Origin of the sequence: Amycolatopsis sp. NPDC023774, assembly GCF_040639695.1 — a bacterium.
Taxonomy (GTDB): Bacteria; Actinomycetota; Actinomycetes; order Mycobacteriales; family Pseudonocardiaceae; genus Amycolatopsis.
Map to the genome: position 1 here is coordinate 111,220 of NZ_JBFAAJ010000013.1, position 55,593 is coordinate 166,812.

Annotated in this window: 50 protein-coding genes, 2 tRNA genes and 5 pseudogenes (2 of these 57 cut by a window edge); 31 read left to right on the forward strand and 26 right to left on the reverse strand. The window is 70.0% G+C overall.

The window, feature by feature from the left end; translation table 11 throughout:
* Nucleotides 1-1,693 carry the 5' portion of a PQQ-dependent sugar dehydrogenase gene (locus tag AB0F91_RS25795; protein ID WP_360601280.1) on the reverse strand. Its footprint begins 1,292 nt before the window's first position, so only the first 1,693 of its 2,985 coding nucleotides appear in the window; its start codon is at nt 1,691-1,693; its stop codon lies off the left edge, out of view.
* A gap of 332 nt (nt 1,694-2,025) precedes the next feature.
* Complete coding sequence (locus AB0F91_RS25800) at nt 2,026-2,712, reverse strand: L,D-transpeptidase (RefSeq protein ID WP_360601282.1); 687 nt, start codon at nt 2,710-2,712, stop codon at nt 2,026-2,028.
* Nucleotides 2,713-2,924: 212 nt separating this feature from the next.
* Between AB0F91_RS25800 and AB0F91_RS25805 the strand changes: the two genes are divergently transcribed.
* Nucleotides 2,925-3,431, forward strand: a complete 507-nt coding sequence (locus tag AB0F91_RS25805; protein ID WP_360601284.1) for a hypothetical protein — start codon at nt 2,925-2,927, stop codon at nt 3,429-3,431.
* Between the two features lie 59 nt (nt 3,432-3,490).
* Here AB0F91_RS25805 and AB0F91_RS25810 read toward each other — a convergent pair whose 3' ends face one another.
* Together AB0F91_RS25810 and AB0F91_RS25815 are read right to left on the reverse strand one after the other, a co-directional pair.
* Nucleotides 3,491-4,375, reverse strand: coding sequence for a serine/threonine-protein kinase (locus AB0F91_RS25810; protein ID WP_360601286.1), 885 nt, complete (start codon nt 4,373-4,375; stop codon nt 3,491-3,493).
* A 9-nt stretch (nt 4,376-4,384) separates the two neighbouring features.
* Complete coding sequence (locus tag AB0F91_RS25815; RefSeq protein ID WP_360601288.1) at nt 4,385-6,127, reverse strand: N-6 DNA methylase; 1,743 nt, start codon at nt 6,125-6,127, stop codon at nt 4,385-4,387.
* A gap of 77 nt (nt 6,128-6,204) precedes the next feature.
* Here AB0F91_RS25815 and AB0F91_RS25820 point away from each other — a divergent pair, with 77 nt between their 5' ends.
* From AB0F91_RS25820 to AB0F91_RS25845, 6 genes are all read left to right on the forward strand, one after another.
* Nucleotides 6,205-6,954, forward strand: a complete 750-nt coding sequence (locus AB0F91_RS25820) for a protein phosphatase 2C domain-containing protein (RefSeq protein ID WP_360601290.1) — start codon at nt 6,205-6,207, stop codon at nt 6,952-6,954.
* A 57-nt stretch (nt 6,955-7,011) separates the two neighbouring features.
* Nucleotides 7,012-7,096: transfer RNA gene (locus AB0F91_RS25825), tRNA-Ser, on the forward strand.
* A 587-nt stretch (nt 7,097-7,683) separates the two neighbouring features.
* The gene (locus AB0F91_RS25830; protein ID WP_220244957.1) at nt 7,684-7,944 is read left to right on the forward strand and encodes a hypothetical protein; all 261 of its coding nucleotides are present in this window, start codon (nt 7,684-7,686) and stop codon (nt 7,942-7,944) included.
* A gap of 4 nt (nt 7,945-7,948) precedes the next feature.
* Nucleotides 7,949-8,197 carry a hypothetical protein gene (locus AB0F91_RS25835; protein WP_360601292.1) on the forward strand — a complete coding sequence of 83 codons (249 nt, stop codon included), beginning with the start codon at nt 7,949-7,951 and terminating at the stop codon, nt 8,195-8,197.
* A gap of 129 nt (nt 8,198-8,326) precedes the next feature.
* Nucleotides 8,327-11,068, forward strand: a complete 2,742-nt coding sequence (locus tag AB0F91_RS25840) for an FtsK/SpoIIIE domain-containing protein (RefSeq protein ID WP_360601294.1) — start codon at nt 8,327-8,329, stop codon at nt 11,066-11,068.
* Nucleotides 11,065-11,433, forward strand: a complete 369-nt coding sequence (locus AB0F91_RS25845) for a hypothetical protein (protein WP_360601296.1) — start codon at nt 11,065-11,067, stop codon at nt 11,431-11,433. The genes AB0F91_RS25840 and AB0F91_RS25845 overlap by 4 nt, the downstream gene beginning before the upstream one ends.
* Before the next feature lie 61 nt (nt 11,434-11,494).
* Here AB0F91_RS25845 and AB0F91_RS25850 read toward each other — a convergent pair whose 3' ends face one another.
* Both AB0F91_RS25850 and AB0F91_RS25855 read right to left on the reverse strand, forming a co-directional pair.
* On the reverse strand, nt 11,495-12,601 hold the full coding sequence (locus AB0F91_RS25850) for a serine protease (protein WP_360601298.1): 1,107 nt from the start codon (nt 12,599-12,601) through the stop codon (nt 11,495-11,497).
* A gap of 520 nt (nt 12,602-13,121) precedes the next feature.
* A complete protein-coding gene (locus tag AB0F91_RS25855) occupies nt 13,122-15,602 on the reverse strand; it encodes an endonuclease/exonuclease/phosphatase family protein (protein WP_360601300.1) in 2,481 nt (826 codons plus the stop codon).
* Nucleotides 15,603-15,725: 123 nt separating this feature from the next.
* On the opposite strand from AB0F91_RS25855, the gene AB0F91_RS25860 reads away from it, so the two are divergent.
* Nucleotides 15,726-16,763 (forward strand): CapA family protein, encoded by a 1,038-nt coding sequence (locus AB0F91_RS25860; RefSeq protein WP_360601302.1) that lies wholly within the window; start codon nt 15,726-15,728, stop codon nt 16,761-16,763.
* Between the two features lie 325 nt (nt 16,764-17,088).
* On the opposite strand, the gene AB0F91_RS25865 is transcribed toward AB0F91_RS25860, so the two are convergent.
* A complete protein-coding gene (locus tag AB0F91_RS25865; protein WP_360601304.1) occupies nt 17,089-17,517 on the reverse strand; it encodes a limonene-1,2-epoxide hydrolase family protein in 429 nt (142 codons plus the stop codon).
* A pseudogene (locus tag AB0F91_RS25870) lies at nt 17,514-18,293 on the reverse strand (TauD/TfdA family dioxygenase). The gene AB0F91_RS25865 and the pseudogene AB0F91_RS25870 overlap by 4 nt, the downstream one beginning before the upstream one ends.
* Before the next feature lie 309 nt (nt 18,294-18,602).
* Here AB0F91_RS25870 and AB0F91_RS25875 point away from each other — a divergent pair.
* The 3 genes from AB0F91_RS25875 to AB0F91_RS25885 all read left to right on the forward strand — a co-directional run bounded on the left by AB0F91_RS25875 (nt 18,603) and on the right by AB0F91_RS25885 (nt 20,255).
* Nucleotides 18,603-18,902 (forward strand): hypothetical protein, encoded by a 300-nt coding sequence (locus AB0F91_RS25875; RefSeq protein WP_360601306.1) that lies wholly within the window; start codon nt 18,603-18,605, stop codon nt 18,900-18,902.
* On the forward strand, nt 18,902-19,474 hold the full coding sequence (locus tag AB0F91_RS25880) for a hypothetical protein (RefSeq protein WP_360601308.1): 573 nt from the start codon (nt 18,902-18,904) through the stop codon (nt 19,472-19,474). The genes AB0F91_RS25875 and AB0F91_RS25880 overlap by 1 nt, the downstream gene beginning before the upstream one ends.
* A gap of 358 nt (nt 19,475-19,832) precedes the next feature.
* Nucleotides 19,833-20,255 (forward strand): hypothetical protein, encoded by a 423-nt coding sequence (locus tag AB0F91_RS25885; RefSeq protein ID WP_360601310.1) that lies wholly within the window; start codon nt 19,833-19,835, stop codon nt 20,253-20,255.
* A gap of 52 nt (nt 20,256-20,307) precedes the next feature.
* Here the strand turns inward: AB0F91_RS25885 and AB0F91_RS25890 are convergent.
* The 3 genes and pseudogenes from AB0F91_RS25890 to AB0F91_RS25900 form a co-directional block, all read right to left on the reverse strand.
* Nucleotides 20,308-20,394 (reverse strand) — tRNA-Ser (locus AB0F91_RS25890).
* A 45-nt stretch (nt 20,395-20,439) separates the two neighbouring features.
* A pseudogene (locus AB0F91_RS25895) lies at nt 20,440-20,865 on the reverse strand (nucleoside deaminase); the annotation flags it as partial.
* 23 nt (nt 20,866-20,888) lie between these two features.
* On the reverse strand, nt 20,889-21,371 hold the full coding sequence (locus AB0F91_RS25900; protein ID WP_354864834.1) for a tRNA adenosine deaminase-associated protein: 483 nt from the start codon (nt 21,369-21,371) through the stop codon (nt 20,889-20,891).
* Nucleotides 21,372-21,447: 76 nt separating this feature from the next.
* Between AB0F91_RS25900 and AB0F91_RS25905 the strand changes: the two genes are divergently transcribed.
* Complete coding sequence (locus AB0F91_RS25905) at nt 21,448-22,680, forward strand: M20 family metallopeptidase (protein ID WP_360601312.1); 1,233 nt, start codon at nt 21,448-21,450, stop codon at nt 22,678-22,680.
* 1,090 nt (nt 22,681-23,770) lie between these two features.
* Here AB0F91_RS25905 and AB0F91_RS25910 read toward each other — a convergent pair.
* Entirely contained in the window at nt 23,771-24,181 is a 411-nt protein-coding gene (locus AB0F91_RS25910; RefSeq protein WP_360601314.1) for a hypothetical protein, read from the reverse strand.
* Between the two features lie 86 nt (nt 24,182-24,267).
* Between AB0F91_RS25910 and AB0F91_RS25915 the strand changes: the two genes are divergently transcribed.
* From AB0F91_RS25915 to AB0F91_RS25945, 7 genes are all read left to right on the forward strand, one after another.
* Nucleotides 24,268-24,738, forward strand: a complete 471-nt coding sequence (locus AB0F91_RS25915) for a heme-degrading domain-containing protein (RefSeq protein WP_360601316.1) — start codon at nt 24,268-24,270, stop codon at nt 24,736-24,738.
* Between the two features lie 105 nt (nt 24,739-24,843).
* Complete coding sequence (locus AB0F91_RS25920; protein ID WP_360601317.1) at nt 24,844-25,305, forward strand: dihydrofolate reductase family protein; 462 nt, start codon at nt 24,844-24,846, stop codon at nt 25,303-25,305.
* Nucleotides 25,302-25,904 (forward strand): dihydrofolate reductase family protein, encoded by a 603-nt coding sequence (locus tag AB0F91_RS25925; RefSeq protein WP_360601319.1) that lies wholly within the window; start codon nt 25,302-25,304, stop codon nt 25,902-25,904. Before AB0F91_RS25920 ends, AB0F91_RS25925 begins: the two co-directional genes overlap by 4 nt.
* Before the next feature lie 58 nt (nt 25,905-25,962).
* Nucleotides 25,963-26,865, forward strand: a complete 903-nt coding sequence (locus AB0F91_RS25930; protein ID WP_360601321.1) for a dihydrodipicolinate synthase family protein — start codon at nt 25,963-25,965, stop codon at nt 26,863-26,865.
* A 175-nt stretch (nt 26,866-27,040) separates the two neighbouring features.
* Nucleotides 27,041-28,090 (forward strand): acyl-CoA desaturase, encoded by a 1,050-nt coding sequence (locus AB0F91_RS25935; RefSeq protein WP_360601323.1) that lies wholly within the window; start codon nt 27,041-27,043, stop codon nt 28,088-28,090.
* A complete protein-coding gene (locus tag AB0F91_RS25940; protein WP_360601325.1) occupies nt 28,087-28,272 on the forward strand; it encodes an RGCVC family protein in 186 nt (61 codons plus the stop codon). The genes AB0F91_RS25935 and AB0F91_RS25940 overlap by 4 nt, the downstream gene beginning before the upstream one ends.
* The gene (locus tag AB0F91_RS25945) at nt 28,272-28,427 is read left to right on the forward strand and encodes a DUF6307 family protein (RefSeq protein ID WP_360601327.1); all 156 of its coding nucleotides are present in this window, start codon (nt 28,272-28,274) and stop codon (nt 28,425-28,427) included. Before AB0F91_RS25940 ends, AB0F91_RS25945 begins: the two co-directional genes overlap by 1 nt.
* 80 nt (nt 28,428-28,507) lie before the next feature.
* On the opposite strand, the gene AB0F91_RS25950 is transcribed toward AB0F91_RS25945, so the two are convergent.
* A complete protein-coding gene (locus tag AB0F91_RS25950; RefSeq protein ID WP_360601329.1) occupies nt 28,508-29,467 on the reverse strand; it encodes an RNA polymerase subunit sigma-70 in 960 nt (319 codons plus the stop codon).
* Nucleotides 29,468-29,675: 208 nt separating this feature from the next.
* Between AB0F91_RS25950 and lysA the strand changes: the two genes are divergently transcribed.
* Nucleotides 29,676-31,013, forward strand: coding sequence for a diaminopimelate decarboxylase (lysA, locus tag AB0F91_RS25955; RefSeq protein ID WP_360601409.1), 1,338 nt, complete (start codon nt 29,676-29,678; stop codon nt 31,011-31,013).
* Between the two features lie 20 nt (nt 31,014-31,033).
* Here the strand turns inward: lysA and AB0F91_RS25960 are convergent, their stop codons facing one another.
* From AB0F91_RS25960 to AB0F91_RS25970, 3 genes are read right to left on the reverse strand one after another with little or no spacing between them, the layout of a single operon-like run.
* The gene (locus tag AB0F91_RS25960; RefSeq protein ID WP_360601331.1) at nt 31,034-31,492 is read right to left on the reverse strand and encodes a dihydrofolate reductase; all 459 of its coding nucleotides are present in this window, start codon (nt 31,490-31,492) and stop codon (nt 31,034-31,036) included.
* Nucleotides 31,489-32,286: a thymidylate synthase gene (locus tag AB0F91_RS25965; protein WP_360601333.1), complete on the reverse strand. Its 798-nt coding sequence runs from the start codon at nt 32,284-32,286 to the stop codon at nt 31,489-31,491. The genes AB0F91_RS25960 and AB0F91_RS25965 overlap by 4 nt, the downstream gene beginning before the upstream one ends.
* A 10-nt stretch (nt 32,287-32,296) precedes the next feature.
* Entirely contained in the window at nt 32,297-33,841 is a 1,545-nt protein-coding gene (locus tag AB0F91_RS25970) for an APC family permease (protein ID WP_360601335.1), read from the reverse strand.
* A 311-nt stretch (nt 33,842-34,152) separates the two neighbouring features.
* Here AB0F91_RS25970 and AB0F91_RS25975 point away from each other — a divergent pair, with 311 nt between their 5' ends.
* Nucleotides 34,153-34,650 carry an Lrp/AsnC family transcriptional regulator gene (locus tag AB0F91_RS25975; protein ID WP_360601337.1) on the forward strand — a complete coding sequence of 166 codons (498 nt, stop codon included), beginning with the start codon at nt 34,153-34,155 and terminating at the stop codon, nt 34,648-34,650.
* 123 nt (nt 34,651-34,773) lie between these two features.
* Here the strand turns inward: AB0F91_RS25975 and AB0F91_RS25980 are convergent.
* Together AB0F91_RS25980 and AB0F91_RS25985 are read right to left on the reverse strand one after the other, a co-directional pair.
* Nucleotides 34,774-34,902: pseudogene (locus AB0F91_RS25980) on the reverse strand (IS30 family transposase); the annotation flags it as partial.
* 460 nt (nt 34,903-35,362) lie between these two features.
* Nucleotides 35,363-35,866 (reverse strand): DUF6328 family protein, encoded by a 504-nt coding sequence (locus tag AB0F91_RS25985; protein ID WP_360601411.1) that lies wholly within the window; start codon nt 35,864-35,866, stop codon nt 35,363-35,365.
* 330 nt (nt 35,867-36,196) lie between these two features.
* On the opposite strand from AB0F91_RS25985, the pseudogene AB0F91_RS25990 reads away from it, so the two are divergent.
* Nucleotides 36,197-36,760 (forward strand): annotated as a pseudogene (locus AB0F91_RS25990) (superoxide dismutase).
* 1 nt (nt 36,761) lies between these two features.
* Here the strand turns inward: AB0F91_RS25990 and AB0F91_RS25995 are convergent.
* The 3 genes from AB0F91_RS25995 to AB0F91_RS26005 all read right to left on the reverse strand — a co-directional run bounded on the left by AB0F91_RS25995 (nt 36,762) and on the right by AB0F91_RS26005 (nt 41,048).
* Nucleotides 36,762-37,163, reverse strand: a complete 402-nt coding sequence (locus tag AB0F91_RS25995) for a pyridoxamine 5'-phosphate oxidase family protein (protein ID WP_360601339.1) — start codon at nt 37,161-37,163, stop codon at nt 36,762-36,764.
* 60 nt (nt 37,164-37,223) lie between these two features.
* Entirely contained in the window at nt 37,224-39,515 is a 2,292-nt protein-coding gene (locus AB0F91_RS26000) for a DUF2339 domain-containing protein (protein WP_360601341.1), read from the reverse strand.
* A gap of 582 nt (nt 39,516-40,097) precedes the next feature.
* The gene (locus AB0F91_RS26005; RefSeq protein WP_360601343.1) at nt 40,098-41,048 is read right to left on the reverse strand and encodes a Gfo/Idh/MocA family oxidoreductase; all 951 of its coding nucleotides are present in this window, start codon (nt 41,046-41,048) and stop codon (nt 40,098-40,100) included.
* Between the two features lie 74 nt (nt 41,049-41,122).
* On the opposite strand from AB0F91_RS26005, the gene AB0F91_RS26010 reads away from it, so the two are divergent.
* Entirely contained in the window at nt 41,123-41,677 is a 555-nt protein-coding gene (locus AB0F91_RS26010) for an isochorismatase family protein (RefSeq protein WP_360601345.1), read from the forward strand.
* A gap of 11 nt (nt 41,678-41,688) precedes the next feature.
* Here the strand turns inward: AB0F91_RS26010 and AB0F91_RS26015 are convergent.
* Together AB0F91_RS26015 and AB0F91_RS26020 are read right to left on the reverse strand one after the other, a co-directional pair.
* Nucleotides 41,689-42,206 (reverse strand): annotated as a pseudogene (locus AB0F91_RS26015) (3,4-dihydroxy-2-butanone-4-phosphate synthase).
* Nucleotides 42,206-42,997 (reverse strand): alpha/beta hydrolase, encoded by a 792-nt coding sequence (locus tag AB0F91_RS26020; protein WP_360601347.1) that lies wholly within the window; start codon nt 42,995-42,997, stop codon nt 42,206-42,208. The pseudogene AB0F91_RS26015 and the gene AB0F91_RS26020 overlap by 1 nt, the downstream one beginning before the upstream one ends.
* 182 nt (nt 42,998-43,179) lie before the next feature.
* On the opposite strand from AB0F91_RS26020, the gene AB0F91_RS26025 reads away from it, so the two are divergent.
* The 3 genes from AB0F91_RS26025 to AB0F91_RS26035 are packed head-to-tail and all read left to right on the forward strand — an operon-like array spanning nt 43,180 to nt 47,452.
* Nucleotides 43,180-43,977: a GAF domain-containing protein gene (locus tag AB0F91_RS26025; protein WP_360601349.1), complete on the forward strand. Its 798-nt coding sequence runs from the start codon at nt 43,180-43,182 to the stop codon at nt 43,975-43,977.
* A complete protein-coding gene (locus AB0F91_RS26030; RefSeq protein ID WP_360601351.1) occupies nt 43,977-45,506 on the forward strand; it encodes a helix-turn-helix domain-containing protein in 1,530 nt (509 codons plus the stop codon). Before AB0F91_RS26025 ends, AB0F91_RS26030 begins: the two co-directional genes overlap by 1 nt.
* Nucleotides 45,503-47,452: a GAF domain-containing protein gene (locus tag AB0F91_RS26035; RefSeq protein WP_360601353.1), complete on the forward strand. Its 1,950-nt coding sequence runs from the start codon at nt 45,503-45,505 to the stop codon at nt 47,450-47,452. Before AB0F91_RS26030 ends, AB0F91_RS26035 begins: the two co-directional genes overlap by 4 nt.
* Here the strand turns inward: AB0F91_RS26035 and AB0F91_RS26040 are convergent.
* Nucleotides 47,349-48,884: an AMP-binding protein gene (locus AB0F91_RS26040; RefSeq protein WP_360601355.1), complete on the reverse strand. Its 1,536-nt coding sequence runs from the start codon at nt 48,882-48,884 to the stop codon at nt 47,349-47,351. The genes AB0F91_RS26035 and AB0F91_RS26040 overlap by 104 nt on opposite strands.
* A complete protein-coding gene (locus AB0F91_RS26045; protein ID WP_360601357.1) occupies nt 48,884-49,465 on the reverse strand; it encodes an NADPH-dependent FMN reductase in 582 nt (193 codons plus the stop codon). Before AB0F91_RS26045 ends, AB0F91_RS26040 begins: the two co-directional genes overlap by 1 nt.
* A gap of 151 nt (nt 49,466-49,616) precedes the next feature.
* On the opposite strand from AB0F91_RS26045, the gene AB0F91_RS26050 reads away from it, so the two are divergent.
* Genes AB0F91_RS26050 through AB0F91_RS26065 form a run of 4 tightly spaced genes read left to right on the forward strand, consistent with a single transcriptional unit; the run spans nt 49,617 to nt 53,253 of the window.
* The gene (locus AB0F91_RS26050; RefSeq protein WP_360601359.1) at nt 49,617-50,414 is read left to right on the forward strand and encodes an SDR family oxidoreductase; all 798 of its coding nucleotides are present in this window, start codon (nt 49,617-49,619) and stop codon (nt 50,412-50,414) included.
* Between the two features lie 17 nt (nt 50,415-50,431).
* On the forward strand, nt 50,432-51,205 hold the full coding sequence (locus tag AB0F91_RS26055; protein WP_360601361.1) for an alpha/beta hydrolase: 774 nt from the start codon (nt 50,432-50,434) through the stop codon (nt 51,203-51,205).
* A gap of 12 nt (nt 51,206-51,217) precedes the next feature.
* Nucleotides 51,218-51,979 carry a glucose 1-dehydrogenase gene (locus tag AB0F91_RS26060; protein ID WP_360601363.1) on the forward strand — a complete coding sequence of 254 codons (762 nt, stop codon included), beginning with the start codon at nt 51,218-51,220 and terminating at the stop codon, nt 51,977-51,979.
* A gap of 29 nt (nt 51,980-52,008) precedes the next feature.
* Nucleotides 52,009-53,253 (forward strand): LLM class flavin-dependent oxidoreductase, encoded by a 1,245-nt coding sequence (locus tag AB0F91_RS26065; RefSeq protein ID WP_360601365.1) that lies wholly within the window; start codon nt 52,009-52,011, stop codon nt 53,251-53,253.
* Between the two features lie 58 nt (nt 53,254-53,311).
* On the opposite strand, the gene AB0F91_RS26070 is transcribed toward AB0F91_RS26065, so the two are convergent.
* Complete coding sequence (locus tag AB0F91_RS26070; protein WP_360601367.1) at nt 53,312-54,661, reverse strand: MFS transporter; 1,350 nt, start codon at nt 54,659-54,661, stop codon at nt 53,312-53,314.
* A gap of 360 nt (nt 54,662-55,021) precedes the next feature.
* On the opposite strand from AB0F91_RS26070, the gene AB0F91_RS26075 reads away from it, so the two are divergent.
* A protein-coding gene (locus AB0F91_RS26075) for an alcohol dehydrogenase catalytic domain-containing protein (protein WP_360601369.1) crosses the window boundary here: on the forward strand, nt 55,022-55,593 show its 5' portion. Its footprint extends 469 nt past the window's final position; only the first 572 of its 1,041 coding nucleotides appear in the window; its start codon is at nt 55,022-55,024; its stop codon lies off the right edge, out of view.

The following is a 55,593-nucleotide window of genomic DNA, read 5'->3' on the forward strand; positions in this document are numbered from 1 at the left end:
TGTGGTCGGTGAACGGCACGGAGAGCGAAGGGCCGGTCGCACCGTCGTCGGGGTGCACGTGGCACGCGCCGAGGTCGGGGCAGTGCCGGATCAGCGACGTCCACGTGACCGGCAGTGTGCCGTCCTCTTCGTCGGTGGCCGAGGCGGTCAGGGAAACCGACTCCCCGACGGCGAAGGCCTTGTCTGGAGTAGACAGTGCCAGGTCGGGCGAGTGGTTGCCCGGCGCGACCGCGACCGTCGTGGCCCCCTCGGCACCCAAAGGATCCTGAGCGGTGAGCGTGGCCGTGAACGACGTGCCCGCGCCGTACTGGTGGCTCGCCGTCACCCCCGTCGCCGTGGTGCCGTCGCCGAAGTTCCAGGTGTAGGTGAGCGCGTCGCCGTCGAAGTCGTAGGAACCACTGCCGTCGAAGGAGACCGTGCGAGTGTCGGGATCGGTGGACGACGTGGCCACCGCGACCGGCGCAGCGTTGTTCGTGGAGTAGCTCAGGCGGCGCAGGCGGCTGCCGTTGAGGTCAGCGAACACGATGTCCCCGTTGGGCGCCGCGGAGATCCGCGTGACCCCGCCGATGTTCGCGAACGGCGGCGGGTTCACCGGCGGCTGCGTGAGGGCGACCTGCGCGTTGTACTTGAGCGTCCATAGCTGCTGGCCCGCGTAGTCGCCGAAGAAGTACGCGCCCTGGTACGCGGCCGGGTACGTCGTTCCACTGTAGACAACACCGCCGGTGACGCTGTTGCCGTTCGTCGGCCCGGTGCCGTGCTGGTGTTCCCACAGCGGCGGCGTGTTGACGACGTGGGCGCAGCGGGGGTCAGTGCTGTAGCCGGGCGTCGGGTGGCTGCCCTCCCAGCACGGCCACGCGAGGTTCGCGCCGGGCTGCACCACGTCGATCTCTTCCCACAGGTACCAGCCGACGTCGCCGACCACGGGCAGTCCGCTCTTCGGGTCGAGCGCGAAGCGGAACGGGTTGCGGAAGCCGCTGGCGAACACCTTGCTACGCGTGGAATCCGGGGCCGAATCGGGGTAGAAGGGGTTGCTCGGCACACCCTTGCCATCCGGCGTGACGTGCAGGATCTTGCCGGACGGTGAGTCCAGGTCGAGCGCCGCGAAGGCGACCTCGTTGGTCTTGCCGGCGTCGCCGTTGTCGCCCACGGAGTACCAGAGCGTGCCGTCGGGCGCGGGGATCACGGTGTCGAGGCCGTGGATGTAGTACTGGCTGCCAGGCAGCTCGAAGATCACCTTTTCGCCGGTGAGCCCGGCGGGGTGGCCCGAACCGTCGAGGGTCACGGTGAAGCGCGCGGCCCGCAGCACGTACTGGCCGCCGCCCGTGCTCACGGCGCGGTTGAGGTAGATCTGGTGCGAGCTCGCGTAGTCCGGGGCGAGCGCGATGCTGGTGAGCCCCATGTCGCCCTGCGTCTCGACCGCGAAGTTCGCGATCCGCACGGGGGCGCCCGCGCCGTTGGCCGGGACCCAGTTGACGGCACCGCTCTTGCCCAGCGCCAGCACGCTGTCGTCGGGCAGCCATGCGAAGTCGGTGAAGTCGTAGGGCGAGAGCCCGGTGGGCGTGTCCCGCAGCACGAAGCCGGCGGGCAACGTCGGCGCGACGTCGTCGGCCGCCGCCACGGACGCGGTGGTGGGGACCAGCGCCACGGCCAGCACGGCAGCCGTGAGCAGCGAGCGGAACTTGTTCCAGGCCATGCGGTGCGCCTTCGTGAGTGATCGGTTATCGCTCACGAAGAGGACGCCGTTACCACATCCGGGTGAATCGCGTTAAGTGCCCGCATCGGTCGGCGAAGGTCACCCGGACCTGCGGACGCTGGGGATACTCGAACACCTGAGCACGCCCCGGGTGGGTGACCTCGGCACTGGCCGCCCTGACCGTTCTCGGTCTCGCCCCGCGCGCGTCGGCAGAAACGTTCCCGTGTCCCTCTCCCGGCTCCCGCTCTCGCCGGACACCTACCGGACGATCCCGCACGCGAAGTGGGGGCGCCGGTTCGACCGGCGCCCCCACTTCGCGTTTCACCCACCCGTCAGGGCACGACCTGCACGACGTCGCCGACGTGGAGGGTGTTGAAGAACCTGAGCGACGACGTCGCCGAGAGGTGCACGCAGCCGTGCGAGTAGGTCTTCAGGCTGCCGGTGTGGAAGGCGTCGCCGGGGTAGAAGAAGACCGAGTTGGGCATGGGCGCGTTGTCGAATTCACGGCTGTAGTGCATCTTTTCCTTCGACAGCACGCGGAAGGAGCCCGTCGGTGTCGCGTGGCCCTTGCGGCCCGGCAGCATGGAGACGGGGCCGTAGATCACCTTGCCGTCCTTCAGCAGCCACGCCTTGTGCGCCGAGATGTCCACGCACGCGGCCGTGCCCGACGCGGCGGCGGCCTTGGCACACGGGACGTTTGCCGTGGTCGTCACCGGCTTCGGCTTGGTCGTGGTGGGCTTGGGCTTGGTACTCGTGGGCTTGGTGCTCGTGGGCTTGGTACTCGTGGGCTTGGGCTTCGACGTGCTCGTGGCGGGCGAGCTGGTGGTGACCGGGGCGCTGCTCGTGGTCGCGGGCGCGCTGCTCGACGTGATCGCGGAGGTCGTCGGCGCGCCACCGCCGGCGCCGGCCTGCACCGCGCCGCCGCCGGTCACGTTGGCGGGCGACGCGCCGCCGCCGGAACACGCGGCGAGCACGAACGCACCGGCCACGGCCGCGATCCCCACCAGAAGCCTCTTCACGATCCGGTACCCCCAGGGTGAAACTCGTCGGTCGAACTTGTCACGGGGATAGACGACCGTCTCCCCGGCGTGGTTGCGGCACGAAGGTCACGATTTCGGCGCGGCTCCACCTCCGGGTGGACGCGAGGATCCACCCGGGACCCGCCCGTGAGCCGACGCAACGGCAGGTCGGAAGGACGAATCTGGCTACTACCACCGACCAAGGAGCCCCGATGAACCCGCTGACCATCCTCGCCTACCTCGCCATCGCGGCCCTCGTCTTCTACCGCGTGGTCTACAAGCAGCTGCGCGGCACATTGCTGAGCCGCAAGTCGCTGGTCACGATGCCGATCGTGCTCACCGCCATCGGCGTGTTCACCACTGCCCAGGCGCTGCAGAAGGCGAGCACCGGCGAGCTGGCGCTGCTCGGCGCGGACATCGCCGTGCTGGTCGTGCTCGGCCTCGCCCGCAGCGCCAGCACCACGCTCACCGCGCGCGGCGCCACCACGTTCCAGAAGGGCTCGGCGCTGACCCTCGTGCTGTGGCTCGCGACCATCGGTGCCCGCATCGGCTTCGGTTTCCTCGGCGGCTACCTGGGCTTCGGCAGCGGCCTCACCTCGGCGTCGATCCTGCTGACGCTGGGCCTGAGCATCGGCGTCCAGAACGCGCTGACCTACTGCCGCATCCAGCAGCGCGGCCTCCCGCTGACCGAGCAGAGCCGGCCGGCGGTGCGGGCCTGACGCCCTCGCCGCCCTCGCCGCGAAATCCTCCCGACCGCACCCGGGCCGGGAGGATTTCGTCATCCCCGGACCTGCGCCACCACGCGCGCGTACATCCGCGCTGGACTCGGCACGGCGTGCAGGAAACCCGGCAGCGGCGGCAGATCTCGGACGAACGGGCCCAGCCGCGCGTACAACGCGTCGGCACCGGCCGGGCGGTCCGCCGGGTCCTTCGCGAGGGCCTCGGCGAGCAGGGCGTTGAGCGCGGCGGGGATCCCCGGCACGGCGGCAGGCGCGTCCTTCACCTGCTTCTCGAACACGGCGTACGCGGTGGGGCCGGTGAAGAGCTGGCGACCGGTGAGCATCTCGTGCAACGCGCAGCCCAGCGCGTACAGGTCGCTTCGCGGCTCTGCGAGGCCGCGCTGGATCTGCTCTGGCGCCATGTACGACGGCGTGCCCAGCAGCTGCCCGGCGCGCGTGAAGCGGGCGACGTCGGCTTCACGCAGCACGGCTAGGCCGAAGTCCATCACCTTCACGCTGCCGTCGGGGCAGAGCATGAGGTTGGCGGGCTTGAGGTCACGGTGGCAGACGGACCGGGCGTGGGCCGCCGCGAGCACGGCGGCCGCCTGCGCCGCGATCGCCGCCGCCCACGGGACCGGCAACGGGCCGTGCTCGGCGAGAAGGTCGGCGACCGTGACTCCGTCGATGAACTGCATGACCTGGAACAACCGGCCGTCGTGGGTGCCGAAGTCGTACAGCGTGGGTACGCCGGCGTGGTCGAGCGTCGCGAGGATGCGGGCTTCGCGGGCGAAGCGTTCTTCGAGCTCTTCGTCGCGGCCGGGCAGGCGCAGCAGCTTGATGGCGACGCGCCGGTCGAGACGCCGGTCGTGCCCGCGGTGCACCGCCCCCATCCCGCCGCGGCCCAGCGGCAGCTCGTCGACCTCGTAGCGATCGGCGATGAGCATGGGTTCCCTTCAGGCGCCGGGCCGCAGCCGTCCTTCGGCGAGCGCCGCAAAGCCTAGCCGGACCAGGTCACGGCCGATTTCCGCCGTCTCGCGCAGCGCCCGGTCGAATTCGGCGAGGGCGCGGAACGCGGCGCCGTACGAGCGTTGTTCGGCCAGCGGGTAACGCGGCAGTTTGAGGCGCCGCGTGTCGATTCGGGTCGACGCGCTGTGCACGGGGAAATCGGCCGCGCGCAGACAGCCGGCGAGGAACTCGGCGTCGAGGTGGACGGGATCCACGCGGTAGAGCGAAAGCGCGGGGCCGAGCCGCACGGGTGGTCCACTGTGGACTCTGACGGCTCCGGTGACGGACGCGATCACGTCGCCTTCGTGCGCGATCACGGCCGCGCCGTCGGGAGCCGCGTAGCCGGTGGGGGCGCGGCCGGCCAGGACGTCGTCGGGGGTGAGGACGGGTTCGTCGCCGTCGCCGGTGCGCGCGGGCGCGTGGTGGATCTCCACCGCACCGGCCCGCACGAGCTCGCCGATGGTGGTGTGCGGCGGCTCCTCACCCGTCGGCTGCAGCGGCGGGAGGTCGAGGCCGACGCGGCCGAAAAGCCGCTGTGCGGCAAGGAAAGCCTCGCCGAGGTCTTCGCGAGCGGTGCGGCGTTGGGCCGGAGTGAGGTCGACGTCGTCGTCGAGGAGGTCGATGATGCGCTCGCCGGTGCCGTTGCCGAGGTGGTCGCGCCAGAGGGCTTCGGCGTCGTCGACGGTCGTCTCGGCGATCAGCGCGGTGGCGGGCGCGCGGGTGCCGGGCTCGGGTCTGGTGAGCACCCAGAGGTCGGTGCCCGGAGCGAGGGTGAGCACGGCGCGCAGGGCGCCGGCGCGCAGGAGGTTCGCGCGGATGCGCTTGCCGCTGCGCCGGCCGGCGGCGGCGCCGGGCATGAGGATGGCGACGGTGCCGCCGGGTTTCACGCGCGCCAGGCAGTGCTGCACCCACGCCAGCTCCGACTCGCCGCGCGGCGGCAGCCCGAACTCCCAGCGCGGGTCGCCGACGAGCTCTTCGTGGCCCCACGCGCGTTCGTTGTACGGCGGGTCGCACAGGACGACGTCGGCCTGCCGGCCGGTGAAGGCGTCTTCGCGGAGGGAGTCGCCGGCGTGGATCTCGGTGTCGGCGCCGTGCAGACGCAGGCGCAGGGCGGCGATGCGAGCGGTGGCGGGGTCGCTGTCCTGCCCCTGGGCGAGGGTGGCTTCGGCGGCGAGGAGCAGGGACCCGAAGCCGCACGCCGGGTCGAGCACGGTGGCCCCCTTCGCGCCGGTGAGGCGGACCATCAGGCTCGCGTACGCGGGTGTCGTCGGGGAGACGCGGCGGGCGTGAGCTTCGAAGTAGCGCTCGCAGAGCTGCTCGAACGTCCAGGCCGCACCGTTCGTCGTGGCCACCTCGGTGAGGAGGGCGAGCAGCTCGGGGTCGTCGTGAGGGCGTTCCGTGGCGTGGGCGAGGTACTCACCGGCGTCGGCGACACGGGTGCCCAGCTCGAGATCGTCGCCGAGGGCGCGCAGCCGCTGCCACGCCAGGTCGATCGGCGTGAGCTCCACGGGCCGGCCACGACCGGCCAGCCACGCCTGCACCTCGGGCAGCGAGAACAGCGGGCTGGACGCGGTGCCGCCGACCGGGCGCGGGAAGTCGTCGTGGCGCCGCCGCCAGTTGCTCACCGCGGCGCGACGCACTCCCGCGAGCCGGGCGATGTCGGCGGCGCTGACCGTCGCGGTGTCGTCCATGGCCAGCACGATAGCTGATGACTGCAGTTTCCATCGTTTTGCTTGTTAACTCAGTCAACCGATGGTTTCATGGTGGCATGGTCACCAACCAGACCCGGTTCACCCTGCGCTACGCCGCGGGCTCCGACACCGGGCGACGACGCTCGATCAACGAGGACTCCGTCTACGCCAGCGGACGCCTGCTCGCTGTGGCCGACGGTATCGGTGGTCAGCCCCACGGGGAAGTGGCCAGTGCCACCGCGGTCGGCGTGCTCGCGAGCCTGGACTCCGAGCTGCGCTCGCTCGATCTCACCTCGCTCGACCTCCAGAGCACCCTCGCCGACGGCGTCCGGCGCGTCGGCGAGCGCCTCACCGAGGTCGCCGAGCAGGACCCCGCCACCCACGGCATGGGCACCACGCTCACCACCGTGCTCTTCGACGGCGTCCGCTTCGCCGCCGCCCACATCGGCGACTCCCGTGGCTACCTCCTGCGCGACGGCGAGCTGCACCGCATCACGCGCGACCACACCCTCGTGCAGGCCCTCGTCGAAGACGGCCGCATCTCCCAGGCCGACGCTGTCGACCACCCGCGCCGCTCGCTGCTCATGAAGGCCCTCCAGAGCACCGGCTCGGGCGACCCGGACGTCTGGGAGTTCACCCCCGCCGCCGGCGACCGCCTCCTGCTCTGCTCCGACGGCCTCACCGCCGGCGCCGGCGAACCCGCCATCGCCGAGACCCTGGCCGCCGGCACCCCCGACGAAGCCGTCGCCGCCCTCATCACCCTCGCCAACGACGGCGGCGGCCCGGACAACATCACCATCGTCGTCGCCGACGTCGTCCCCGCCTGATCGCCACCCCCGGCCCACCTGCGGGACCGCACCACCCCATCCGGTACCCTTCTCCACGGAGGATTGGCCGAGCGGCCTAAGGCGCACGCTTGGAAAGCGTGTTGGGTTCACGCCCTCGCAGGTTCGAATCCTGTATCCTCCGCCGCAGTACCAGGCGAAGCGCCGGGCAGCTTTCACGAGCAGCCCGGCGTTTTGTCGTTCACGGGTTTGGCCGACACGCCACTCTTGTTGCGCGGCCGCGGTTCCTCGGCGCGCGTGACCGGCCCGCGAAGAGGGCGAAGCCGCACCCAACTTCCGGAAACGCGAATTTCCTTTCATATACCCGATTTCTCCGGTGCGCGTCCGCGCGGCGGCCGTTGCCGAAGCGTTGCTGATCGACACCCGCGCAGGCCAGGGGCTAGCCGAGGACCTCCGAAACCCACCCCGATCCCACCCGCTAGTCTCCTCCGCAGACTCGATCGTAGAAGTTCGGAGAGGTTCATCGGTGTCACGAATACCGGCCTGACCTGGGCGCGGCCACTCGCGCGCGAGCCTCGAAAACCGCAGGTCACCATGGCTGGAACACGGTTCGGGGGTCCCGTTACCGACCGCTGCCCGCGAGGCCCCGGACGTCACCCACGTCCGGGGCCTTGTCGATTCTCCCCCAGTTCCTCACTTACCGAAGACACCTGATCACGCTAAGTTTGTACGTGGTCGTTCCAGCCCCGACGCACCGAGGAGTCCGCCCCCATGCCCGGAGTGGAAGAGATCCGCGCTGGCATCGCGCTCGCGAACGAGAAGGCGTCCGCGAGCATCGCCGCCCTGCAGCAGGCAGCGCAATCTCTCGAAGAAGCCCAGTTGTCGCTTTCCCAGGCGACGCAGGGCAGCAGTCAGCACGAGGTCAACCAGGCCCACGGCCTGCTGGCCGAAGCGCTGAACGGAATCACCGGGATGCAAAGCACCATCCAGGCCAGCATTTCGTCGGCCGACTCCTACTCGGCCCGGTTGTAACCGCATGTCGGGACTCGCCGAGATCCACCAGTTGCTCACCGCCGCGATGACGGGCCTCACCGACGGGCGCGCCCACGCCGAGCGGGCCAAGTCCCTGCTCGGGGACGCCCGCAGAGCGCTCGTCGACGCACAGGCCAAGGCCGATCCTTGGCTGCCGACGCAACTGGACCAGGCCGACGAGGGACTCGACCATCTCCTCACCCGCCTAGCCGCCGCCGACAACCTGGTGAGCGGATACCAGTCACGCCTGTAGGGACGACCTCGTTACTAATCCGGCCAAAAGTAGGCCGCCCCCTCTGAAAGAGGTGACCATTGCTACGCAAGCCATGCGGCCGTGCCTGTGGCCGGATTAGTAACGAACGGCGCAGTATGAGCGACACCGATGGCCAGTAAATCCGCCGAGCAGCGCAACCGTGTTCAGACGGCGCTGGACCGGGTCCGGCACCAGATCGGGCTCGTGCTCGGTGCCGCCGCCGGCGCCCGCGAAGCCGCGGAGGCCGACGTGGCGCGGCTCGCGCTCGAGCAGGAAATCGTGCGCGTCGGCATGAACCACGCCAACGCCGAGCAGCAGACGGAGTGGGCACGGCATCCGGCCGCGCACGAGGTTTTCGCTTCGCTCGGCGGCGTGCGCAACGCGTTCTACACCGACTGGAGCTCGGGTCCGGGCGCTCTGCGGGATCTGGTGGCGGCCAACGCACCGGGTCCCGCGGGGCGGCCGCCGAGCGAATGGCTCGGCCGGGTGGGGACCAACCCCGGCATCACGGCGCCGGGGCTGTGGCGCGTGGGCTCGGCGACGGCGGCCGGCCGCGACATCTCGCGGACGTTCGACGTCGCCGTGCCCCTGCTCGACGAGTCGCACCTGCAGATCACCTCGGCGCCCAAAACGCGTCCGGTGATCGACGGGATCGTGCAGAACCTGCTGATGCGGGTGCTCTCGACGTTCGAGCCCGGCGCCGTGAAGATCCACCTGTGGGACATCGGGCAGCTCACCGCGATCCTGCCCGACCTCTACCCGATCAGCCGCACCAGCGCGCTGTCGCTCTACGACCCGACGCGGCTGGAAGACCTGCTCGACGAGCTGGCCGGCCACATCCGCCGCATCCACGCCACCGGCATGCAGGCCGGCCACACGTCGTTGCGGGAGCTGCGGCGCGCCAGCAACCAACGGATTGAGCCGTACCGGATCGCGGTGCTCTACGGCAACGGCGAAACGCTGGAACCCGAGCTCGCGCGCGACCTCAAGCGCGTGGCCAGCGGCGCGCTCGCCGCCGGGATCTGCCTGATCCTCATCGACGTGCCCACGGCCGTGAGCGCGTCGATCGAGTCGCTGAGCCTGCTCGACGAGCGGCGCACGATCAGCAGCATGACGGGCACCGACCTCGTCGTCGACCTCGATCCGCCGCTGCCGTCCGGACAGGTGATCCGGGCGGCCGGGCGGATCGCGGAAGCGTTGATCGCCAAGCAAGGCGGGCCGCGGTCGTTCGCCGACCTGCTGCCGACGGAGTTCGGCCGGGAGAGCTCGGCGCGGGAGCTGCGCGCGCCCGTCGGGTTCTACGAGGGTGAGGCCGTCGAGGTCGTGATCGGCGACGCGAGCCCCCACGCCTTGATCGGCGGCCCGAGCGGTTCCGGAAAGACGAACTTCCTCTACGCGCTGCTGGGCAGCCTCGCCGCGCGGTACACGCCGGACGAGCTGGCGCTGTACCTCCTGGACTTCAAGGAAGGCGTCTCGTTCGCGGGCCTCGCGCCGGGCCGCAAGGACGCGAGCTGGCTGCCACACGCGAAGCTCGTGGGTGTCAACGTGAACACCGACCGTGAGTTCGGCCTGGCGCTGCTGCGATTCCTCGCCGACGAGCTGCGCCGGCGTTCGGCCGCGGCCAAGGAACACGAGGTCACGAACCTGGCCGACCTGCGCGAGCAGGACCCGGGCGGGCACTGGCCGCGGATCGTCGCCGTGATCGACGAGTTCCAGTACCTGTTCGCCGGCCGCGACCAGGTCACGGCCACGGCCACGCAGCTGCTGGAGGACATCGCGCGGCGCGGGCGTTCGCAGGGCATCCACCTCGTGCTGGCGAGCCAGGACGTCGCCGGCATCGAAGCGTTCTGGGGCAAGCCCGCGGTGTTCGAGCAGTGCACGCTGCGCATCGCCATGCCGAAGGCGCGGCGCGTGCTGGCGGAGACGAACAACGCGGCGGTGTCCGCGCCGAAGTGGCACGCCGTGATCAACCACGATTCCGGCGTGGCGCACGGAAACCTGCTCGCGCACATCCCGGACGCCAGCAGCCGCAACGTGTTCGTCGACTTGCAGCACAAGCTGTGGGAGCTCTACTCCGGACGCTTCCCGCGCCCCCGCCTGTTCGACGGCGCGCATTCGCCGGTGCTGGAACAGTTCCCGGCGTATACGGAGCTCAAGCCGACCTCCCGCCCACGCGCGCTGCTGGGCCAGTCGATCGACGTGACGGAGGCCGCACAGGGCGTGGAGTTGCCCCGCGCGCCGGGCCGCAACGTCGCGGTGCTGGGCGGCGCGTCGGCCGAGGCACTGTCCATCATGGACTCCGCGGCGCGGTCGCTGGCGCGGCAGTACGACCTCGGCGAAGTCGAGTTCGTGCTGCACTGCCCGATCGAGGCGTGCGCGCCGGCCGTCCTGGAGCTGACGGAACGGCTGCGCGCCGAGGGCCACGTCGCGGACCTGATCGACGACCTGACGGCCTTGCTGACCTCGATCGTCGACGGACATCTCGGTGGTCCGGCTCGGATCCTGCTGCTGTACGGAGTGGACGCCGCGTTGCCCGCGCTGGAGACCAAGGCCCCCGGTCAGCTCAAGAGCGGCCTCGACCACCTGCGCACGGTGCTCAAGACGGGCCCGGGCCACGGCGTGCACACCATCGGCTGGTGGCGCAGCATCGCGCGCCTCAAGGACACGCTCGGCTTCGGCGGCACCGACGACATCGGCACCTGGGCGGCGCTCGACGTGCAGGGCAACGAGCTTTCCCCGTTCGCCGCCGGCCAGGTCGTGCACTGGTCGCCGCGCCAGGGCCGTGCGTTGTTCTTCGACCGAACCAAGCACGGCGCTCCGGAAGTGATCATCCCCTTCCAGCGCCCCGAGCAGACGGGAGACCCGGTATGACGGACGACGCCAGCGCGGCCATGCGCTACAAGGAGATCGTCGGCCTGGCCCGCGGCTCCGCCGACAACCTGCGCGCCTGGGAGCTTGCCCGCGCCGACGAAATCGACCACCAGCTCGCCGACGCGCACGCCGCCGTCTCCGCCGCAAAGGAACGCGAGGAGAAGGCGGCGGAACGCGCTTCCCGCTGGTGGAAGATGGCCCTGCACAACGTCGCCCGGCTCAACTTCCTCGAGCCGGCCGACGATCCGCAGCCGGTGTCGACGGCGCGGCCGCAGTACCTGGACCGGTACCTCGAGGAAGTGAAGCCGTCGTACCAGGAGCTGGTGCAGGCGGTGCTGGCGCTGGGGTGGCGAGCGAAACGCTGACGCGCAGCCGGCTTTCGGCCCGGCCGCGCTGGTTGTCGCGTCGTGCTTGTCGTACCGGTTGTCAGACGATGTCGGTGTACTGGAGGATCGTGCCGCCCGCTGTGGTGGCCTTGATCCCGCAGTTCAGCTTGTGACCGGCGAGGTCGCTCGTCACGGTCAGGGTCGGGCTGGTCGCCCCTTCAACCGGGACGAAGAACTCGAAGTCGTTCGCCGGGTCGACCTGGTTGAAGTACCAGGCGTACTCGACCTTGTCGGGCTTGACCGTCCACTTCGGAGCCGCACAGGTCAGCGTGTTGCCGGCGGCCTTCGTGCCGGTGATGACCGGGTCCGCGGCGGCCATCGGCGCGAGCGGCGGGCGTGGCTGAGTCAGGAACGAGCGCGCCACGGCGGCATCGGTAAACCCGTCGACGGTCGGCTCGCCGCACTGCTTGCCCGCCGTCTCGCCGCCGAAGCTGACGATGCCCACGAGCCGGCCGTTCTGCACGAGCGGCCCGCCGCTGTCGCCGGGGCACACGGTGGCAGCGCCTTGCGTGCACAGCACCGACTTGCCGTCGAGCAATCCCGGGCTGGCGAGTTTCGCCGCACACGCCCCGTCGTCGAGCACCTTCAGCTGCGCGTGTTTCAGCTGGTCACCCAGCGCGGCCGTCGGGTTCTTCGGGTCCGGGGCCTGGGTGAGGCCGTGACCGAAGAGGTCCACAGTGGATCCCGGCGCCGGCGCGGTGCGGGCGACCGGCAACGTCGGCACCCCGAACACCGGCCGCGCCAGCTTGATCACCGCGACGTCGTCGGCCGCGCTGGACTTCTCGGAGTCCTCCGGCGCCACCGGTGACGGGATCAGCCGGAACCCCGGCTCCACCGACCAGCCCTTGATCGGCACGTTCCTGCCGGGATCCTCCGACAGCGTGCCGCCGCCCACGTGCACCTCCAGGTGCGTCGGGTCCACGTGGTCGACGCAGTGCGCCGCCGTCGCCACGCGGTCGGGTGCGATCAGCGCGCCGCCGCAGCTTTCCCGCTGCACCAACGGCTGGTCGCCGTTGAACGCGATCGTCGCCATCCACGGCGCCGCGGCCGGCCGCGCGATGTCACCACCCGCCACCGCCATCGCGGGTGTCGCCACCACCGTCCCGGCCACCAGGACGGCAGCGCACACGGTCAGAATCCTGCGCATCGGACCTCCTCATCGGTTGGTCCGAACGTACGAATCCCGGCCCACTCCGGGCAACGCTCGCCGGAGTGATCGCTGCGTACGCCTTTTGTCTACTGGTTGCGCGCCGAATAGCCAGTTGCCCGGCACCACGTCGGTGGCCGGGTCAACGGGACCGCCGGCAGCTGGTTCGTGCCGTCGGCCGCGAGCTGCCGGCTGCAGGCGACACGGCCGAGCACGCCGTTCTCGACCAGATCCGCACCCTGCTCTCGCCTTTGGTGAACGGAGCGGTAGCGGCCCACGATGTCGTTTCCCTTCGGCAGGCGGGTTGATGCTGCCGAACGTGATCGGCCCCCGGGAAGTACGACCTGGGCACCCGGTCCGCCGGCGCCTGACTCGTCGGCTGCACCCGCCCGCCCGACACCGGCGCGCTCGGCACGCTGGACCGCCCGGCGAAGAGCCCGACCTCGGTCAACGCCGTGACCACGAGCACACCGAAGGCCACCATTCGCGGACAATGGTGGCCTTCGGCGCCGAGCAAGAGCTACTTACGCGGAGCCGTCCGTCCCAGCACCTGGTCCACGTAGTCCTGCAGGTCGTAAGCCAAGTCCGCCAGCTTGTTCCCGGCCGACGGCCGGAACCGCACGATCTGCGGGTCGTGGTCGCTGGCCTGGTCGGCGAACTCGGCGTTGATGTGGACCACGTCGTAGTCGACCCCGCGCAGCGCACCGGAAGCCAGGATGTGGTCCAGCACCTGCGACTGGCCCTCGAACACGTAGCTGTACCGCTCGGCGGCCGGCAGCGTCGCGATGAGGTCCTTCAGGCCGCCCGACGTCAGCTGCGCCAGGGCCGGCGAGAACTGGTAGTCGTTCAGGTCACCGGCCACCACCACGTTGGCGTTGCGGTCGGCCGCGAGCAGCTGCGAGACGAAGCCCTTCAGCACAGTCGCCTGCTTCTGGCGCTGCACCTCGGAACTGCGGACCGGCGGCTGGAACCGGCCGTGCGTCGGCTGGTCGCCGCCCTTGGAGTTGAAGTGGTTGGCGATCACGAACACCGTGCGGCCCCGGAAGACGAACTCGCCGGCCAGCGGCTTGCGGCTGTCGGTCCACGCGTCGTTCGTCGGGTCGACGCGGCCCGGGGACTGCGTCAGGTGCACCTTGCCGTGATCCTTGACGACGCCCACGGACGAGGTCGCGCTCCCGCCCGGACGGTCCACGAAGGACACTCGCGCCGGGTTGAACAGGAAGCCCACGCGGATGTTGCCGCCCGGCTCGCCGCCGTCCTCGTCGTTGGTCGGGTCGATCTCGCGCCACTGGTAGTGCGGGCCGCCCGCCGCGACGATCGCGTCGGTGAACTTCTTGAGCGTCACGTCGGCGGTGACCACACCGTCGTCGGTGGCGCCGTCGTTGTCCTGGATCTCCTCCAGGGTCACGACGTCCGGCGCGGCCAGGTTGTCGACGATGCCGTGCGCGAGCTGCGCGAACTTCGTGTCCGGGTCGGACGGCGCGAGGTTCTCGACGTTGTACGTCGCCACCGCGAGCTGGCCGGGGCGCTGGCGCGCCGTGACCTCCTTCTGCAGGTGGTTGTCCTTCGCCGCGCCGAGCTGCGACGCGAAGAGCGTGTAGCCACCGAAGCTGCTGTACTCCACCGGACCGGAGGTGACGCCGGTGAGCACGTCACCTGTGTTGACCTTCGGGAACGCCTGCTGGCCGAACGGGATGATCGACTGGACCTTCAGCACGCCGGTGTTGATCTTGTCATAGCCGAGGTAGACCGTGCCGCCGCGCGGCGTCGGGTTCTGCTGCGGCTCCGTGGTCACGTACAGCTCGTCGAAGTCGTTGCTCGGGCCGACCACGCGGGCGTCGGAGATACTGACGATCTCGCTCTCGTGCGACTCCCAGAAGTCCAGCGAATACTTCGCCGGCTCCAGCGGCAGCGCCTCGATGTTGCCGCCGGTGTTGGGGGCCGGCACGTCGGGGATCTGGTCCGGCGTGATTTTGGTGGGCGCCGGCAACGGGTTCCCATGCGCGCCGACCGTCCACTGTGCACTGGAAAGCTCGGTGAGCGACTGGTAGTTCGACGTCGCCGGGGCGTCCGGGTAGAACTCCTTCACCGTGCCGGTCGCGGTCACCGCGTCGCCGACGGCCGCGGCGGGCGTGGTCGAACCGGTGAACACGAACAGCCCCTCGCTGGTGCGTGGGTCGCTGTCGGGGTTCGGGTCGGTGAGCCAGAAGCCGCGCGACGAACCGAAGGTGCGCACGGCCGTCACGATGCCCGTGACGTCGCTGACCTTCTTGTCCTTGAACGGCGAGATCCGCGTGGTGCCCTGGATGTCGTGGATCTTCGCGGGGGTGCCCGGGTCGACCGGGCCGGTGTCGCCACCTCCGGCCGTCTCGCCCTTGGAGTTGGTGGGCGTCGGGTCGCCGACGGTGAAGTCGGCGCTGTTGTTGTCCGTGTCGGCCAGCGACGCGGCGCGCGCGGCCGAGGTGGCGTTCGACAGGGCGGCGGTCGGCGTGCCCTCGCGGACCACGGCGTCACCGAAACCGACGAGGTCCTTGACCTGCGGGTCGGCGGCGCAGTCGGCGGCGGTTTTGCAGGTGAGCGCGGTGGAACCGGTGACCAGCGCGATCGTGCCGGCGGTCCCCGACATCGAGATGGTGCCGGTCGCGTCCGGGGTGGGCAGCGCGACGGTGCCGCCGGTGCCCTTCGACTCCTGGACGAGGTAGCGGCCGCCCGCGGCGACCGAGCCGGCGAGCTTCGTGACCTGCCACGTGCTCGACGCGCTGGCTGTGGCCGGCAGGTACTGCACGCTGTAGCCGTCGAGCGCGAGCGGCGCGCCGCCGTGGTTGGCCAGCTCGACGAAGTCGTTGGTGAGCTTGGCACCTGCGTTGCCACCGCCGCCGTAGACCTCGGCGATGACCGCGTTCGCGCTAGGTGTGGCGAGTGCGGCGGGAGCGCCGCTCACCACCAAGCCCGCGACGGCGGCGGCGGTCAGCACGCTCTTTCTTCGACCGGATATGGTCACCCTGAGTCCCCTTTGCCTGAACGGTCGACGCATCGTCCCCCGAACAAGCGAAGGGTAGGAAGACTAAGAGGCAACGATTCGTAACGAGTTTGCGGAATTACCTCCGAGGGACGGGTTGACACAGTGATCTCTCTCGTACTCGGCGGAGACGTCAACGTGCAGGGGCGGACCGAGCCGAAAACGGCATTCCGGGCGCTGACCCCGTTGTTGGGCGGGGCCGACCTGCGTTTCGTCAACCTCGAGGGTCCGCTCTCGGGATCGATGGGTGACCACGGCGGTCTGGACATCCCGCACAAGCCGAATTGGCGTCATTCCGCGCCTGAAATGGTCGAGGCGCTCACCGCCGCCGGCATCGACGTGGTGTCGGTGGCCAACAACGTGACGTACCCGCCGCCGGCCATGCTCGCGAGCCTGTCGGTGCTGGAGAAGGCCGGGATCGCGTACTGCGGCGGTGGTGCGAACCTCACCGCCGCGCACACACCGGCCGTGATCGAACGGGCCGACCGCCGCGTCGCCTTCCTCGCGTTCACGTCGCTGTGCTGGCCGGTCGGCCAGGAGGCGAAGGCCGATTCGGCGGGTGTCGCGGTCGCCGGTGCGTACACCTCGTACCAGCCGGATCCGCGAGTGCTCGACGTGCCGGGGCGGCCGCCGATCGTCCACACCACCCCGGCGCCGGGCGACCTGGAACGCGTGGTCGCCGACGTCCACCGCGCCCGCGCGACGGCCGACCACGTGGTCGTGTCGATGCACTGGGGACTGCCGGGCGACGAGCTCACCGAGTACCAGATCGCCTACGCCCACGCGATCATCGACGCAGGCGCCGACCTCGTGGTGGGCCACGGACCGCACAGCATCCAGGCCGTCGAGGTCTACCGCGGCCGCCCGATCCTCTACAGCCTCGGCAACCTCGTGTTCGACTGGCCGGCCATGCGCGGCCGCCACGTCGACGGACTGCTCGCCGGGTGCCTGCTCGGCGACCGGCCGCGGCTCGAGTTGATCCCCGTGCGCCGTGGCGAGGACAACGAGTGCGTGCCACTGGCCGGCGAGGCGGCGGCGCAGGTGCTGCGGCACGTGGCCGAACTGTCGGCGCGGCGATCCACCAAGGTGGCCGTGGGAGCCGGGATCGGCACCGTCGAAGGGTTTCTCGCGCCGAAGCGTTGAGGGCGTTTCCCCTGCTCGTCACCCGGACGGCCCATCTGCCTTAAATGCAGGTCAAGCTTTGGCGCGGTCGGTTTGCGACGGCGGTACGTTAATTCGCGAGCTCACGAGAAAGTGGCACAGACCACTTCCCGGGAGCTCGCGGGTCGCACACCGCGGGGGGAGGCGACACGATCACATGGGGGTTGATCGTGTTCGGCTTGCGCGGTTTCGCGCCCCGTTGGGGTACGCCGCGGACGCGGGATCTTCAGCTTCTCCCGCGACCGCGGCGTCCCGACGAGTTTGCCCCGGGGGTTCGTGAGTGGTGCGGCTTTCGCAGCCGCACCACTCACGAGCGGTACTTGCCGATGAGCGTCTTGGCGCCGGACAGCGCCGCGCGTCCGGCGCCCTTCGCGCCGGCGGCGAGGACCGTGGTCCAGTCGAAGTAGTCGCGCCACAGCACGATCCGGCCGTTCTCGACCTCGAAGGTGCCGCACACCCAGAACTCGGCTGCGAACGAGCCGCGGCGCAGCACGTCGGTGCGTTCGGTGAGCACGACGTTGCCGTCGGCGGCGATGTGGTGCGTGCGCGCTTCGAACCCGGTACCGAACCGGGTCAGCATGCGCAGCTGCTTCTCCACCGCCGCGAGCCCGCGGGCGGCCGGGAGCGGCACGTTCTGGTAGGTGATGTCGACGGCGACGTGGCTCAGCGCCCGCTCGATGTCCATGTCCTCGAGAGCCTGTAGGAACGCGGTGACCACGGCCTTGGGTTCGCTCATACGACCAGGTTAGGCCCGAACTGCCGGTCACCGACGATGGCGACTCGTTCGGCCACCCGGATGTGGGGGCGGTAGTCGTTCACGGCGTAGTGCGGGGTGGCGCGGTTGTCCCAGAACGCCACGGCGTCGCGGTCCAGCGGAAGCGCACCTGGTACTCGGGCGTGTGGGCCTGGAGGAAGAGGTAGCGGAGCAAGCGGTCGCTATCGGGTTGGCCGAGGCCCACGACGTGGGTGGTGAAGGTCTGGTTCACGAACAGCGTCCGCCGGCCCGTCTCAGGGTGGACGCGGACGATCGGGTGCTCGACGGGCGGGAAGCGGTCTTGGGGGCGGCCGGGTCGGTGAAGGGCTCGAAGCCGGGCACGAAGTCGTGGACCGCGGTGAGGCGGTTGATGCGTTCGCGCACGTGGGCGGGCAGGTTGTCGTAGGCCGCGGCCAGGTCGGTCCACATCGGGTCGCCGCCGATCGGCGGGGCCTCGACCAGCCGCAGGACGGAGCCGAACGCGGTGCGGGGCGCCAGGTGCCGTCGGTGCCAGATGTTCTCGTAGCACTTCCACGCCGGCAACGCGCTGTTCGGCTCTTCGCGAGCCCGGGCGCCAATGACGCTCCGAGGTCGACGCGGTCGATTCGGGCCCCGACAACCCGACCGCGGGGACGGAGGGCGAACAGCTTGAAGGGGCGTTCTTCGGCCCCTTCGGGCAGCCGGCGCAGCACGCGCGGGCCTTCGAGGTTGCCGTCGGCGGGGGTGGCCGACGAGCACGGCAGGTGGATCGACGTCAAGCCCTCCGGGCGGGCGAATCGCCTTGGTTGAGCGGAGTTCCGCCAATCGGGGTGATTTGCCGCGTCGACCGGAGCGCGGCGGTGCCTGCGTCGGCCGGGCGGCTGGGTTGGCTGCGGGGGCGGGTGGCCGGCAGCGGCGCGCTGGTCGTCAGCGCCGCCGCGGTGGGTCAAGGCTCTTCGCGATGTGAAACTGTCCTACGCCCGGCCGAGTGACCACACTGGACGTGATGAGGTTAGATCTCCCCCTACAGGGTGACGAGGTGGGGGCTGGCCACCTTGAACTGGTTTGTTCCGGGAAGGGGAGGTCCCATGGCGAGCTCCACGAGCGAGCGGCTGCGCGCCGCGGCCGACGCGCTGGACAAGGCCACGGCCGACGCCGACCAGGCGGCCGGCCGCTTCGCCGAGGCGCGCCTGGAGTCGACGCCGTTCGGCATCTCCGCGCCCGCGCGCGAGCTTGCCGCGCGCTGGGAAGCCGCGTTGGCCGCACGCGACGTCGACGCTCGCGTCCTCGGTGACGCCACGTCCGACCTCGCCGGCCGCCTGCGCATGGCGGCGGGCGGGCACGCGGAGAAGATCCGCCCCGCGGTGGCGACGGCGCTGTTCACCTGATGCCCTTCCTGCACCCGGCCCTGGAGAAAGCCGCCGCGACCCTCGAGCCGCTGCGGAAGGCCGGCGCGCGCCTCGGCGCCCCGGATCCCGTGGCCGCGCTGCAGCAGATCGACTGCTCGCCCCCCGCCATCCGCGAGTCGGCTCGCACCCTTTCGGCCGGCCGCGACGTCCTGGTCACCGCGAGGCTGGCGTTCGAAAGCGGCGCCCACCGCGCGGAACGCCGCTGGGGCGGCGAGCCCGCCGCCCTCTTCCGCACCCGCGCCGACGAGCTCGACGTGCACTACCGGCAGGCCGCCGAAGCCGCCGCCCGCACCGCCGCCGTCGGTCTGGACTTGGCCGATCTGCTGGACCGGCTCGCAGCGGAGACGGCCGCTCAAGTCACTTGCGTCGCGGGGTCAGCCGAGGCGTCCGCGGTGGCGGTCCTGGCGGGGGACCGCTCGGCCGAAGCAGTGCAACCGGTGATCGAGGCGTGCGCGGCAGTGGTGCGGGCCGTGGAAACCGGGGTGTCGACGATCATGGAGACGATCTCGTTCCTGGAGCCCTTCGGCACGCCGGTCCTACCGTTCGACTGAGGTTCCCGGGATCCGACGGACCCGGGCCCTGGCAACGAACGCCCCCAGGATTGGCTGCGCTGCCGACAGCTCGACCCGAACGCAACTATCGGATTTGTCTTTCGAAGACACCCATTGTGTACACGATGACCGACCTGTTCGGCGGCTACGCCACGCCGTACTCGTCGGGAAAGTGCCGGTTGGCGAACCTGATCATCACCCCGGGATCTTCCTGACATCGGACCACGACCTGGAGCAATTCGGCTGATTCATCGTATTCGAGGCTCACTGGCCGGATCGTAGACATTGTCCGGGCTATCACGCGAAAATTTCTTAGCACGCAGCCGACCGTCGGCCACCACGGCGCGGCCGTGACGGCATGAGCCTTGAACCCGACGAGATAACTACCCGCATCGGGGACCGCGACAAACCGTTGTCGGACAAGACAATGGCACGGATCGAGGCCGGGTTGCGGAAGTTCACGGCCGCGCCTCAGATCGTCACCGCCGGCGGGTCCTGGAACGACGCTACCCAGCCCGCCGACATCCCGTTGCGGACACTCACCACGCGCGAAGCGAACGCGCTGCTCGTGCCCATGGAAGGCCGTGAGGGCAAGCACGCCGCGTCCACCGGGGTGCCGATGCGGACCCAGACCGCGCGGCACGAGACCGCCCTGGTGGTGCCCTACTACTCGACCCTCGTCGCGCACCCCGTCGATACCCGGCCGACGATGAGCGAGAGGACGACGACGTTCCCAAGGTGTCCTGGTGCCCGCCTACCGGGTACATCTGAGACCAGATAGCAGAACGCCGGGCGCCCCTTCACGGGTCACCCGGCGTTCTGCCTGGTAAGAGCGGTGGCGGTGGGATTTGAACCCACGGACGGGATTAACCGTCACACGATTTCGAGTCGTGCTCCTTCGGCCGCTCGGACACGCCACCGCCGAGAACAATACCGGAGGCTGAAGGTACGGCGTCGGCGGGGTGGCGGCGGGTGGCGAAGTACGTCTCGAGCAGCGCGGCGCACTCCGGGGCCAGCACGCCGCCGTGGACTTCGGGGCGGTGGTTGAGGCGGCGGTCGCGCACGACGTCCCACAGGGACGACACGGCGCCGGTCTTGGGTTCCCACGCACCGAAGACCAGGCGGGAGATGCGGGCGAGCACCAGGGCGCCCGCGCACATCGTGCAGGGTTCCAACGTCACGGCGAGCGTGCAGCCCTCCAGGCGCCAGCCGTCGCCGTGGACGCGGGCCGCCGCGCGCAGGGCGAGGATCTCCGCGTGGGCGGTGGGGTCGCCGAGCTCGACGCGGGCGTTGCGGGCCGCGGCGAGGAGCCTTCCGTCAGGGCCGAACACCACGGCGCCGATGGGCACATCGGCGCCTGGACCGCGCGCGGCTTCGAGCGCCGCCTGCACGGCTTCGGTGTCGGCCGGGCGTCTCAGAGCTCGTCCAGCAGTTTCGAGAACTCGGCCGCGAAGCCGCAGCGCTGGGCGATCATCTGGAGCTGCTCGTCGGGGTAGAGATCCACCTCTCCGACGATAACTTCAAGCTCGCCGCCCGGCAGTCCGAGATCGGCGAGGATGTCGAGATCGCCTTCGGGCCAGACGGCGTCGTCGTCCTCGTCGGGTGGGTCGACACGCAGGACGTCGAGCACGTCCGCGGCGATGTCGTAGTCGAGCGCCGCCGCGGCGTCCGACAGCAGCAGCGACGGCCCCCGCGGGCTCGGGCGCACGATCACGAAGAACTCGTCGTCCACCGCCAGCAGCCCGAACGCCGCGCCGGTCGAGCGGAGTTTTCCCAGCTCGGTGATCGCCGCGTCGAGCTCCGTGAGCGCCGCGGGATCGAGCGCACTGCACCGCCACCGACCGTCTTCTCGGACCACTGCCATCGCGAAGCCCGTGACCGGCTCTTGCACCGCCATGCGCACACCGTATTCCGCCGTCGATGCGAGCGCACGCACGGTGCACCCGAAGCGTCCGTGGTGCCACTATCGAGCCATGACCGGACCCACCGACCTGCCGACTCTCCCGGACACCCGCCTCGACGGGCTGCTCGACGCCGCGCGGGAGCTGCAGGACCGCACCGTCTCGTTGCGCCGCGTCCTGCACCGCCGGCCGGAGCGAGGGCTCCAGCTGCCCCGGACGCAGGAAGCCATCCGGTCGGCCTTGGCCGACCTGCCTCTTTCCGTGACCGAAGGCCGCGCCACGACGTCGCTCACCGCCGTGCTGCGTGGTGCACGCCCGGGCCCGGCCGTGCTGCTGCGCGGGGACATGGACGCGCTGCCGCTGCACGAGGACACCGGCCTCGAGTTCTCCTCCGAGGTCGACGACTCCATGCACGCCTGCGGGCACGACACCCACGTCGCCATGCTCGCCTCGGCCGCCCGCCTGCTGGCCTCGCGGGTGGATTCGCTGGCCGGCTCCGTGGTCTTCATGTTCCAGCCCGGCGAGGAAGGCCACCACGGCGCGCGCTTCATGATCCACGAGGGCGTGCTCGACGCCGCCGGCCCGCGCGTCTCGCGCGCCTTCGGCCTCCACATCATGCCCAACACGCCCACCGGCCTCCTCCAGGTCCGCGGCGGCGCGATGATGGCCTCCGCCGACAGCTTCCGCGTCGAGGTCACCGGCCGCGGCGGCCACGGGTCCGCCCCGCAGGACGCCCTCGACCCCGTCCCCGCGGCGGCCGCGATGGTCGGCGCCCTGCAGACGATGGTCACCCGCCGCATCGGCGTCTTCGACCCCGCAGTGATCTCCGTGACCCGCATCGAGGCCGGCACGACCACGAACATCATCCCCGAGACCGCCGTGCTCGAAGGGACCATTCGCACCCTGTCGGAAGCCACGCGCGCCGTGGTCCGGACCGAGCTGCCGCGCGTCTGCGAGTCCATCGGCGCGGCCCACGGGTGCCGCGTCTTGGCCGACATAGACCCGGGCTATCCGCCGACCGTGAACGACTCCGGGGTGGCCGCCGAGGTACTGGCCCTGGGCGCGACGGTACTGGGCGAGGAGAATGTCCAGGAGATCCCGCACCCGATCATGGGGGCGGAGGATTTTTCGTATGTCCTGCAACGTGTTCCGGGGGCGTTCGCGTTCCTCGGGGCCTGCCCGCCGGGAGTGTCGCCCTCGGACGCTCCGGCGAACCATTCGAACCGGGTGGTGTTCGACGAGTCCGCGATGCCGGCCGGCGTGGCGATGTATGCGGCGTTCGCGTTGAATGCTTTGCGAGGCTGAGGGGCTCCGGTCGCGCGTTTCACCACGCGAACGGAGCGGTCGCGGCGGTTCCTGAGCGCGAACGGTCCCCTCGCCACAGCCACGGCGACGCGAGGAGACCGCTCGTGGCGTCGGGGCCGGTACGAAGCGACCACTCGCTCCGGCTGTTGTGGCACGAAAGGTCCCCTCGCCAACGCTCGCTGCGCCGCGACGGGACCGCTCGCGCTCGATCGACGGCGCGAACGGTCCAGTCGCGTCGCAGCCAGCGCGCGAGTGGACCGGTCGCGCCTGGATGCTGTGCGCAAAAAGCCCGGTCGCGCCCGTGCGCTGCGCACGAGTGGACCGGTCGCGCCTGGATGCTGTGCGCGAAAGGCCCGGTCGCACCAGCACGCTGCGCACGAAAGGTCCAGTCGCGTCGCAGTCACCGCGCGAGCGGTCCGGCCGCACCCGCAGGCTGTGCGCGAAAGGCCCGATCGCACTCTCGCGCTGCGCGAAAGGTCAGTCGCGTCGCAACCGCCGCGCGAGCGGTCCGGCCGCCCCCGCAGCCTGCGCGCCAAAGGCCCGATCGCACTTTCGCGCTGCGCGAAAGGTCAGTCGCGTCGCAGTCACCGCGCGAGTGGTCCGGTCACACCTCGATGCTGCGCGAAAGGTCCGCTCGCACCCGCACGCTGTGCACGAAAGGTCCACTCACGCCGCAACCGGCGCGCGAGCGGTCCAGTCAGGCCTGAACGCTGGGCGCGGGCAGTCCGGTTCGCGCGCTCAGGCTGTGAGAAAGGCCCAGTCAAGCTCGAGTTCGGCGCGGGGGGACCGTTCGCCCAGCGAACCGTCCCCCCGCGCAGCCACGTCAAGCCGTCCGGCTCGGCTGTCCGTTCTCCAGGTGCCCGGTGAACCGCCGGTGCCACTCCGGGTGCCCGACGAGCGACAGCCGCACGTCGTACCAGCCGGAATTTGTCAGCCAGCGCGTCGATGCCGACGGTGCGCGAACCGTGCGAGCCCACGACAAAACCGGGACGGCCGTTCATCGTCAACGTCGCCGAGCGGGACAATGAATTCGTCACTTCGAGCTGGAAAACCGGGTGCGCGGCCGGCCCCGAAATGGCAGCCTCGACCTCTACTCAAGCGGTCGACGAATCCCCGGAATCCTCCACCACAAATTCATTCGGCCCATGAACAGAAACGTCACAAGAACCATAAAAGCAATCTTCCCAGAGGCCGAACCACCACCGGAAACGTCGAGCCGCTGCGAAACCCCACCAGCATGATAAGCGTAAGAAGCCAACTGCCATCCAGCCGCCCCGTGGTACGTCGCCCGCAGCGCCAGCGACCCCGCGCCCACCGAAACAACAGCCACCGGCTGATACGGCAGCGCCCGCGCCGGAGCCGTCCAGCGTTCCTCTTCCGGCATCGTCTGCTGTCCCGTCACCGGGGCGCCGGCTTGGGTAGCTTCGTCTGCGTCCGGGTCCGCTTCGGCGCGCAACGCTGTCGCGTCCGGCAGCACGGGGACCGAAACGACCTTCTGCAAGAAGTCGAAGTAGCTCGTCAGGTCACCGCAGATCTCGCGGCGCCACGCGGTGGCAATTAAACAACAGCGTTGATTTAATAGGCGACATGACGACCGAAACCGAGCTCATCCAGGAGCTCCTCGAGCAGGAGAGCCGGCTGGTGTTCCCCCGGTTCGACAACGAGACCGCCCTCGCGCTCGGCCAGCACCTGCTCGCCGCGGCGCGCGAACGCGCCCTGCCCGTCACCATCTCCGTGCGCAGAAACGGACAGCGGTTGTTCCACGCCGCACTTCCAGGAACATCGGCCGACAACGACGCGTGGATCGATCGCAAGAGCCGCGTCGTCGACCGCTACGGGCACAGCTCGTTCCTCGTCGGCACGCAGTTCCGCGCGAAGGGCAGCAGCTTCGAGGCCGACTCCCGCCTCGACCCCGACCTCTACGCGGCCCACGGCGGTGTGTTCCCGGTGCTGGTCAAGGACGTCGGGCCGATCGGCACGGTCGGTGTCTCGGGCCTGCCGCAGGCCGACGACCACGCGTTCGTGGTCGAGCAGCTCGCCGCGTTCCTCGCCGGCTGAAAAACTCCGCACAAAAACCGGTAGCCCGCGCACAAGAAGTTGTCGATTCGGCCCATCCCTCGTTCGACGGTTCACCACACACCCGACGAACGAGGGAGACGACCGATGGGCAAGCTGACCGTCACGGCGTTCCTGACCCTGGACGGCGTGGTGCGCGGACCGGGTCACGTCGACGCGCAGATGGGCGCGGCCCTGGCCCGCTGGCAACGCCGCGCGTCGGCGTTCCTGCAGGTCAGGGACGTCGCCGACTACTGCCCGAGCTCCGGTGACCTGCCCCGGCACGTCGTCACCGGCGACCTCGCCACCGAGGTCCGCCGGTTGAAGACGCGCTACGACGGCGAGCTGCAGCTCCACGCCAGCGGCAGCCTCGTGGCCGAGCTGGACGACCTCGTCGACGAGTACCGCCTGCTCGTCTTCCCCGTCGTCCTCGGTGAAGGCCACCCGTTGTTCCCCGCCGGCGCCCACCCGCTCGCACTGCGTCCCCTGTCGACGAGCGCGACGAGCACCGGCGTCGTCATCCAGGAGTACGCCGCCGCTGGCGCGCCGACGTTCGGGTCGATGGCATGACCACGCTCACCGCCACCACCTTCGTCTCCCTCGACGGCGTGGTGCAGGGCCCGGGCACGCCCACCGAAGACCCGCGCGGCGGCTTCGACCTCGGTGGCTGGCTCACGCCGTACTACGACGCGGTGATGGCCGAGTACACCGCCGACTGGTTCTCGCGCGCCGACGCGTTCCTGCTCGGACGCCGCACGTACGAGATCTTCGCGGGCTATTGGCCCTCGGTCGGCGGCTCCGACCCGGTGGCGGGTCCGCTCAACTCCCTCCCGAAGTACGTCGCCTCGCGCACGCTCACACGCTCGTCGTGGCGGGGCACCGCGTTCCTGCACGACGACGCCGTGCGGGCCGTGACCGAGCTCAAGGCCGAGCCCGGACGCGAGCTGCAGGTGCACGGCAGTGGCAATCTGCTCCAGACGCTGATGGCCGCCGGCCTGGTGGACGAGCACCGCGTGTGGGTGTTCCCGGTTGTGCTGGGAAAGGGACAACGGCTGTTCCCGCCGGGAACACCGCGCCGGTCACTGCGGCTCGTCGAGCACCGCACGACCGGCAAGGGCGTCTCCGTGCAGGTCTACCGGACCGTCCGACCCGAAGATCAGGACGCTTGACCCAACACCCCGTGCTACCCTCTTTGCCGACACATCATATATCAGATCGGACACACCAGTGGCGTTCGAACAGCAGAAACGGCGACTGGCAGGCGTCGTCGCGATTCCCGTGACGCCGTTCAACGGGAGCGGCGGGGTCGAGGCGGAGACGTACGGCCGGCTCGTCGAGCGTCTGGTGACCAGCGGCGTCGAGGTGGTCACGCCCAACGGCAACACCGGCGAGTTCTACGCGCTGGACGAGCACGAGACCCGGCTGTGCGTCGAGGTCACCGTGAAGGCGGCGCGGGAAGCGAGCGTGCTGGCCGGCGTCGGGCACGACGTGCGCACGGCCGTGAAGGCGGCGCGGCACGCGCGCGACACCGGTGCCGACCTGGTGATGATCCACCAGCCGGTGCACCCGTACGTCTCGCGTGAGGGCTGGATCGAGTACCACCGCGCGATCGCGTCGACCGTGCCGGAGGTGGGCGTGGTGCTGTACGTGCGCAACCCCGATATCGGCGGTGAAGAGCTCGCGCGCCTCGCCGACGCGGCGCCGAATGTGATCGGTGTGAAGTACGCGGTCTCAGATCCGGTGCGTTTTGCGACAGTTTCGCGTGACGCCGGCCTCGAACGGTTCGTGTGGATCGCGGGGCTGGCCGAACTTTCGGCGCCGGCTTATTTCGCCGTGGGTGCGCAGGGGTTCACGTCAGGGCTGGTGAACGTCGCGCCGCACATGTCGCTCGATCTGTTCGCCCGGCTGTGCGAAGGCGATTTCGCCGGTGCCATGCGGCTGTGGGAGCTGGTCCGGCCGTTCGAACAGCTGCGCGCGGCCGAACACAACGCCAACAACGTGAGCGTCGTCAAGGACGCGTTGTCGCAACTCGGCCTGTGCCGGCCCGACGTGCGCCCGCCGAGCCGGCTGCTGACCGCGGCGGAGCGCGAGCAGATTTTCAGCCTGCTGTCGTCGTGGGGACTTTCGTAAAGTTTCTCGACGCCGGTGGGAATTGCCTTCGCAAGCCAAGGGTGAGAGGGTGGGTAGAGGCCGCGGTGCCACCGCGGCCAGGCCCCAGCGCCCTTCTCCCGGACTGGACCCGGACCCGTCGTGGCCGGAAACCGTCGCTGGACAAGCGATTCGCCTGAACCAGAGCGGTGCTGGCATGACTTCGTCCTCAACTTTCGACACCACAGAACCGTCCACCGGAAGCGATTTCGCCGAACTTTCCCGGTTGGTCAAAGCCGCCGGCCTCCTGAAGCGCCGTCGCGTGGCCTACGGCATCCGCATCGGCCTCAACCTCGCCGCCTTCGCGGGTGGCTGGGTGGCGTTCGCGTTCCTCGGAGACTCGTGGTGGCAGCTTTTCCTCGCTGCCTTCTTCGCGATGATGTTCGCGCAGCTGGCCTTCATCGGCCACGACGCCGGGCACAAGCAGATCTTCTCCAGCCGCAAGGCCAACGACGCCACCGGACTCGTCCACGGTGGACTCACCGGGCTCAGCTACGGCTGGTGGATCGCCTCCCACAACCGCCACCACGCCAACCCGAACCACGAGGACGAGGATCCCGACGTCGACATCGCCGCGCTCGCGTTCTCGCGTGCGCAGAGCCATGATAAGCGCGGGTTTCTGCGCTGGGTGGCGAAGTACCAGGCGTTCTTGTTCTTCCCGCTGCTGCTGCTCGAAGGCCTCAACCTGCATGTGTCGAGTGTTCGCGCCGTGTGGGCGGGTGACATGCGCCGGCACAAACTCGAGTCGGCGTTGCTGATCGGGCACCTGGTGGCGTACCTGGCCGCGGTGTTCATCGTGTTGTCACCGCTGACGGGTCTGGTGTTCATTGTCGTACACCAGTTCCTGTGGGGGCTGTACATGGGATGTTCGTTCGCGCCCAACCACAAGGGCATGGAAATGCTCACGGCGGGCCACAAGCTCGACTTCCTGCGAAAGCAGGTGCTGACGTCGCGCAACATCCGCGGTGGCGCCGTCGTCGACTTCGCCCTCGGCGGCCTCAACTACCAGATCGAGCACCACCTCTTCCCGAGCATGGCCCGCGGGAACCTCAAGCACGCGCAGGTGATCGTGCGCGAGTTCTGCGCCCGCCGCGGGATTTCCTACGCCCAGTGCGGCTGGGCGCGCTCCTACGGTTACGTGCTCGAACACCTCCACTCCGTCGGCGCTCCCCTGCGCGAGCGCACGCCGGAGCCGGCCACGTCATGACCGCCGCCGAACACGACACGCCGACCGAGGTCCGGCCCGAGACATCCTGCCCCAGCTGCCCGCACCCGCTCGAGGAACACGACGTGATCGCCCGCAGGTACTGCGCGGCGACCGCTGTCGGCCACACCGAGCGCGGCTGCGTCTGCGGCGCCGCGAAAAAAGCCGAACACCGAGGACGATGATGACTGCCACTGCCCTGCCGAGCCGGTACGAGACCCGGGTCGAGCGCGTGAAGAAGATCGTGCTGGACAACACCGAGCTCTCCGACGAAAAAGCCCGTGAGCTGGCCGTGCAGATGGTGCACGCGCTGGACACTGTTCCGGAGAAGATGCGCTGACCGGACGAACCCGAGCGTCGGCGCCGCGAACGAGATCGCGGTGCCGCGCCTCGAGTTCCCGCGCCGGACGCTGACCAGCGTTACCCGAGTGGCAATGCTTGCGAGAAATCGAACAGCTCGAACACCACCGGTGAGAACGTCGTCACTTCAGCGACCTTCCCGCGCGCGATTCGCAACACGTTGAGCCCGAACGCCCGGAACTCACCGTCGAGCCGGACGTAGGTCGCGAGCGCCGGGAGGCCGTTGGCCCGCGTCGCCAGCACGTGAAAAGCGACGGCGTCCGGGCCGCGCAGCGCCGGCGCCCAGCCTTCGAGCACGGTCTCGCGGCCCGCGTACCAAACCGGCTCCGCGCCGACGTGCCCGCCGGCACCCGGGGCGTGGCTGCAGCGGACGTCTTCGCGCAGCAGCGAGGCGAACGCCTCTTCGTCGTGATCCACCAACGCCGCCATGTACCGAGCCACCACAGCGCGTTCCTCGTCGCTGCCCTCGGCAGACCAGTCCGTGCGCTGCGCCGGCAGGTGCTCCTTCAGCGCCGCACGCGCCTGCAGCACGGCGGTGTTGATCGACGCCGGCGTCGTCTCGAGCGCGGCCGCCGTCTCGCGGGCCGACCAGCCGAGCACGTCACGCAGCACCACCGCCGCACGACGCCGTGGGGACAGGTGCTGGATCGCCGCGAGGAACGCCAGCTCCACCGTTTCGCGCGCGACCACCTCGCCGAGCACGTCATCGGGTACCGGCTGCAGCCACGGCACCGCGACGTCGGGCCGCGGTGCCAGGTCGGAACCGCGCGCCGCCGGCAAGTCGAGCACGGGCAGCTCACGTGGGTGCCCGGCGAGGTGATCCAGGCACGCGTTCGTCGCGATGCGGTACAGCCAGGCGCGCAGGCCGGCGCGGCCGTCGTAGGTGCCGCGGCCGCGCCACGCGCGCAGCAGCGTCTCCTGCACCAGATCCTCGGCCTCGTCGAAAGAACCCAGCAGCCGGTAGCAGTGCACCCGCAGCTCGTGGCGGTGCGTCTCGGTTTCGGTCGCGAAGTCCGTCATCTCTTCAACCATGTCCCATGAGACCGGCCGTGGCGGGAAAAATCGACTCTTCGCAGGTCAACGCGAATGTGGCCGAAGTTACTCGCACGTTAAGAACGTGTCAGCGCCGCCGGGCGGAGCGTCAGGGTGGTGTTCACGGCCGGAGCGAATCGAACACCACCGCAGTGTGCTGACGGTGTCCGAATTCGCCCATCGCCTGGAGGTCACCGTGACACTCAGCGAGCTCCTCCCCAGCCTCGGTTGTGAGGTCGCCGACCATCTCGAGCCGGAACTCTGGCCGCGCAGCACCTGCCTCGGCGAAGGCGGTGAGCTGATCTTCGCGGGTGCTCCCGTGAGCCACCTGGCCAACCGGTTCGGCACCCCGGCGTACCTCATCGACGAGGCACAGGTGCGCGACACCGCGCGCGCCTACCGCCGCGTCCTGCCCGAGGCAGAAGTGGCCTTCGCGAGCAAGGCGCTGTGTACGCGCGCCGTGCTGCGCTGGGTGGCCGAGGAGGGTCTGTCGCTGGACACGTGTTCGGCTGGCGAGCTCGCCGTCGCGCGGTCCGTCGGCTTCCCCACTGAGCGCATCCTGTTGCACGGCAACGCGAAAACCCCCGAAGACCTCAAGGCCGCGCTGGAATACGGCGTGCGCCGCATCGTGCTCGACTCACTCGACGAGATCGAGCAGCTCGGCGCGCTGGCCCACGGCGCACAGCAGGTGATGATCCGCGTGACGCCCGGCGTCTCCGGTGGCACGCACGCGGCGATCACCACCGGCACCGAAGGGCAGAAGTTCGGCTTCTCGCTGCGCCCGGACGTCCGCGACAATGTGGACCGCGCCGTCGCCGCCGTGCTCGCGCAGCCCGGGCTCAGGCTGGTCGGGCTCCACTGCCACATCGGCTCGCAGGTCTCCCGCGTCGACCGGTACGAGGAGGCCGCGCGGCGGATGGTGGACGTGCTGGTGCGCGTGCGTGACCAGTACGGCGTCACCCTGCGCGAGCTGGACCTCGGCGGCGGCCACGCCGTGCCGTACCTCGATCGCCAGGCGTCGTTCGACCTCGACGGCTACGCGCGGCGGTTGCGCGTGGCCCTGGCGTACGAATGCTCATCGCACGCCTTTCCCTTGCCCCGCTTGACGATCGAGCCCGGCCGCGCGATCGTCGGCCCCGCCGGGATCACGGTGTACCGGGTGTGCGCGGTGAAGCGCGGCAGCCGGACGTTCGTCGCGGTCGACGGCGGCATGAGCGACAACGCGCGTCCCGCCCTGTACGGCGCCCGCTACACCGCGCGCCTCGTCGGCCGGCACACGAAGGCCGCGCGCACGCCGATGACCGTGGTCGGCCGCCACTGCGAGTCGGGTGACGTGCTGGCCGACGATGTCTGCCTGCCCGACGACGTCCACGCCGGCGACCTGCTGGCCGTGCCGTGCACCGGGGCGTACCACCACTCGCTGGCTTCGAACTACAACCTCGTGGGCCGTCCGCCGCTCATCGGCGTGCGCAACGGCTTTGCGAAGCTGCTCGTGCCACGCGAAACCGAGGAGGACCTGCTGCGGCGCTGCTGAACGTTGCCGGTGGCCGGCCTTCAGCCCCAGGTCAGTAACCGGTAGTGCAGCCCCGTCGTCGACTCCTGCCACGCGCCCGTGGAGTCCGGCGGCCGCCCGACCTCGGGCGCGTACGTGTCGCCCTCGAAGTGCTCCTGGATCTCGGTGACCACGATCCGGTCCGCGAACGGCAGTGCCGCCCGGTACACCGCTTCGCCGCCCATCACCCACACGTCGCCAGGCACCGCGGCGAGCGCCCGCGACAGGTCCGGGAAAGTCTCGACGCCGTCCTGCTCAGTGCTCGACAACACGAGGTTGCGCCTGCCGGGCAACGGCCGGAACCTGGGCGGCAGCGACTCCCACGTGCGGCGGCCCATCAGCACGGTCGCGCCCGAGGTCAACGCGCGGAAGTGCTTCATGTCCTCCGGCAGCTGCCACGGCAGCGCACCATCGCGACCGATCACGCCGTTGGCCGACTGCGCCCAAACCAGCCCGATCACACCGCCACCGGTGCCTTGATGCCGGGATGGGGGTCGTAGCCGTCGACCGAGATGTGCGCGTAGGTGTAGTCGAACAGGCTGGCGGCCGGCTTCAGGCTCAGCGTCGGGAACGGCCGCGCGTCGCGCGCGAGCTGCGTGCGGACCTGGTCGACGTGGTTGTCGTAGATGTGGCAGTCGCCACCGGTCCACACGAAATCGCCGACGCGCAGGCCCACCTGCTCGGCGATCATGTGCGTGAGCAGGGCGTAGCTGGCGATGTTGAACGGCACGCCGAGGAACAGGTCGGCGCTGCGCTGGTAGAGCTGGCAGGACAGCTCGCCGTCGGCCACGTAGAACTGGAAGAACGCGTGGCACGGCGGCAGCGCCATCCGCGGGATGTCGGCGACGTTCCACGCGGACACGATGATCCGCCGTGAATCGGGGTTCTCGCGCAGCGTCTTGAGCACTTCGCTGATCTGGTCGACGTGCCCGCCGTCCGGGGTCGGCCACGAGCGCCACTGGACGCCGTAGACCGGACCGAGGTCGCCCTCGGGGGAGGCCCACTCGTCCCAGATCGTGACGCCGTTGTCCTGCAGCCAGGAGACGTTGGAGTCGCCGCGCAGGAACCACAGCAGCTCGTAGGCGATCGAGCGGAAGTGGACCTTCTTGGTCGTGACCAGCGGAAACCCGTCGGCCAGCCGGTAGCGCAGCTGGTGCCCGAAAATCGACCGCGTGCCGGTACCGGTGCGGTCCTGCTTGCGGGCGCCCGTGTCGAGCACGTGGCGGAGCAGGTCTTCGTACTGTGTGTCCGGCATGCCCACGAGCCTAAGCTTCTTCAATCGACTCGCCTCCGCGGCTCACCGAACCGCGGGGCAGACGGCGGCCGGCGAAGAACTCCCGGCACGCGCGGTGCACGGCGAACATCAGCGGGAACCCGATCAGAATCGACACCACCCCGATCACCGCGACGCCGCCGATGCCGAACACGGTGGTCTCCCCCGCATCCGGCTTCGCGTATTCGATCACGGCGAGCACCAGCACAGCCAGGAAGAACACCCCGCCGGCGAACGGCAGCACCCCGCGCAGGACGAAGTGACGCACGCCGGCCAGCAGCGTTTTGCGGAACACCCAGACGCACGCGAGTGCCGTCATCGTGTACTCGATCGCGATGGTGAGGCCGACGGCGTCGACGGAGTCCGAGAGCACGTTGTCGCTCCACACCGCGAGAAGGACGTAGAGCACGAGCGAGACGAGCCCGAATGTCCAGGTGGAGACCGACGGCGTCTGGTACTTCGGGTGCACGCGGCCGAAGACCTTGGGCAGCGCGCCGTGGCTGGCCATCGACAGCGTGGTGCGCGCGGCGGGCATGATCGTCGCCTGGCTGGTGGCGGCGCCGCTGGTGAGCACGGAAACGATGAGCAGCAGGCCCATCACCTTGCCTAGCCCCGAACCGCCGAACACCGCGCCGCCGAGGCCGGCCAGCACGTCTTCGGAGTTGGCTTCGTTGCCCAGGCCGATGCCGCTCTCCCCGACGCCGGCGAACGCGAGCGCGGCGACCGTCACGAGCAGGTAGTTGAGCACGAGCAGCACGGTCGAGAGCACGGCGGCGCGGCCGGGCGCGCGGCGCGGGTCGGCCGACTCCTCGTTGACCGACAGCGAGCTTTCCCAGCCCCAGTAGATGAACACGGCCAGCAGCACCGCCGAGACCGCCGTGCCCAGGCTGACGCCGTTGGGCCACAGCCAGCTCCACTGCGGGTGGGTTGCCTGCGGGCCGGCGCTGCCCTCGTAGACGCGGACGAGGGCGACGACGGAGAAGACGACGAGCACGGCGAGCTCGATGCCCAGCAGGACCCACTGGGCGCGCGCGGACACCTCGATGCCGCGGTAGCACAGGTAGCAGAGGGCGAGCAGCCACGCACAGCCGATGGCGGTGGTCACGGCGCGGTTGTCCGCGAGGCTGTCGGCGCCCAGCAGGAGCAGCGTGTAGCGGCCGGTGAGCGCAGACTGGCTGCTCATGACCAGCAGCTGCGCGACGGTGACCACCCAGCCCGTCATCCAGCCCGCGCGGCTACCGAACGCGCGCGTCGCCCAGGTGAAGTTGGTGCCGCAGTCGGGTTCGGCGGTGTTGAGCTCGCGGAACGCGACGGCCACGAAGAGGACGGGGATGAACGACAACAGGATGAACGCGGCGGCCTTCAAGCCGGCGCCCGCGAGCACGATGAAGCCGAGCGTCGCGGCGATCGAGTACGCCGGGGCCGTCGACGACATCCCGATGACCATCGCCGACACCATGCCCAGCGCCCCGGCGCGGAGGCCCTTGGCCGGCACGGCCGGAGCGGGGCGAGCACTGAGCGCGACGGCTTCGGACATGACTGATCCTCCTTATGGGGGTGGGATTTGGTCGGAGCCGCTGGGCTTCACTAGGCCTTCCGGGTCTTTCCGGGCCTTTTACGGCCGACAGACGGTACCGGGTAGGCGCCCAGGCCCGGCACCCCGTGTGCGCCGGCGCACATCCGCGCGCCGAAAACGTCACCTCAATGGCGTCTTGACCACCGATTTCGCCGTCGTCGCCGGCTTGGTCGGGGAAACGCGTGGATCCCGGAACAAACTCCTGTTCCGGCGCGAGGGCAGATACGCTGCGCGCCTAAGGAATCACATGCCGAAACACAGGGAGGGACGGCATGGGTGACGGAAACCGTACGAAGATCGAGGAGCAACGCCCGCCGAAGGCGTTGGACGGCACCGACAGAACCTTGATCGCCCTGCTCCAGAGCGACGGCCGCGCCTCGTTCACCGCGCTGGCCAAAGCCGTCGGACTCTCCGAGGGCGCGGTGCGCCAGCGCGTCCAACGCCTGCTGCGCGACGACATGATGCAGATAGTCGCCGTGACGGCCCCCGAAAACGTCGATCTGACCCGCCAGGCCATGATCGGCATCACCGTGAGCGGTGACCCGCGCGAGGTCGCCAACCGCTTGTCGGACCTCGCCGACGTCCACCAGGTCGTCCTCTGCGCCGGCCGCTTCGACCTCCTGGCCTCACTGATCTGCCGCGACGACGAGCACCTGCTGGCCGTCCTGGGAGACCAGGTGCGCCCCATCCCCGGGGTGACGTCCACGGAGTTGTTCGTGTACCTGAAGCTGGCCAAGCAGAACTACGCGTGGGGCAACCTGACCGTGTGAGGTTTTCTCCGCGTTTCTCGGATGAGGCCGGGCCCCCGCCTCAGTTCCGGGCTTTTGCGTCTGCTGTGTCCGGGTGGTTGAGGCGGGGTTTCCGGCTCTGCTGACCGTCTGGGGTGTGGCTGCGTTGGTGTTCTCGTTGCTGCCGCGTTGCCAGGGCGCGTGGGGATCGCAGAAATAGACCGGCACGTTCGTGGCCTGGGTGAACTGACGGTGCAGGTGCATTTCGGTGCCCTGGCCCCACGTCAACGACCGCCGCGGTTGCGCCGACAGGCTGGCGATCGCGGTGACGAGGGCGTCACGGACGGCGCGGTTGGGGTAGCGCCGACTTGATAGCTCGTTTCGCAGGTCACCGGCCACTCCAGCCGGTCAGGATCGTCGCGGCACAGCGTGTGGGTGAGGTGCTGCGGGCTCCACCGCTGGGTCAGCCCGTCCTGAACGATCGCCCGTAACACCGGATCCGCGGCGAGTCTGCGGGTCTTGGGACGGGCTCGCAGCCATCTGATCGGTTGCGGTGAGGCTGCCAGGTTCCGTCCGGTTGCCGGTTGCGGCCCCATTCCCGGCTGATCGTCGAGACCGGCCGCCGCAACCCGGCCGCGATCGTCCGCAGCACGGCCCGGCACCCGCAAGGCTCGCGGCGCCGCCCACCAACGCCCAAGCCCTCAACAGCAGGCCGCGCGGCCCGGCCAGCCCGCGGGCACGGCCCGCCGGCCCCTCAGCCCTGCCGGTCGCGTTGCTGCCGAGGCGGTGCGGTCGGGACTGAGTCGTCCTTGGGAAGGTGGAGGGGCACGACGAACCACAGCAAGCCGAACAGCAGGACCGTGAAGCCGCCCGCCGCGATGAGGGCGGGGGTGCCGTAGACGACCTTCGCGATGAGGGCGACCGTCAGCGTGACCGCCCCGGCGAGGCAGCCGAAGCCGGCGAGCACGACGCGGTTGCCGACGCGCAGGATTTCGTCGCGGCGGCCCGTGCGGAACAGCAGGCGGTGCCACGCCGCGGGCGCGGTGAGCAGCGCCGTGGCGGCGACCGCCAGCAGCACCGCGACCAGGTGCAGCATCTTCTCGAGCCCGCTGGCCGCCTGGAACCGGTCCGTGAACACGACCGCCAGCAAGAACCCGAACAGGATCTGCACCCCGGCCTGTGCGACGCGCAGCTCCTGAAGCAGCTCGCCGACGTTGCGCTGCAGCTTCTGGTTGCGCGTCTCCCCCGTGTGCTCCACGTCGAGGTTGTCGATGACCTGGGCGGCGTCCACCGGCGGTGCACCGTCGGTGGTCGAGCCGGAGCCGGCCCCACGGCGGAATTCGGCTCCTGCGGGGTCGGCGGAGGACGGGTTGGCTCGGCGGTGCTCGGCGCGGTCAGTCATCGGATGGGCTCCAGAGTCGGCTTCGTGCCGAAACAGTAAGCCCGACCGCCAGACCCCGTCCTCCCCACGAACCTGGCCGACCGGCCCGTGGAGGATTAACCCGACGTTGCCCACGACGGAGGAAGTGCTCACACGTTCGGATGGCGCCCATGGCGCCGCAGTCCGCGCGCTGGCTAGAGAATGACCATGCGAATCGCTCCCACGCTCCTTTCTGTTGCTCTAGTCACCGGCTTGGCCGGCCTGCCCAGCGCCACCGCCGCAGCGGCAACCCCGGTGCACTTCACCTCCGCGCACGGCACCTTCACCGGGTACGACCCTGGCGCCCACGCCGTGACCTACCGCACCGACCTCGTCCCGGGCGGCGCGCAGGCCCACGTATTCGGCATGTCGGCGAGGGCCACCGGCACCACGCTCGTCGCCACCGGCCTGCTGCCGAACCACCAGTACGGCGCCCACGCCCACGCGAACGCGTGCGGCGCCACCGGCGACGACGCCGGCCCCCACTTCCAGCACACGCGGGACCCGGTGAAGCCTTCGGTCGACCCCGCCTACGCGAACCCGCGCAACGAGATCTGGCTCGACTTCACCACCGACCGCTTCGGCACAGGCCATGCCAAGTCCACTGTGGACTGACAGTTCGGCTCACGACGCGCGCACTCCGTGGTGATCCACGAAACCCACACGCACACCGACCCCGATCACGCCGGCACGGCGGGCGCCCGGCTGGCCTGCCTGGACGTCGCCTTCTGATCTAGAACCCCCAAGAGCGCTCCGGGACGATGCGGACGCGCACGGAGAACGACGCGTCGAACGCGGCCGCGTCGGCGTATCCGATGCCGGCGTAGGACGGCTCGTACTTGTCGAGGTAGCCGGGTGCTTCGGAGGGTTTGCCGTCGTCGACGTGGGCGCAGCCGTTGACGACGAGGATACTGCCGCCGTTTTCGTCGCTGTTCAGGTGGAAACTCACCTCCGGGTTGGCGGCAAGGTGGCGGAGCTTGGCGGTGTCGGGCTGGCTGAACACCAGAATGTCGTCGCCGTCGAGGACGAACCACACCGGGCGTGGTGCGGGGCGTCCCTTCGGGGTGATGGTGGTCAGCCAGCCCACGGGCTCGCCGGCGCGCTTGATCAGGTTCGGGTCGGGTGTATACGGCATCTTCGATCTCCCCTCGGAAGTGGTGAGATCAAGAGAACCACAACCCACCGACAGTTTCCGCTAGCGCGAGGCGACCATCCGCGCATATCGGCTCCCTGCAAGCAAAAGAACCAGACCGGCGCCGAGAAATGCACCCACTCGGGCGAGCCCGTCGAGCGCCGCGAGGTCGAACAGCACCAGCTTCGCGACCGCGGCGGCGACCAACACCAGACCCACGACGCGAAGCGCGACGACAGCGATACCGCGGAGAAGCAGGATGAGGGCGGTGACCGTCCAGGAGACGGTGATCAACGCGTGGCCCAGTAGGAAACCCGACCGGCCGGGAACGGCCAGGAGCGCCACGCACAGGACCAGGCCGGCTGCGCCGTAGAGGGCTGCGAGACCACCGGGAAGCCACGGCAAAAGCTTGCCGGGCTTGAGGACTTCGAGACGTACAGCGACCCAGGTCAACGCGATCGCGGCGCCCAGCATGAGCGCGGCCGCGGCGAGAGCGGCGAGCAGGTCCGCGGTCGTGTGCTGGCGCGGGACGACGAGCAGCGCCGGCGTGACGTCCTCGACGATCGCGACGAGCCCGCCGATCACCGCGAATGCCAGCGAACCCCCTAGCACGAAACGGTTCTTCGTGTAGCGAGCGGCGAACGCGAGTGCCACGGCTTCGCCGAGCAGCACCGCACCCCCGTCGAATTCCGTGACGGTGGCCTGCAAAGCGGCGACCAGACCGGCGACACCCGCGACAGTGCCGGCTTGGCCGCGCACGAACGGCCATGTCGCGACAAGGACAACCGCCACCGCACCCGCCAAAAGCGCGGCCTGCGTCTTCGGAAGCACCACCGCGGCGGCCAGCACGGGCAGTGGCGCGGCGGCGAGGACGGCCAGCAAGGTCGGATCGTTTTCCTTGTGGCGCAGCATGATCAGCGAAATCGCTGCGCTCACGAAACCTGCGGCGACCGCGACGCCGGTGTTCTGCGTGTGCAGCGCAGTGCCGATCAGCGACGCTGTCAAGGGCGGAATCGCCGAAGTGAGCGAAAGGGACCACCACGACCGTCGCAACTGGACGGGCACCGTCGCGATCTGGATGATGAGCAAGAAGGTCACGAGTTCCGGCGTGAAGCCCTGGGTGATCACGGGTGCGCACACGCCGCACGCGACGACGACGGAACTGGCGAGCAGAGGGGAATCCCACATGACGGCGAGCAACAACCCGCCCACCGCGGTCACGAGCCCGACGGCGAGCCCCGCCGGGACGGGCAGGAACTCGTACAGGGAGGTGGCGGCTATCGCGTCGAGGTAGAGCGTCGCGATCCCTGTCGCGGCAAGGGCGAACGCACCGGTGCGCGCCGCCGGCTTGCGATGCAGCCACGCCCCCGCGCCCACGAGCGCCGCGCCGAACACGGCACCCACGAGCACCCGCGGCAACGGTCCCAACCACCCGCGCTGCACCGCGAGCACCAGCAGCAGCACGACACCCAGCAACGTCACGGCCCCACCGACCCACGCGAGCAACCGCGACCCGGCGCCCTCCTTGCCGAGCCGCTCGCTCAGGGTGAGCGGCGGCGTGTAGGGCGGGAAGGGGTTGGTCTCGGGGTAGGCCTGCTGCGCGTACGGCTGGGGTGCGAGTGGCACCGGGTAGGCGTAGGGGCCTGGGTAGGGCTGGTAGGCCGGGCCGTAGGGCGAGTACGGCTGCGGGCCGGTCTGGGGGTGCGGTGGCTGCGGGCCCGCCTGGGGCGGCTGGTCCAGTCCGGCTTGCTCGGCCGGCTGCGGAGCTGCACCGGACGACACCAGGCGCGAGGCAGCCGGGTCCTGCTGCTGCGAAGCACCCGACTGCAGCGGACTGGACCGCATTTGTGCGGCCAGCTGCGGGCCCTCCTCGGCGTGCGATGGCTGCGGGCCCGCCTGGGGCGGCTGGTGCAGTCCGGCTTGCTCGGTCGGCTGCGGAGCTGCACCGGACGACACCGGATGCGAGGCAGCCGGATCCTCCCGCTGCTGGGAAGCGCCCGACTGCAGCAGACTGGACCGAGCTTGTGCGGCCGGTTGCGGGGTGTCGGCCGGCTGCGGGGTGGCCTGCGGCTGCGCAGCGGCCGACGAAGGGTCCGCCTGTCCGGGCTGGTTTGGGTTCTGGACCGCAGCTGACGGCTGCGTCTCGCCGGGTATCCCCGGCTGGCCCGACGGCGCGGACGGCTGGGACGCAGGCTTGGCCAGCGGGTTTACCGGCCCGCCCGGCGAGGCCGGGTCCGCGGTCGACGTGCCGGGCGCCCCGGCGGTGCGGAGTTCGGTGCCGACGGCGGTGATGTGCCGGCCGAGGTCGTCGAGGGCGTCGGCGAGGCGGTGCAGCGTGGCGGCGTCCGTGGTCATGCGGTCAGGGTCGGGGATGGGTGGTGGTGATCGGATCCGTAGCACTACTCAACCCCGGACACGGGACGGTTGCGATCACCCCGCCCTGGTCTTCGCGACGAAGGCCCGGCAACGAGGAGTGGCGTGGACGATCAGCTGTTGGACGACCTCGCTCACCTCTCCGATCTCGCCGGGCTGGCCGAGGCACGGCGACCGCACGAACCGGGCGCGGCGACGTTCCTCCGGACGCACCAAGAACGGCTCGCACAGGCGCGGACCCGGCCCGAACGGCGCCGTGAGCTGAGGTCGGTGCTCGGGCAGTTACGCGGCGCGGCAGGGAGCTTCATCGACCTCTCCCTCCACAACCACGGCGACCTCCTGCCCGAGAACGCCCGCATGGAGCAACTGCGCGCCGCAGGCTCGCGAGGCGCTGGACCACCGCCGAGCCTCACGCAGCCAGGCCACAAGCCCCGGGGTGAGGTCGCGCGCCGGCTACCGTCCATTCCGCGGCCGACGGCGAAGGTCAAGCGATGGCGTGCACGCAAGCCACATTTCGCAGCCGGGTTGCCTGCCGCCTCGGCCGGCGGGCCGCCCCGGAGACCGTCAGCCGGCTTGGGCGATCACCTCGTCCATCGTCGCCATGATCGAGATGGTTTCGTCGAGCGGCATCAGTGGGCTTTCCAGCGCGCCGGCCGCGAGGAGGCGGGCGACCTCGTCGGCCTGGTGACGGAGGCCGCGGCCGGGGTCGGTGTGGGTGTGGCGGACGGGGGTGCCGCCGCGCGGGGTCACGGTGAAGGAGGCCGGGGCGTAGAAGGCGCCTTCGATGTCCAAGCGGGCGTCGGTGCCGACGATGGAGGCCGTGGTGGCCGAGGCGGCGCGGAGGGCGCAGTTGAGGACCGCGTGGGCGCCGCTGTCGTAACCGAAGAGCATGGACGTCTGGGCGTCAACGCCGGTGAAGGCCGGGGAAACGATCGAGGCCACCCGCGAGGGCGTCCCGAGGATCATCGACGCGAACGACACCGGGTAGACGCCCAGGTCGAGCAGCGCGCCGCCGCCCAGGGAGGGGGCGAAGAGGCGGAAGGCTGCGTCCTCGGCGAACCACTGGCCGTGGTCGGCGGAGACGGTGACGATGTCGCCGAGCTTCGGGAGCAGGCTGCGGACGTGGTGGATGTGCGGCAGGAAGCGCGTCCACATCGCTTCCATCAGGAACAGTCCGCGTTCGCGGGCGAAGGAGACCAGTGCACGGGCCTCGTCGGCGTTCATCGTGAACGGCTTCTCCACCAGTACCGGCTTGCCGGCGGACAGCGCGAGCATGGCGTTGTCGTGGTGCATCGGGTGCGGGGTGGCGACGTAGACGACGTCGACGTCCGGGTCCGCGGCCAGGGCCTCGTAGCTGCCGTGGCGGGTGGGGGTGCCGAGGCGGTCGGCGAACGCGTCGGCGGTCTCCCGGCTGCGCGAGCCGACGGCGGCGACCAAGCCGGAATCGGTGAGCTTCAGGTCCTCCGCGAAGGCACCGGCGATGCCGCCCGTACCCATGATTCCCCAGCGCAGCATGCGTCCTCCACGTTCTCACCCGAAACTGTCGGACCGAAGAAATACCATCGACCCAACCGAACGGAGGAGGCGCCATGACCACGCTCGTCAACCGCCCGAAGACCGGCCTGCTCGTGATCGACGTGCAGAACGGCGTGGTCGACCACGCCCACGAGCGCGACAAGGTCGTCGCCAACATCGGCGCACTCGTCGACAAGGCGCGCGCTGCCGACGTCGACGTGGTCTGGGTGCGGCACAACAGCGACGAGATGCCCCGCGACAGCGAGAAGTGGCAGTACGTACCGGAACTCGTCCGGCACGACTCGGAAGCCTTGGTGCAGAAGGCGTACGGCGATTCGTTCGAGGACACGGACCTCGAGTCCGTGCTGGCCGAGCGCGGGATCGGGCGTCTGTTCGTCTCGGGCGCGCAGACCGACGAGTGCATCCGCTCGACGCTCCACGGCGCCATCGTGCGCGGCTACGACGCCACCTTGGTCGGCGACGCGCACACCACCGAAGACCTCTCCGAGTACGGCGCGCCGACGCCCGACAAGGTCATCGCGCACACGAACCTGTACTGGAAGTACCACACGGCGCCCGGCCGGAAAGCCGGCACGGTGACCACCGAGGAGGTCGACTTCACGGCCTGACCGGAGCGAGGTCAGAACACCTCCGCTGCCGAGACCCTCGGCAGGCCGGCGAGGGCCGGTTCCTCGCCCTCGACTGTGGCGAGCACGGCCACCGCGGCGAGGCCGACTCGGCGGCACAGTTCCACGGACGCTTCCGCTGCACCCGTGCAGCCGGGACGGGCCAAGAGCGGGACGACGTGGCCGGGCCGGGTGAGGTCGGTCCACGTCGCGGCCGGGGCCGCGAGGGTTCGCGCGGTCAGCGCACGGTCATGGGCGGAGATGCCGGTCGTAATGCCATCGGCGGCGTCCACGACACGGCGAACGGCGGACACTCGGTGTCGTCGGCGGGGAGCAGCGGGATGCGCAGGGCGCGCAGCCGCTCGCGCAGGAGGGCGACGCAGGCGAAACCACTGGTGTAGCGGATGAGGAAGGCCATCGACGCGGTGGTCACCAGCTCGGCGGAGAGGACCAGGCAGTCGTCGAGCAGTACTGGTTCGCCGCGGCCCAGGGCCGCGAGCGCTCCGACGTCCAGATCGGCGGCGAGGCTCATCAGCCCAGGTAGTCCGTGATCGCGGCGAGGGTGTCGTCCGGGTACTCCAGGAGCATCGCGTGGCCGCCGCGGGGCAGGACGCGTAGCGAAGCGTTCGGCAGCAGCGCGGCCATTTCCACGGATTGCGACACGGGCGTCAGGACGTCTTCGGCGCCGGCCAGCACGAGTGTTGGGGTCAGCGCTGAAGGCAGGTCCGGGCGGGAATCGTAGACACGCAGGCCCGCGGCTTGCGCTTCGAAGCCCTCCAGCGACGTCGGGTACGGGTCGTTCGCGGCCAGTTTCGCCTGGGCGGCAAGGGTTTCGTGGTCCGACAGCACGCGGGCGGTGAAGGCCCACGCCATGCCGATCACGCCGACGGCCAGCGGGTCCGCGTCGGCCCGGCGGAGGGCGAGGCCGGCGTCGAGCCAGGCGTGCTGGACGGGGGTGTACGACGGGAACCCGTTGAGCAGCACGGCTTTCGACAGCAGCGCGCCGTGGCGGATGAGCATCGACTGCAGCACCGACGCACCCAGCGACCAGCCCACGGCGGCGACCGGGCCGAGGTCCAGGAACTCGACCAGCGCGGCCGCGTCGTCGGCCAGCGTGTCCACCGCGTACGGACCCGGGGGCACGGCGCTGCGACCGACGCCCCGGTTGTCGAAGGTGATCACGGTGAACCGGCGGCTCAGTTCGGGCATCGCGCCCGCCCACGCGCTCGAGTTGGCGCCGAGGCCGGCGATGAGCAGCAGCGGTGGGCCTTCGCCCGCGGCGTCGTAGTGCAGGGTCACGCCGTTCACGGTCGCTGTCGCCAAGGGGCACCGTCCTCTCGAAGACACGAGCATCCGGCCGCACCCGGTCGCGCGACAACGGGAGGATGCACACGAGCCGCGCATCGGACGTGGGTGAACGCACACGCACTGCGCCATCCAGCGGCTTTTGGTCGACGGGGCCGGACATCTGTGGTCAAGATGTCCGCAGGCACCGAGGAGACGAGATGGACACCAACGGCGGTGTGACCACCACGGAACGGGACCTGGCCAGGCTGCTGCACCTGCTCGCCGACGAAACCGGCGCGACGGGCGAGTTCGACCGGCTCGGCGAGGACCTGGCGGGCGAGGGTGACGGGGAGCTCGTCGCCCTCACGCTGACCAGGGCCGCCCGCATCCGCGGGCTGCTCGCCGACCGCAAGCGCCGTGAGCGGGAGATGCAGGCGCTGCTGGACACGGCCAGTGACCTCGCCTCGGTGCGCGAGGTGGACGCCGCGCTCGACGCGATCGTCGCCCGCGCGCGGCGGTTGCTGGGCACGGACGCGGCCTACATGGCGCTCGTCGATCCGGAGACGGGCGACGCGTACATGCGCGTCACCCTCGGCACGATCACGCGGCCCATCGAGTCACTGCGGCAGCCCGCGGGGTACGGCGTCGGCGGTTGGGTCGCGCAGGAAGGCCGCCCGTTCGCCACCGCCAACTACCTGCGCGACGACCGGATCCGCCGCAAGCACTCCGTCGCGTCGGCCGTGGCGGAGGACGGGATCATGAGCATCCTCGGCGTCCCGATGCGCGTGGGTGCGGAAGTGATCGGCGTTTTGTTCGGAGCCAACCGCGACGAGCGAACATTCGCACAATCCGAGATCGATTTGCTGGGTTCGCTGGCAGATCACGCAGCGATCGTGTTGGAAAACGCACGCCTCTTCGCAGCCACGAAGGCGACCGCCGAGGAGCTGACGGTCGCCAATGACCAGCTCGCCCGCCACAACAAAGCCCTCGGGCCGCGACGGCCCACGAACAGCTGATGGCGATGGTCCTGCGCCGCGCCGACTTGGCGGAGCTGGTGGCGGCCGTCGCGGAAACGCTCGACGGTGCGGTGCTCGCCGCCGAACCCGACGGGACGCCACTGGCGAAGGCCGGTCCGGCCGAGTTGCTGGACCGGCTGCCGGACCTGCCACCTGACGACCCCGGTCCCGACCGCCGGCGGGACCTACGACCGAGCGCGCGGAAGGTTCCGGCACCCGCCACCCAACCCGGCAGGACGCCGCCGGTGAAAGCTGATCGACCGCAACCGCCGGAATCCTCGGGCAGCCGAGACCGCGGCCGGAACGAGCCGAAGACGCCCGCACGCGGCACCGAAGCCGGCCAGGAACCGCTGGTGGAGACCAGCGCCCAGCCGTCTGACGAGCCGGGCATCGGCCGCGTCGGCGAGCGGGGCCGGGACACGCGGAAAGTGACCGCGCTCGCCGCGGAAGCCGACGGACCGCACCTGGTGGGGGATGGCCTGACGGATCCGGCTGACCTGTCTGGGGAATCCGGGACCGAGCAGGGCCGGCACGCCGACGAGCCGGGGTTGCCCGAGGAGCAAACCACTGAACCCGGGCCCGGCCGGCTGCGGGATCTGGGGCGGCGTGCCTGGACGGTGCCCGTGCGGGCGGGGGCGGAGACCTTCGGGCATCTGCTGTTCGCCGGACGCGCGGAGCCGTTGGACACCGACAAGCGGATCCTCGAGCGGTCGGCGCAGACGGCGGCCCTGTTGTTGCTGGTCGAACGTCAGATGGCCGCAGCCGAACAGCAGGTGCGCGGGCAGTTGGTGGATGAGTTGCTCGCCGAACGCGAGCCGGATTGGGCGGCGCTGCGCAGGCGCGCGAAGGCGTCCGGCGCCATCGACTTCTCCGTGCGGCAGACGGTCCTCGTGGTGTCCGCGACAGGCACCACCAGGCGGCGGCTGCTGAGAGCCGCCGCCGACTACGTGCGAGCGCACGGGGGTGTGGCGACCGAGCACCGCGGGCACGTCGTGTTGCTGATCCCCTGCGCCGACGCGACGGCTGCCGTCAGAGCCGCGCGGAGGCACCTCGAGCGCGCGACCGGCGGCACCGTCACCGCGGGCGTGGCGGGCCCCGCCGCGACCGCGCCCGTCGTGCGGAGTCTGCACCGGGAAGCCGAGCGCTGCCACCGGTTGCTCGTCGCGCTCGGGCGCGCGGGCACCGCTGCCAGCCTGGCGGACCTCGGCGTGCTCGGTCTGGTGCTCGACGGCGCCTCGCGTGAACACATCCGCCGCCTCGTCGAGGACAGCGCCGGCCCGATCCTCGCCTACGACGCGGAACACGGCTCCCTGCTGGCCGAAACCCTCGACGGTTACTTCGCCGCCGGCGAGAACCCCCGCGCCGCCGCGCGGCGGCTGCAGGTGCACGCCAACACCGTGTACCAACGTCTCGACCGCGTCGACCAGGTGCTCGGGCACCGCAGTTGGCGCGAGCCCGCGGGTGCTCTCACGCTGCGCATCGCCTTGCAACTCCGACGTGTAATCGACCAGATCCCGGTGGTGTCATGACAGCGGAAGCGCTCACCAGATCTACAGTGGACAATCCCGCCGAAATCCTCGCCCACCTCACCTTCCTGCTGGCCGAAGAGGCGCCGACCGGTGATTTCGAGGCCGTCGAGGCTCACGTCCGGGCGCTTCCCGAAGGCGACCGGAAGAACGTGTTGCGGCAGGCGATCGCGGATGCCCGCACCGTCCGCGGCATCCTCGCCCGTCGCGCGCAGCGCGAACGCGAAACCCAAGCCCTGTACGAAACCGCACGCGACCTCACCTCGCTGCGAGACGTCGACGAGGTGCTCAGCGCCATCGTCGACCGCGTCCGCCGCCTGCTGGCCACCGACTCCACCTACATCGCCCTCATCGACGACGACACCGGCGACGCCTACATGCGCGTCACCTCCGGCACGGTCACCGCGCCGATCCGCTCGGTGCGCCAACGGCCCGGTTCAGGCGTCGGCGGCCGCGTGATCGAGACCGGACGCCCGTTCGCCACCACCAACTACCTCACCGACCCGCGCATCCACCGCGAAACGCAGGTCGCGAGCGCCGTCGGGGAAGACGGCGTGGTGAGCATCGCCGGCGTGCCGATGAAACTCGGACAACGCGTGATCGGCGCGTTGTTCGCAGCTGATCGGCACGAGCGAACTTTCGATCAACACGACATCGCTTTGCTGACCTCGCTCGCGCACCACGCGTCGGTGGTGATCGACAACGCGCGGCTGTTCGGCCAGCTCGGCAGCACCACGGAGGAGCTGCGCGAAACCCACGCGCGAATGTCCGAACAACGCCACGCGCTCGAGCTCGCCGCCACCGCCCACGAGCTCCTGATGCCGCTCGCGCTCGCGGGCGCCGACCTCGGCGAGGTGGCCGACACGATGGCGCGGCTGCTCGACGGCACCGTCGCCCTCGAGACCGGCACCGACCGCGTCGCCGCCACCGCGCCCGGCGGGATCCCGGTCGAGGCGGTGTTCCACGCCGGCACCGTCGTCCCGCTGCGCGCCGGCGGCGAGACGCACGGGCGGCTGTACTTCGGCCGCACCCAGCCGTTGACCGAAACCGAACTCGGCACGCTCGAACGGGCGGCACAGACCGCGACGCTCCTGGTACTTCTCGAACGCCAGACGGCAACTGTGGAACAAGACCTGCGCCACGAGCTGGTGGAAGACCTCCTCGGCGAACGCGAACCCGACTGGGATTCCATCACGCGGCGCGCGAGAAGGTTCACGGTTCTGGGGGACAACGAACCTCACGTGATCGTGGTCGTCTCAGGCGACGCACCGGAACTCACCACCGCCGCCGAATGCGCCGCCACTCGGCGTGGCGGCCTCGCGAGCGAAGTGGACGGTCACCTCGTCCTGATCCTCCCCGGGTGTGAGGCCGGCACCATCGCCCGGGCCGTCGCGGCCGAACTCGACGTGAGCACCCCCGTCACCGCCGGGGCCGCCGGCCCGGCCCGCGACCTCCCGGCGTTGCGCACCACCCACCGCCAAGCCTTACGCTGCCACCGCCTTCTACTGGCCCTCGACCGAAAAGGCAGCGGCGCCGGCCTCGACGAACTCGGTGTGATCGGCGTAATCCTCGACAACGTCGGCCCCGACCAGCTGCACCGCGTCGTCCGCCGAGCCCTGGGACCGCTGCTCGACTACGACGCCGAACACCGCTCGTCCCTGCTGGCCACCGTCGAGTGCTACTTCGACCGCGGCCAGAGCCCGCCCGCCGCGGCCCGCGCGCTCGGCATCCACGTCAACACGCTCTACCAGCGCCTCGACCGCATCGACCACGTGCTCGACGGCGCCGGCTGGCGCGACCCCGAAAACACCCTCGACCTGCAGGTCGCCCTGCAGCTCTACCGGCTCATGCCGGACCCCGCCGCGCCCGCTCCCGCAGCACGAACTTCTGCACCTTCCCCGTCGACGTCTTCGGCAGCTCGCCGAACTCCACCGACTTCGGGGCCTTGAACCTCGCCAGCCGCGACCGCACGTGGGCCACGATCTCTTCCTCCGTCGCGGACGCGCCCGCGTGCAGCGTCACGTACGCTGCCGGCACCTCGCCCCAGTGCTCGTGTGGCGCGGCGACCACCGCGACCTCCAGCACGGCCGGGTGGTCCGCGATCGCCTGCTCCACCTCGACGGACGCGATGTTCTCGCCGCCGGAGATGATCACGTCCTTGCTGCGGTCACGCAGTTCCACGTAGCCGTCAGGATGAAGAACGCCCAGATCACCGGTGCGGAACCAGCCGTCGGGCGCGGCCGCGCGCGTGGCCTCGGGGTCTTTGAAGTAGCCGAGCATCACGTTGTTGCCCCGCAACGCGATCTCACCCACGGTGACGCCGTCGGCGGGCACCGCCACCCCGTCGGCGCCGATCACCCGCACGACGCAGGCGATCATGTTCCCCACACCCTGCCGGGCCTTCATCCGCGCCTGCGCCGCCGCGTCCAGGTCATTCCACTCCGGACGCCAGTCGCAGATCATCGCCGGTCCGAAGGTTTCCGTGAGTCCGTACAGGTGCGTCACGTCGAACCCCAGCTCACCCATCCGCCGCAGGATCGCCGGTGACGGTGGGGCGCCACCCGTCGCCACGCGCACCGTCGGCGTAACCGGTGCGGCTTCTTGTGCGTAAGCCAACATCGACAACACCGTGGGCGCGCCGTTGAGGTGGGTGACGCCCTCCTCGCGGATCAGCCGCCACACCTCGGCGGGCTCGACCTTCGGCAGGCACACGTGCGTCGCCGCCGCCGCGGTGACAGCCCACGGGAAACACCAGCCGTTGCAGTGGAACATCGGCAGTGTCCACAAATGCACAGAAGATGGTGACAATCCCACGTGACCCACCATCGCCAACGCCTGCAGGTGCGCGCCGCGGTGGTGGTACAACACGCCCTTCGGCCGGCCCGTGGTCCCGGACGTGTAGTTGATCGACAGCACGGCCCGCTCGTCCTCGGGTGTCAGCGCCAGCGGAGAAGCGACCGCGAGCAACGCCTCGTACTCGTCCCCGGCCCGGATCCGCCGCACCCCGCCGGCGCTCGACAGCACCTCGTCCACCAACGGGTCGAACACCGGATCGTGCACCAGCACCGACGCCTCGGAGTGCTCCAGGATGTACGCCACCTCTCGCGCCGACAGCCGCGTGTTCACGGCCACCAGCGGCACTCCCGCCCACGGCACGCCGAAGTTGGCCTCCAGCAACACGTGCGTGTTCGGCGCCAGCACCGCCACCGGACGACCGCCGGCCAACGGCGCCAGCGCCCCCGCCAGCCGACGACACCGGTCGCGCAACTCCGCGTACGTCCACCGGGAAGCGCCGTCCACCACCGCGACCCGAGAGCCGTGTGCCGCGGCCGCACGGTCCAGGTAGGACAGTGGGGTCAGGGGTTCGAACGAGAGCTCCATCAGGCGACCCGCGCCGCCGCGACGAGACCCGCGAACCGCACCACCTCGTCGGCCACCAGGTGCAGCTGCTGCACCACTCGCGGCTGGTCGCACGCACCGTCGGCGAACTGCGTCTCCAGCGAGTTCACCACCGCACCGTACGGCGTGACCCAGCCGCGCAACGCGTGCACCACCGACCGCAACGCGCCCAGCGTCGTCACCCCCGCCTGCCACCCGTGCGCCGCCACGACCAGCCCGACGGCCCGGTCGGCGAGGTAGGACAACGGGTCCTCGCGCATGTCCTCCACGTAGTCCAGAGCGTTCTTGACCAGCCCCGACATCGACCCGTGGTAGCCGGGCGACGCGATGATCACCCCGTCGGCCCGCCGCAGGTGCTCGACGAGCTCGCGCGCCACCGTGCCACCGTCGCCGCCCGACGCGTACATCGGCAGCTGGGCCAACGAAGCGCCCGCGAACGCGTGCGTGGTCGCGCCCAGCTCCTCCGCGTGGCGCAACGCGATCCGCAGCGACTGCTCACTCGACGATCCGGGGCGCACGGTGCCTCCGAGGCCCACGACGTGCAGCTGTCCAGCTTGTTCCACGACCCACCACCCGTCACTCGCGCTGACTTGGCCACCTCATCGTCAGCGGGAGCCGGGCGCCGCGGCAATGGGAATCCGCACATGCCGCGGGCCCGCAGCGCGCACGAACTTCCGTTGCCGCACCCGCGTGCCGCCGGTCACAGTCGAGCGCATGGTCATGGCACTGGAGAACAAGATCGCCGTCGTCACGGGCGGCGCGAGCGGCATCGGCCGGGCCACCGCGGTGCGCTTCGCGCGCGAGGGCGCACACGTGGTGATCGGCGACGTCCAAGAGGCGGGCGAAACCTTACGGCTGGTCGAAGAAATCGGCCAAAAGGCTGTGTACAAGCGAACAGACACCACCAGCGAAGCCGACTGCGACGCCCTCGTCGCCGCGGCGGTGGCCGAGTTCGGCCGGGTCGACGTCGGTGTCGCGGCCGCGGGCATCGCGACCGCGGCGGGCCTGAGCAACGTCGAAACCCGGACGCAGAACGGCGACGCGACGCACGTGGTGAACCTGGCGACGGAGGCGTTCCGGCGGGTGCTGGACGTCAACGTGCTGGGCGTGATGATGACCGACCGCGCGCTCGCCCGGCAGATGCTCGAGCAGGGTGACGGCGGTTCGATCATCAACATCGCGTCGAGCGCGGCGAAGATCCCGCTCGCCGGCGCGGCGCCCTACTGCACCTCGAAGGCCGGCGTCTGGATGCTCACCAAGGTCCTCGGCCTCGAGCTCGCCACCACCGGCATCCGCGTGAACGCCGTGGGCCCCGGCTACACGGCCACGCCGATGATCGCCGGCATCGAGGACAACGAGGCGGCCTACTCCTCGGCGATGAGCATCACGCCGATGAACCGCCTCGGCACCGCCGACGAGCAGGCGAACGCGGTGCTGTGGCTCGCGTCCACCGAATCGTCGTTCGTCACCGGCCAGATGCTGCACCCGGCGGGCGGACAGTTCACCGACTGAGGAATGGAGGTTCCCGCATGACCACGCTGGACATCGCAGGCATCGGGCGGTTCGAGGTCGACCTCTGGGAGGACGGCCGCGGGTCGCCCCTGCTGTACCTGCACGGGTACGAACGCCACCCCGGCGGCGCCGGCTTCTTGAAGCGGCTCGCCGAGTCCCGGCGGGTGCTCGCACCCGAGCTGCCGGGCTACGGGAATTCGGCAGGGTTCGAGCATTTCACCGACGTGCTCGACGTCGCCCTGTTCCACCGCGAACTGGTCAGCTCCTGGGGCCTGGCGCAGGTGGACGTCGTCGGTCATTCGCTCGGCGGAATGTTCGCAGCCGAACTCGCCGTGATCGCTCCCCAGCTCATACGGCGGCTCGTACTGGTGGATCCGTTCGGAATTTGGCTCGACGACCAGCCTTCACTTGACCCGTTCGGCGCCGCCGCCGACGTGAAGGCCGCCAAGTGGCACGCCGGCCCGCCCGAGCAGGAGCCGACGAACTTCGTGCCCGACCCCGAAGACCCGCACGCGGCGATCCTGTTCTCCGCCCGCAACCTCGGCTCGGCAACGAAGTTCATGTGGCCCATCGCCGAGCGCGGACTCCGGCGCCGGCTGCCGCTGATCTCCGCGCCGACGCTCGTGGTCAACGGCGCGTCCGACGGCCTCGTGACCACCGCGTACGCCGAGGAGTTCGCGCGGCTCGTGCCCGACGCCAAGGTCACCGTGATCGACGAGGCCGGGCACTACCCGATGGTCGAGCAGGAGGACGAGTTCGTCTCCGTGGTCACCGCTTTCCTGGATTCCTGAGAGGACATCAAAATGGGCAGGGTAGCCGGCAAGGTCGCACTGGTCACCGGGGGCGCGGCGGGCATCGGCCGCGAGACCGCGTACACGCTCGCGCGTGAAGGCGCGTCCGTCATGGTCGCGGACATCAACGAGGACGGCGCCAAGGCGGTGGCCGAGAAGATCGGGGACACGGCCGGCGCCGTGCGCTTCGACGCCACCGACCAGCGGTCCATTCAGGACATGGTCGCCGCGGTGATCGAACGCCACGGCCGCGTGGACGTGATCCACAACAACGCCGCACTCGTCGGGCCCGACGCGTGGTTCGGCGACACCACGGTGATCGACACCGACATCGCGCTGTGGGACCGGGCGTTCGCCACGAACGTGCGGAGCATCTTCCTGGTGTGCAAATTCGCACTGCCGCACATGGTCGAGGCCGGCCGCGGCGGTTCGATCGTGAACATGGCTTCGATCGGCGGGTTGCGCGGGAGTTCCGGGCTCACCGCGTACGGCACCACCAAGGCGGCCGTCGTCGGGCTGACGCGGTACATCGCGGCGCAGCACGGCCGTCAGGGCATTCGCTGCAACGCGATCGCGCCGGGCGTGATCCAGACGCAGCAGCTGCTCGACGCTGTGCCCGATCTCCCGGAGAAGTCGCTGGCCGCAACGGCGTCGCCACGCGCCGGGCTGCCGTCGGACATCGCGAACATGGTGCTGTACCTGGCTTCCGACGAGTCGGCTTTCGTCAACGGCGAGACCTACCGCATCGACGGCGGCTCCATGGCAGCGGGCTGAACCCCAACTCCTTCGAAAGGCAGGTACCCGTGAAGTTCCACTGGTTCGCGCAGCAGTACTACACCAAGCTCCCCGACGACTACGGCAGCACCGTGCACAGCTCGTGGGTCACGCCGCCGGCATCGGTCGCCGACCCGTCGCAGGTGCACGAGGATTACCACACCTACCTGCGCCTGATGCAGCAGGCCGACGGGCTCGGCTGGGACTCCCTGTTGTTGAACGAACACCACCAAACATCACTCGCGATGACACCGTCGCCCAACCTGATCGCCGCCATCCTCGCCGGGACCACGCAGAACTCCGCGATCGCCCTGTGCGGCAACTCGCTGGCGCTGTACAACCCGCCGGTGCGCGTGGCCGAGGAGATCGCGATGCTCGACACCATCTCGGGCGGCCGAATCATCGCCGGCATGGTTTTCGGTACCCCGATGGACACGGCCTTCTCCTACGGCGTGCCGCCGATCGAGCTCCGTGATCGCTTCCACGAGGCCCGCGACCTCATCACACGCGCGTGGAAGGCCGAGGAACCGTTTCCCTTCAACGGGAAGTACACCAAACTGCGCTATGTAAACACTTGGCCGAGGCCGGTGCAGGACGAGATTCCCGTGTGGATTCCGGGCAGCGGCAGCGTGGAGACCTGGGACGTGGTCAACGCCTTCAACTACTGCTACGGCTACCTCTCCTTCAGCGGCAAGCAGAGCGCCGAGCCGATCGTGAAGGGCTTCTGGGACTATACCGAGCAGCAGGGCGCCGACACGAACCCCAACCGCATGGCGTTCACGCAGATCATCTGCTGCGCCGACACCGACGCCGAGGCCGAGCGGCTCTACGGCGACGCCGTGAAGTACTTCTACCGCCAGAACCCCACGGCGCTGGAGTTCGCGACGCCGCCGGGTTACAACTCGCTGCCGTCGATCAAGGCCAACCTCACGCGAGCGCGCACGATGTCCAATGAGGAACGCGTGAAGGCGCAGAACGGCGAACTGTCCTTCTGGGAGTACGACGAGCTGGGTTACATCATCGCCGGTACGCCCGAGCGGGTCGAACAGCGCGTGCGCGACCTCGTGACGGACCTGCGGATCGGCCAGCTCATCACGTGCATGCACGTCGGCAACCTGCCCGAAGAGGTCGCGGCGATGAACAACCAGCTGTTCGGCACGCAGGTGATCCCGAAGCTGCGCGACATCTGGGCCGGCCTGGAGGACCGCTGGACGCCCAAGGTGAGCCAGCAGCGGATCGCGGAACGCTTCCCCTCCGCGGTCACCGCGAGTTGAACCGCCGAAGGGGCTTCCCCGCGCGATGCGGGGAAGCCCCTTCGTCAGCTCGGGTGGGTCAGGACACCGGATCGGTGGTCCGGGCCGGCATCGTCGGTTCGAGGTCCCCCGCCACGGCCTGATGCACGCGTACCTCTTTGGACAGAAGGACGGGGATGATGGCCACGGCGAACAGGATCGCGCCGACGATCCAGATCGTGTCGAGCTGGCCGCGGCCCGCCGCGGTGGTGTCGATCCACTTCCCGCTCTGGTCGGTGATCACCCAGCCGACCGCGACCTGCATGGCCGCCGACGCGCCGTTGAGCGTGCCGGTGACCTCCGGCCGGGCGATGCCGGCCCAGTAGCTGTTGACCGTGCCCCAGAACATCGGATCGCAGAGGAAGGCGAAGGCCCCGATGAAGAACCCCCACAGGACCCACGTCGAATCGTGCAGCAGCACACCCATCAGGAACCCGACGGCACCGCAGGCCGGCCCGAGCACCAGCCAGGGTCGCGTGCGGCCGCCGAAGAACCGGGCCACCAGCGTGCCGTTGACGAGTCCGAAGAGGACCGGCACCACCGCGATGAGCGGGCTTACCCAGGCCACCGTGTCGGGGTTGACCTTGTCGAGGGTGATGAGGCCGTAGGGCAGCCACGGTCCGGAGAGCCACGTCGGGGTCGTCGCCAATGCGGTCGCGATGATCATTGTGAGGATGCTGCGGTTCTTCAGCGCTCGCAGCAGTTCACGGAAGCTCAGCTTCTCGCGGACCTCGACCCCGCGGTGTTCGGCGTGGATGCGCGCGACTTCTTCCTGCGTGATCCCGCGCAGCTTCTCGGGTTTGTTGGCGGTGAACAGAACCAGCATCACCAGCGCCGGCACACCCAGCGCCGCCACCACGATGAACGCGTCCCGCCAGGACAGGTGGTTCGCCAGCGGCAGCGCGATCGCCGGCGCGAGCACACCGGCGATGAGGGTCGAGCTCATCCAGGTCGACGTCGCCCTGGCGCCGAGCGCGCCCGGGAACCACACGGAAAGGAGCCGTTGTGAAGGGGCCCAGGAGAATCCGAAGAAGACGCCGAAGATCAGGTTCCGCCACCACATCTCATTGTAGGTGTGGACGAACGCCATCGTCGCCGAGAGCACCGTGACGCCGGAGATGCAGATGATGAGCATCAGCTTGGCGCCGATGCGGTCGGCGAGGACGCCGGCGAGCAGCAGCAGGGGGAAATACCCCAGCAGGTAGCTCGCCGTGACGCTCGAGATCTGGCTCGGCGAAAGGTGCAGGTCGGTGGACCAGAACGGGTTGAGCAAGCTGAACTTCGCGCTGTCCAGCCAGACCACGAAGTTGACGATCAGGATGCTCGCGAGCATCAGCCCGCGTTTGCCCGTGAAGAGCTTGGGGCGGATTACCGGTGCGGGGAACGACATGAAAGACCCTCCGGACACAGGGGTGCGGATGCAGGTGACTGACAGGGAGGCGAAACAGGTGCCTCAGCCGAAGTGCTCCCGACCGACTAGTCGGTTCGAGACAGCTTGCGCCCGGGTTCAGAGTGTGTCAAGCACCACTTCGGCGCTTCTCGATTCAGGACAAAGTTCTTGTGCGGCAATGGATTCCTTGACACCCTTGGGATTCACCCGTGCAGCGCAACGCGTGGTTACCGTTCGTTGATGTTCGAGGTTTCTTGCGGTGTCGTGGTTTCTTATCGGCCACAAAGGACCCTTTGCCACGTCCGGCCGGACCGGGTCCGGAGACAGGTTTTCCAACGAAAATCCACTGAGGAGGCTGTTGTGCGCGTAGCCACTTGGCAGGCGATCGAAACCCTTTCCCTCGACGAGGTCGACTCACCGGTGTGCGGACCGTCCGATGTGGTCTTGTCCGTCGGGTCGTGCGGGATCTGCGGATCGGATGTGCACTCCTACACCGAGGGCGTGTGGATCGCACCCGGCGTGCCGCTGGGGCACGAGTACGCGGGGACGGTGACCGCGGTCGGTTCTGCCGTGGCCGGGTTGCGCGTCGGCGACCGGGTCGCCGTGAATCCGGCGGCGCCGTGCGGGTCTTGTCCGCGGTGCTCGGAAGAGCGGCAGAACCTGTGTTCCAGCGGGTCCGGTCATGCCGGCGGGTTCGGGGACCAGGTGCTGGTGCGCAACGCCGTGGTGGGGCGGCACTTGTTCGTGCTGCCTGCTGGCTTTCCGCTGGAGGAGGCCTGCTTCCTGGAGCCGTTGTCGGTGGCCGTGCGGGCCGTGCACCACGCCGCGCCGCCGCTGGACGAGCCGATCGTGGTGTTCGGCTTGGGAACAATCGGACAATGCGTGGTGCAAGTCCTGCTCGCGGCGGGCGCCCGTGATGTGATCGTGGTGGA

What these genes read in the sequence shown, in the direction of transcription:
- AB0F91_RS25805 (WP_360601284.1), top strand. Translation starts at nt 2,925, where the DNA reads ATGAACCCGCTGACCATCCTCGCCTACCTCGCCATCGCGGCCCTCGTC.
- AB0F91_RS25810 (WP_360601286.1), bottom strand. Translation starts at nt 4,375, where the DNA reads ATGCTCATCGCCGATCGCTACGAGGTCGACGAGCTGCCGCTGGGCCGC.
- AB0F91_RS25815 (WP_360601288.1), bottom strand. Translation starts at nt 6,127, where the DNA reads ATGGACGACACCGCGACGGTCAGCGCCGCCGACATCGCCCGGCTCGCG.
- AB0F91_RS25820 (WP_360601290.1), top strand. Translation starts at nt 6,205, where the DNA reads ATGGTCACCAACCAGACCCGGTTCACCCTGCGCTACGCCGCGGGCTCC.
- AB0F91_RS25830 (WP_220244957.1), top strand. Translation starts at nt 7,684, where the DNA reads ATGCCCGGAGTGGAAGAGATCCGCGCTGGCATCGCGCTCGCGAACGAG.
- AB0F91_RS25835 (WP_360601292.1), top strand. Translation starts at nt 7,949, where the DNA reads ATGTCGGGACTCGCCGAGATCCACCAGTTGCTCACCGCCGCGATGACG.
- AB0F91_RS25840 (WP_360601294.1), top strand. Translation starts at nt 8,327, where the DNA reads ATGGCCAGTAAATCCGCCGAGCAGCGCAACCGTGTTCAGACGGCGCTG.
- AB0F91_RS25845 (WP_360601296.1), top strand. Translation starts at nt 11,065, where the DNA reads ATGACGGACGACGCCAGCGCGGCCATGCGCTACAAGGAGATCGTCGGC.
- AB0F91_RS25850 (WP_360601298.1), bottom strand. Translation starts at nt 12,601, where the DNA reads ATGCGCAGGATTCTGACCGTGTGCGCTGCCGTCCTGGTGGCCGGGACG.
- AB0F91_RS25865 (WP_360601304.1), bottom strand. Translation starts at nt 17,517, where the DNA reads ATGAGCGAACCCAAGGCCGTGGTCACCGCGTTCCTACAGGCTCTCGAG.
- AB0F91_RS25875 (WP_360601306.1), top strand. Translation starts at nt 18,603, where the DNA reads ATGGCGAGCTCCACGAGCGAGCGGCTGCGCGCCGCGGCCGACGCGCTG.
- AB0F91_RS25880 (WP_360601308.1), top strand. Translation starts at nt 18,902, where the DNA reads ATGCCCTTCCTGCACCCGGCCCTGGAGAAAGCCGCCGCGACCCTCGAG.
- AB0F91_RS25885 (WP_360601310.1), top strand. Translation starts at nt 19,833, where the DNA reads ATGAGCCTTGAACCCGACGAGATAACTACCCGCATCGGGGACCGCGAC.
- AB0F91_RS25900 (WP_354864834.1), bottom strand. Translation starts at nt 21,371, where the DNA reads ATGGCGGTGCAAGAGCCGGTCACGGGCTTCGCGATGGCAGTGGTCCGA.
- AB0F91_RS25905 (WP_360601312.1), top strand. Translation starts at nt 21,448, where the DNA reads ATGACCGGACCCACCGACCTGCCGACTCTCCCGGACACCCGCCTCGAC.
- AB0F91_RS25915 (WP_360601316.1), top strand. Translation starts at nt 24,268, where the DNA reads ATGACGACCGAAACCGAGCTCATCCAGGAGCTCCTCGAGCAGGAGAGC.
- AB0F91_RS25920 (WP_360601317.1), top strand. Translation starts at nt 24,844, where the DNA reads ATGGGCAAGCTGACCGTCACGGCGTTCCTGACCCTGGACGGCGTGGTG.
- AB0F91_RS25925 (WP_360601319.1), top strand. Translation starts at nt 25,302, where the DNA reads ATGACCACGCTCACCGCCACCACCTTCGTCTCCCTCGACGGCGTGGTG.
- AB0F91_RS25935 (WP_360601323.1), top strand. Translation starts at nt 27,041, where the DNA reads ATGACTTCGTCCTCAACTTTCGACACCACAGAACCGTCCACCGGAAGC.
- AB0F91_RS25940 (WP_360601325.1), top strand. Translation starts at nt 28,087, where the DNA reads ATGACCGCCGCCGAACACGACACGCCGACCGAGGTCCGGCCCGAGACA.
- AB0F91_RS25945 (WP_360601327.1), top strand. Translation starts at nt 28,272, where the DNA reads ATGACTGCCACTGCCCTGCCGAGCCGGTACGAGACCCGGGTCGAGCGC.
- AB0F91_RS25950 (WP_360601329.1), bottom strand. Translation starts at nt 29,467, where the DNA reads ATGACGGACTTCGCGACCGAAACCGAGACGCACCGCCACGAGCTGCGG.
- AB0F91_RS25965 (WP_360601333.1), bottom strand. Translation starts at nt 32,286, where the DNA reads ATGCCGGACACACAGTACGAAGACCTGCTCCGCCACGTGCTCGACACG.
- AB0F91_RS25970 (WP_360601335.1), bottom strand. Translation starts at nt 33,841, where the DNA reads ATGTCCGAAGCCGTCGCGCTCAGTGCTCGCCCCGCTCCGGCCGTGCCG.
- AB0F91_RS25975 (WP_360601337.1), top strand. Translation starts at nt 34,153, where the DNA reads ATGGGTGACGGAAACCGTACGAAGATCGAGGAGCAACGCCCGCCGAAG.
- AB0F91_RS25995 (WP_360601339.1), bottom strand. Translation starts at nt 37,163, where the DNA reads ATGCCGTATACACCCGACCCGAACCTGATCAAGCGCGCCGGCGAGCCC.
- AB0F91_RS26000 (WP_360601341.1), bottom strand. Translation starts at nt 39,515, where the DNA reads ATGACCACGGACGCCGCCACGCTGCACCGCCTCGCCGACGCCCTCGAC.
- AB0F91_RS26005 (WP_360601343.1), bottom strand. Translation starts at nt 41,048, where the DNA reads ATGCTGCGCTGGGGAATCATGGGTACGGGCGGCATCGCCGGTGCCTTC.
- AB0F91_RS26010 (WP_360601345.1), top strand. Translation starts at nt 41,123, where the DNA reads ATGACCACGCTCGTCAACCGCCCGAAGACCGGCCTGCTCGTGATCGAC.
- AB0F91_RS26025 (WP_360601349.1), top strand. Translation starts at nt 43,180, where the DNA reads ATGGACACCAACGGCGGTGTGACCACCACGGAACGGGACCTGGCCAGG.
- AB0F91_RS26030 (WP_360601351.1), top strand. Translation starts at nt 43,977, where the DNA reads ATGGCGATGGTCCTGCGCCGCGCCGACTTGGCGGAGCTGGTGGCGGCC.
- AB0F91_RS26035 (WP_360601353.1), top strand. Translation starts at nt 45,503, where the DNA reads ATGACAGCGGAAGCGCTCACCAGATCTACAGTGGACAATCCCGCCGAA.
- AB0F91_RS26040 (WP_360601355.1), bottom strand. Translation starts at nt 48,884, where the DNA reads ATGGAGCTCTCGTTCGAACCCCTGACCCCACTGTCCTACCTGGACCGT.
- AB0F91_RS26050 (WP_360601359.1), top strand. Translation starts at nt 49,617, where the DNA reads ATGGTCATGGCACTGGAGAACAAGATCGCCGTCGTCACGGGCGGCGCG.
- AB0F91_RS26055 (WP_360601361.1), top strand. Translation starts at nt 50,432, where the DNA reads ATGACCACGCTGGACATCGCAGGCATCGGGCGGTTCGAGGTCGACCTC.
- AB0F91_RS26060 (WP_360601363.1), top strand. Translation starts at nt 51,218, where the DNA reads ATGGGCAGGGTAGCCGGCAAGGTCGCACTGGTCACCGGGGGCGCGGCG.
- AB0F91_RS26070 (WP_360601367.1), bottom strand. Translation starts at nt 54,661, where the DNA reads ATGTCGTTCCCCGCACCGGTAATCCGCCCCAAGCTCTTCACGGGCAAA.